The sequence below is a fragment of the Janthinobacterium aquaticum genome, assembly GCF_009208565.1.
In the GTDB taxonomy this organism is placed as follows: domain Bacteria; phylum Pseudomonadota; class Gammaproteobacteria; order Burkholderiales; family Burkholderiaceae_D; genus Janthinobacterium.
Genome location: NZ_WFLK01000021.1, coordinates 1 through 56,831, shown reverse-complemented (window position 1 = coordinate 56,831; position 56,831 = coordinate 1). Strand labels below are relative to the sequence as shown.

At 61.7% G+C, this 56,831-nt stretch carries 37 protein-coding genes and 1 tRNA gene; 24 read left to right on the top strand and 14 right to left on the bottom strand.

Annotated elements, in window-relative coordinates:
* From GCM43_RS24690 to rpoC, 10 genes are all read left to right on the top strand, one after another.
* The coding region (locus tag GCM43_RS24690) for an EF-Tu C-terminal domain-related protein (RefSeq protein ID WP_152248523.1) at positions 1-539 on the top strand (539 nt) is incomplete at its 5' end.
* Positions 540-605: 66 nt separating this feature from the next.
* Positions 606-681: transfer RNA gene (locus GCM43_RS24685), tRNA-Trp, on the top strand.
* A 32-nt stretch (positions 682-713) separates the two neighbouring features.
* Positions 714-1,097: a preprotein translocase subunit SecE gene (gene secE, locus GCM43_RS24680; RefSeq protein WP_152248528.1), complete on the top strand. Its 384-nt coding sequence runs from the start codon at positions 714-716 to the stop codon at positions 1,095-1,097.
* Positions 1,097-1,708, top strand: coding sequence for a transcription termination/antitermination protein NusG (gene nusG, locus GCM43_RS24675; RefSeq protein ID WP_152248522.1), 612 nt, complete (start codon positions 1,097-1,099; stop codon positions 1,706-1,708). Before secE ends, nusG begins: the two co-directional genes overlap by 1 nt.
* A 116-nt stretch (positions 1,709-1,824) precedes the next feature.
* A complete protein-coding gene (gene rplK / locus GCM43_RS24670; protein WP_034753131.1) occupies positions 1,825-2,259 on the top strand; it encodes a 50S ribosomal protein L11 in 435 nt (144 codons plus the stop codon).
* A complete protein-coding gene (gene rplA, locus GCM43_RS24665; protein ID WP_152248521.1) occupies positions 2,259-2,954 on the top strand; it encodes a 50S ribosomal protein L1 in 696 nt (231 codons plus the stop codon). Before rplK ends, rplA begins: the two co-directional genes overlap by 1 nt.
* Positions 2,955-3,273: 319 nt before the next feature.
* The gene (gene rplJ, locus GCM43_RS24660; RefSeq protein ID WP_152248520.1) at positions 3,274-3,813 is read left to right on the top strand and encodes a 50S ribosomal protein L10; all 540 of its coding nucleotides are present in this window, start codon (positions 3,274-3,276) and stop codon (positions 3,811-3,813) included.
* A 67-nt stretch (positions 3,814-3,880) separates the two neighbouring features.
* Entirely contained in the window at positions 3,881-4,255 is a 375-nt protein-coding gene (gene rplL / locus GCM43_RS24655; RefSeq protein WP_076565137.1) for a 50S ribosomal protein L7/L12, read from the top strand.
* Positions 4,256-4,485: 230 nt separating this feature from the next.
* Positions 4,486-8,592, top strand: coding sequence for a DNA-directed RNA polymerase subunit beta (gene rpoB / locus GCM43_RS24650; protein ID WP_152248519.1), 4,107 nt, complete (start codon positions 4,486-4,488; stop codon positions 8,590-8,592).
* Positions 8,593-8,700: 108 nt separating this feature from the next.
* The gene (gene rpoC / locus GCM43_RS24645) at positions 8,701-12,942 is read left to right on the top strand and encodes a DNA-directed RNA polymerase subunit beta' (RefSeq protein ID WP_152248518.1); all 4,242 of its coding nucleotides are present in this window, start codon (positions 8,701-8,703) and stop codon (positions 12,940-12,942) included.
* Between the two features lie 62 nt (positions 12,943-13,004).
* On the opposite strand, the gene GCM43_RS24640 is transcribed toward rpoC, so the two are convergent.
* Positions 13,005-13,982, bottom strand: coding sequence for an IS1595 family transposase (locus GCM43_RS24640; protein WP_152248517.1), 978 nt, complete (start codon positions 13,980-13,982; stop codon positions 13,005-13,007).
* Positions 13,983-14,138: 156 nt separating this feature from the next.
* Here GCM43_RS24640 and GCM43_RS24635 point away from each other — a divergent pair, with 156 nt between their 5' ends.
* Positions 14,139-14,747 (top strand): helix-turn-helix domain-containing protein, encoded by a 609-nt coding sequence (locus GCM43_RS24635; RefSeq protein ID WP_152248516.1) that lies wholly within the window; start codon positions 14,139-14,141, stop codon positions 14,745-14,747.
* Positions 14,748-14,764: 17 nt separating this feature from the next.
* Positions 14,765-15,607 carry an HDOD domain-containing protein gene (locus GCM43_RS24630; RefSeq protein WP_152248515.1) on the top strand — a complete coding sequence of 281 codons (843 nt, stop codon included), beginning with the start codon at positions 14,765-14,767 and terminating at the stop codon, positions 15,605-15,607.
* Positions 15,608-15,831: 224 nt separating this feature from the next.
* Here GCM43_RS24630 and GCM43_RS24625 read toward each other — a convergent pair whose 3' ends face one another.
* From GCM43_RS24625 to GCM43_RS24615, 3 genes are all read right to left on the bottom strand, one after another.
* A complete protein-coding gene (locus tag GCM43_RS24625; RefSeq protein WP_152248514.1) occupies positions 15,832-17,637 on the bottom strand; it encodes a DUF885 domain-containing protein in 1,806 nt (601 codons plus the stop codon).
* Between the two features lie 130 nt (positions 17,638-17,767).
* Positions 17,768-18,865, bottom strand: coding sequence for a M48 family metallopeptidase (locus tag GCM43_RS24620; protein ID WP_152248513.1), 1,098 nt, complete (start codon positions 18,863-18,865; stop codon positions 17,768-17,770).
* Positions 18,862-20,028, bottom strand: coding sequence for an HPP family protein (locus GCM43_RS24615; protein WP_152248512.1), 1,167 nt, complete (start codon positions 20,026-20,028; stop codon positions 18,862-18,864). The genes GCM43_RS24620 and GCM43_RS24615 overlap by 4 nt, the downstream gene beginning before the upstream one ends.
* A gap of 209 nt (positions 20,029-20,237) precedes the next feature.
* Between GCM43_RS24615 and GCM43_RS24610 the strand changes: the two genes are divergently transcribed.
* Positions 20,238-20,741, top strand: a complete 504-nt coding sequence (locus tag GCM43_RS24610) for a thioredoxin family protein (RefSeq protein WP_152248511.1) — start codon at positions 20,238-20,240, stop codon at positions 20,739-20,741.
* A 1-nt stretch (position 20,742) separates the two neighbouring features.
* Here GCM43_RS24610 and GCM43_RS24605 read toward each other — a convergent pair whose 3' ends face one another.
* Positions 20,743-21,240, bottom strand: coding sequence for an Lrp/AsnC family transcriptional regulator (locus tag GCM43_RS24605; RefSeq protein ID WP_152248510.1), 498 nt, complete (start codon positions 21,238-21,240; stop codon positions 20,743-20,745).
* A 127-nt stretch (positions 21,241-21,367) separates the two neighbouring features.
* Between GCM43_RS24605 and GCM43_RS24600 the strand changes: the two genes are divergently transcribed.
* The 5 genes from GCM43_RS24600 (at position 21,368) to GCM43_RS24580 (ending at position 38,523) form a co-directional block, all read left to right on the top strand.
* Positions 21,368-23,410, top strand: a complete 2,043-nt coding sequence (locus GCM43_RS24600; protein ID WP_152248509.1) for an aminotransferase class V-fold PLP-dependent enzyme — start codon at positions 21,368-21,370, stop codon at positions 23,408-23,410.
* Between the two features lie 394 nt (positions 23,411-23,804).
* Positions 23,805-32,360, top strand: a complete 8,556-nt coding sequence (locus tag GCM43_RS24595; RefSeq protein ID WP_413770988.1) for a GH36-type glycosyl hydrolase domain-containing protein — start codon at positions 23,805-23,807, stop codon at positions 32,358-32,360.
* A 141-nt stretch (positions 32,361-32,501) separates the two neighbouring features.
* Positions 32,502-34,892: a M1 family metallopeptidase gene (locus tag GCM43_RS24590; RefSeq protein WP_152248507.1), complete on the top strand. Its 2,391-nt coding sequence runs from the start codon at positions 32,502-32,504 to the stop codon at positions 34,890-34,892.
* 107 nt (positions 34,893-34,999) lie between these two features.
* Positions 35,000-36,859: a M1 family metallopeptidase gene (locus GCM43_RS24585; protein ID WP_152248506.1), complete on the top strand. Its 1,860-nt coding sequence runs from the start codon at positions 35,000-35,002 to the stop codon at positions 36,857-36,859.
* A 20-nt stretch (positions 36,860-36,879) separates the two neighbouring features.
* Complete coding sequence (locus tag GCM43_RS24580; protein WP_226929654.1) at positions 36,880-38,523, top strand: serine hydrolase; 1,644 nt, start codon at positions 36,880-36,882, stop codon at positions 38,521-38,523.
* 120 nt (positions 38,524-38,643) lie between these two features.
* Here GCM43_RS24580 and GCM43_RS24575 read toward each other — a convergent pair whose 3' ends face one another.
* The 8 genes from GCM43_RS24575 to GCM43_RS24540 all read right to left on the bottom strand — a co-directional run bounded on the left by GCM43_RS24575 (position 38,644) and on the right by GCM43_RS24540 (position 47,723).
* A complete protein-coding gene (locus GCM43_RS24575) occupies positions 38,644-39,486 on the bottom strand; it encodes a class I SAM-dependent methyltransferase (RefSeq protein ID WP_152248505.1) in 843 nt (280 codons plus the stop codon).
* A gap of 99 nt (positions 39,487-39,585) precedes the next feature.
* Entirely contained in the window at positions 39,586-40,368 is a 783-nt protein-coding gene (locus GCM43_RS24570) for a spermine/spermidine synthase domain-containing protein (RefSeq protein ID WP_152248504.1), read from the bottom strand.
* 23 nt (positions 40,369-40,391) lie between these two features.
* Entirely contained in the window at positions 40,392-41,729 is a 1,338-nt protein-coding gene (locus tag GCM43_RS24565; RefSeq protein ID WP_226929653.1) for a sensor histidine kinase, read from the bottom strand.
* A 14-nt stretch (positions 41,730-41,743) separates the two neighbouring features.
* On the bottom strand, positions 41,744-43,084 hold the full coding sequence (locus GCM43_RS24560; protein WP_152248502.1) for a sigma-54-dependent transcriptional regulator: 1,341 nt from the start codon (positions 43,082-43,084) through the stop codon (positions 41,744-41,746).
* Positions 43,085-43,112: 28 nt separating this feature from the next.
* Positions 43,113-44,351 carry an ABC transporter permease gene (locus tag GCM43_RS24555; RefSeq protein WP_152248501.1) on the bottom strand — a complete coding sequence of 413 codons (1,239 nt, stop codon included), beginning with the start codon at positions 44,349-44,351 and terminating at the stop codon, positions 43,113-43,115.
* Positions 44,352-44,379: 28 nt separating this feature from the next.
* Positions 44,380-45,702, bottom strand: coding sequence for an ABC transporter permease (locus GCM43_RS24550; protein ID WP_152248500.1), 1,323 nt, complete (start codon positions 45,700-45,702; stop codon positions 44,380-44,382).
* Positions 45,703-45,711: 9 nt separating this feature from the next.
* The gene (locus GCM43_RS24545; protein ID WP_152248499.1) at positions 45,712-46,425 is read right to left on the bottom strand and encodes an ABC transporter ATP-binding protein; all 714 of its coding nucleotides are present in this window, start codon (positions 46,423-46,425) and stop codon (positions 45,712-45,714) included.
* A 32-nt stretch (positions 46,426-46,457) separates the two neighbouring features.
* Positions 46,458-47,723, bottom strand: a complete 1,266-nt coding sequence (locus GCM43_RS24540; protein ID WP_152248526.1) for an efflux RND transporter periplasmic adaptor subunit — start codon at positions 47,721-47,723, stop codon at positions 46,458-46,460.
* A gap of 244 nt (positions 47,724-47,967) precedes the next feature.
* Here GCM43_RS24540 and GCM43_RS24535 point away from each other — a divergent pair, with 244 nt between their 5' ends.
* Together GCM43_RS24535 and GCM43_RS24530 are read left to right on the top strand one after the other, a co-directional pair.
* Positions 47,968-49,548 carry a methyl-accepting chemotaxis protein gene (locus tag GCM43_RS24535; RefSeq protein WP_152248498.1) on the top strand — a complete coding sequence of 527 codons (1,581 nt, stop codon included), beginning with the start codon at positions 47,968-47,970 and terminating at the stop codon, positions 49,546-49,548.
* A gap of 57 nt (positions 49,549-49,605) precedes the next feature.
* On the top strand, positions 49,606-51,192 hold the full coding sequence (locus GCM43_RS24530) for a MutS-related protein (RefSeq protein ID WP_193315737.1): 1,587 nt from the start codon (positions 49,606-49,608) through the stop codon (positions 51,190-51,192).
* A gap of 1 nt (position 51,193) precedes the next feature.
* On the opposite strand, the gene GCM43_RS24525 is transcribed toward GCM43_RS24530, so the two are convergent.
* Positions 51,194-53,065 (bottom strand): phosphoethanolamine transferase, encoded by a 1,872-nt coding sequence (locus GCM43_RS24525; RefSeq protein WP_319636975.1) that lies wholly within the window; start codon positions 53,063-53,065, stop codon positions 51,194-51,196.
* Between the two features lie 348 nt (positions 53,066-53,413).
* On the opposite strand from GCM43_RS24525, the gene rpsL reads away from it, so the two are divergent.
* From rpsL to GCM43_RS24505, 4 genes are all read left to right on the top strand, one after another.
* Complete coding sequence (gene rpsL, locus GCM43_RS24520) at positions 53,414-53,797, top strand: 30S ribosomal protein S12 (protein WP_025603541.1); 384 nt, start codon at positions 53,414-53,416, stop codon at positions 53,795-53,797.
* Between the two features lie 150 nt (positions 53,798-53,947).
* The gene (gene rpsG / locus GCM43_RS24515; RefSeq protein WP_152248496.1) at positions 53,948-54,418 is read left to right on the top strand and encodes a 30S ribosomal protein S7; all 471 of its coding nucleotides are present in this window, start codon (positions 53,948-53,950) and stop codon (positions 54,416-54,418) included.
* Positions 54,419-54,526: 108 nt separating this feature from the next.
* Positions 54,527-56,632 carry an elongation factor G gene (gene fusA, locus GCM43_RS24510; protein WP_152248524.1) on the top strand — a complete coding sequence of 702 codons (2,106 nt, stop codon included), beginning with the start codon at positions 54,527-54,529 and terminating at the stop codon, positions 56,630-56,632.
* 75 nt (positions 56,633-56,707) lie between these two features.
* A partial coding sequence (locus tag GCM43_RS24505; RefSeq protein WP_017454492.1) for a GTP-binding protein occupies positions 56,708-56,831 on the top strand: 124 nt, incomplete at its 3' end.

The window sequence follows — 56,831 nt, the reverse complement described above, 5'->3', positions numbered from 1 at the left end:
AAGACGTGTTCTCGATCTCGGGTCGCGGTACCGTTGTAACCGGTCGTATCGAGCGCGGCATCATCAAAGTCGGCGAAGAGATCGAAATCGTTGGTATCACCGATACCGTCAAAACGACTTGCACCGGCGTGGAAATGTTCCGCAAACTGCTGGACCAGGGTCAAGCAGGCGATAACGTTGGTCTGCTGCTGCGCGGCACCAAGCGTGAAGACGTGCAACGTGGTCAAGTTCTGGCAAAGCCAGGCTCGATCAAGCCGCACAACCACTTCACCGGCGAGATCTATGTTCTGTCGAAAGACGAAGGCGGCCGTCATACGCCATTCTTCAATAACTATCGTCCACAGTTCTACTTCCGTACGACTGACGTGACCGGTTCGATCGAACTGCCGGCAGACAAAGAAATGGTCATGCCAGGCGATAACGTGTCGATCACCGTCAAGCTGATCAACCCGATCGCGATGGAAGAAGGTCTGCGCTTCGCTATCCGCGAAGGTGGTCGTACCGTTGGTGCAGGTGTTGTTGCAAAAATCATTGCATAAGGAAAAGTTATACTTCCACCCGGGGTGTCCTGGGTGGTAGAATAGCACTCCTCGAAAGTTTTACGTAGGGACGTAGCTCAATTGGCAGAGCGTCGGTCTCCAAAACCGAAGGTTGGGGGTTCGATGCCCTCCGTCCCTGCCACCGTCAAGGTGCAGGGCACCGAAAGTAGAAAAATGTCAAATCAATCCGTGCAAACCGTTAGCACGTCGAGTGACAAGATAAAAGTCGCATTGGCGATAGCCGCAGCGATTGCAGGAGTAGTCGGGTTTTATTACCTGGCAGGCCAACCAGCTCTGGTGCGTGCAAGCGCGCTTGTGGCTGGTTTGGTTATTGCTGTTGCGCTCTTGTATGTCTCGACGACCGGCCGTGAATTCCTCAATTTCGCCAAAGAAGCCGTACGCGAAACCAAGAAGGTGGTCTGGCCTACCCGCAAAGAAGCCACGCAGATTACCGCGATCGTGTTTGCCTTTGTGCTGGTCATGGCGATTTTCCTGTGGGGCACGGATAAATTGCTTGAGTTTCTGTTGTATGACGTAATTCTGGGTTGGAAAAAATAATGAGCGAAAACGTGCAAGACGATGCAGCAGAGCAAGCTCCGGCAGCAGATGCTGGTGCTCCGCTGAGCGTGCCGGTCAGCAGCAAGCGCTGGTACGTGGTGCATGCTTATTCCGGCATGGAAAAAAGCGTCATGCGCGCGCTGACCGAGCGTATCGAACGCGCGGGCATGCAAGACCAGTTCGGCCAGATCCTGGTGCCGATCGAAGAAGTAGTTGAAGTCAAGAATGGTGTGAAGTCGGTCACCGAACGTCGTTTCTATCCTGGCTATGTGCTGGTTGAAATGGAAATGACGGACGAAAGCTGGCACCTGGTCAAGAACACCAGCAAGGTTACCGGTTTCATTGGTGGCAAATCGAACAAGCCGACGCCGATCTCTGCGCGCGAAATCGATGCCATCATGCGCCAGATGCAGGAAGGTGTTGAAAAGCCCCGTCCGAAGACCTTGTACGAAGTGGGCGAGCAAGTGCGTATCAAGGATGGTCCGTTCACCGACTTCAACGGCAATGTCGAAGAAGTCAACTACGAGAAATCGAAAGTGCGCGTCTCGGTCACCATTTTTGGTCGTGCAACGCCAGTCGAACTCGAATTCGGCCAGGTCGAAAAAGTATAAAACAGCAGCAAGCGCCACCAGGAGCGTCGCGGTAGTAAAAGCGAAATCCGGTCAGAGGAGCCCCGCCAGGATCGTATCGGCGGGGCGCTACTACTCAATCCAAGATAGGAGCCATCATGGCAAAGAAAATCATTGGTTTTATCAAGCTGCAAGTGCCAGCTGGTAAAGCAAACCCATCCCCACCAATCGGTCCAGCTCTGGGTCAACGCGGTCTGAACATCATGGAATTCTGCAAAGCATTCAATGCGCAGACCCAAGGTCTGGAACCAGGCATGCCGATCCCTGTCGTGATCACCGCGTTTGCTGACAAGTCGTTCACCTTCGTGATGAAGACGCCACCAGCAACCTACCTGATCAAAAAAGCTGCAGCGATCACCAAAGGTTCGCCGAAGCCACATACCGACAAAGTCGGTACGCTGACCCGCGCACAAGCTGAAGAAATCGCTAAATTGAAAACCCCTGATCTGACCGCTGCCGACATGGATGCTGCTGTACGCACCATCGCTGGTTCCGCACGTTCGATCGGTATCACGGTGGAAGGTGTTGTATAATGGCTAAGTTGACCAAACGTATCAAGGCTCTGAAAGCCAAAGTAGACCGTACCAAGTCGTACGAGTTCGACAGCGCTGTCGCTCTGATCAAAGAGTGCGCAACGGCCAAGTTCAATGAATCGATCGACGTATCGGTACAACTGGGTGTTGATCCTAAGAAATCGGACCAAGTAGTACGTGGTTCCGTCGTGCTGCCAGCTGGCACCGGCAAAACCGTACGCGTGGCTGTATTCGCGTCGGGCGACAAAGCTGAAGCTGCCAAAGCAGCCGGCGCCGACATCGTTGGTATGGAAGACCTGGCCGAGCAGATCAAAGCCGGCGACATGCCTTTCGACATCGTTATCGCTTCGCCAGATACCATGCGTATCGTTGGTACCCTGGGTCAGATCCTGGGCCCACGCGGCATGATGCCTAACCCGAAAGTCGGCACTGTTACCCCTGACGTCGCTACCGCCGTGAAAAACGCGAAAGCCGGTCAAGTTCAGTACCGTACCGACAAAGCCGGTATCATCCACGCGACCATCGGCCGCAAATCGTTCGCTGACGCAGATCTGAAATCGAATCTGGTGGCACTGATCGACGCGCTGAACAAAGCCAAGCCAGCAACCAGCAAAGGTGTTTACCTGCGCAAGGTTTCGCTGTCGTCGACCATGGGCGCTGGCGTCCGTGTTGACCAGGCCAGCCTGGCAGCTTAAGTAAAGAATCAAGTCCTGTAGCGCCTTCGGACGCTGCAGGCGCATCTTTGGGCTGTCGGTGAGGTGTTCGCATCTTGCCGGCAGACAATCAAAGACCGTTGGGCCGACCGTGACAGCATGTACGGAAGGTTAATGGATTGTTCGGCAACGAACAATGCCCAACGCAGATGGTGTACCCGAACAAGTTTTGTAGTCCTCATGCTGCGTGAGTTCATCCGCTCAGTTTAGTACTTCTTGACTTCGGACGCCGTGTTCGAACCGATGCAAGGTGCTCAATCACTCGATTGAGATTGCCGAACATCATTTAAGGAGGTTGACCGTGAGTCTCAATCTGAATGACAAAAAGGCCGTCGTCGCCGAAGTTTCCGCACAAGTAGCAACTGCGCAAACGATCGTCGTGGCCGAATATCGTGGCATCCAGGTTGGTCACTTGACGCAACTGCGTGCTAAAGCGCGTGCCCAAGGCGTGTACCTGCGTGTGTTGAAAAACACTCTGGCTCGTCGCTCCGTTGAAGGTACCGCATTCGCCAGCCTGGCAGATGCCATGACCGGCCCGCTGATCTACTCGATCTCGGCCGATGCCGTTGCAGCAGCTAAAGTCATCGCTGACTTTGCTAAAACCAACGACAAACTGGTTATCAAAGCAGGTAACTACGCAGGCAAGCCGCTGGATACAGCTGGCGTCGCTGCGTTGGCGAGCATTCCTAGCCGTGAAGTCCTCATTTCGCAGTTGTTGGGCGTTATGCTGGCTCCGGTTTCGGGCTTTGCACGTGGTCTGGCTGCCCTGGCAGCGAAAAAAGGCGAAGGCGCCGAAGCTCCTGCAGAAGCAGCAGCAGAAGAAGCCCCAGCAGCCGCTTAATTGCGCGCGCTTTTTTCTCTCAGTACCAATCTGATGTAACTAACGTAATAAATTTAGGAGTTTCAAAATGGCAATTAGCAAAGACGATATCCTGGAAGCAGTTAGCGCCATGTCCGTAATGGACCTGAACGACCTGGTCAAAGCTTTCGAAGAAAAATTCGGCGTGTCGGCAGCAGCAATGGCTGCTCCAGCAGCCGGCGGCGCAGCAGCAGGCGCAGCAGTTGAAGAGCAAACCGAGTTCAACGTTGTTCTGGACACCTTCGGCGCAAACAAAGTTGGCGTCATTAAAGCAGTTCGCGAAATCACCGGCCTGGGCTTGAAAGAAGCTAAAGACCTGGTCGATGGCGCACCAAAAACTGTGAAAGAAGGCGTTTCGAAAGCCGACGCTGAAGCAGCACAGAAGAAACTGGTAGAAGCCGGCGCAACCGCTTCGATCAAGTAATATCTGTACTGGCGTCAGTTAGCGCCCGAGTCAAAGTCCTGGATTCCTCCTTGCAAAGGGGGGAATCCGGCTTTGGCTCCTTTGTCGTCTGTAATGCATTTGTAGCAGTTTTGTTCGATTCAAGCCGGAAAGCAGAGCCTTGAGGTTTCGTCTGTGTCACACGCAGCGTATGCAAACGAACACTTGCAAAACCTGAATTTTCTATCCTTTCTGTCACTCACGGAGTGTCCATGCACTACTCATTTACTGAGAAGAAACGCATTCGCAAATCATTCGCGAAGCGCGCCAACGTTCACCACGTTCCGTTCCTGCTGGCGACCCAGCTCGAGTCTTATCATAGCTTCTTGCAAGAGGACATCGCACCGTCCGGCCGCAAGAATGATGGCCTGCAGTCGGCTTTCACCTCGATTTTCCCTATCGTTTCGCACAATGGTTTTGCGCGTCTCGAGTTCTTGTCGTACGTTCTGGGCGATCCAGCCTTTGACGTCAAAGAATGTCAACAACGTGGCCTGACGTTCGCGTCGCCGCTGCGCGCGAAAGTGCGCCTGGTGATCCTGGACAAGGAATCGCCAACCAAGCCAGTGGTCAAAGAAATGAAAGAGCAGGAAGTCTACATGGGCGAACTGCCGCTCATGACGACCACCGGTTCGTTCGTGATCAATGGTACCGAGCGTGTGATCGTTTCTCAGTTGCATCGTTCGCCTGGCGTTTTCTTCGAGCACGACCGCGGCAAGACCCACTCGTCGGGCAAGCTGCTGTTCTCCGCGCGTATCATTCCTTACCGCGGTTCGTGGCTGGACTTCGAGTTTGACCCGAAAGACATCCTGTTCTTCCGCGTCGACCGTCGCCGCAAGATGCCTGTGACGATTTTGCTCAAAGCCATCGGCATGTCGCATGAGCAGATCCTGGCCAACTTCTTTGTGTTCGACAACTTCAACCTGCGTTCGGAAGGCGCGGAGATGGAATTCGTCTCCGAGCGTCTGCGCGGCGAAGTGGCGCGCTTTGACATCGTCAGCAAAGACGGCAAGACCCTGGTGCAGAAAGACAAGCGTATCAACGCCAAGCATGTGCGTGATATCGAAGCTGCCGGCATCAAGCACATTTCCGTACCGGAAGACTACCTGCTGGGCCGCGTATTGGCGAAAAACATCGTCGACGGCGACACCGGCGAAGTGGTGGCCTCGGCCAACGACGAGCTGACCGAAGACCTGCTGGGCCGCCTGCGCGACGCCAGCATCACCGAAATCCAGACCCTGTACACCAACGATCTGGACCAGGGTGCGTACATCTCGCAAACCCTGCGCATCGACGACACCGCCGACCAGATGGCTGCGCGCGTGGCGATCTATCGCATGATGCGTCCTGGCGAACCGCCAACGGAAGATTCGGTCGAAGCGCTGTTCAACGGCCTGTTCTACAACTCGGACCGCTACGACCTGTCGGCCGTGGGCCGCATGAAGTTCAACCGCCGCATTGGCCGCGATGAACTGACCGGCGCCATGACGCTGTCGAACGAAGACGTGCTGGCCGTGATCAAGATCCTGGTGGAACTGCGCAATGGCCGCGGCGAAGTCGACGATATCGATCACCTGGGTAACCGTCGCGTACGCTGCGTGGGCGAACTGGCAGAAAATCAATTCCGCGCCGGCCTGGTGCGTGTTGAGCGCGCCGTGAAAGAGCGTCTGGGTCAGGCTGAAGCCGATAACCTGATGCCGCACGACCTGATCAACAGCAAGCCGATTTCGGCCGCGATCCGTGAATTCTTCGGCTCGTCCCAGCTGTCGCAGTTTATGGACCAGACCAACCCGCTGTCGGAAATCACCCACAAGCGCCGTGTTTCCGCTCTGGGCCCTGGCGGTCTGACGCGCGAACGCGCCGGCTTCGAGGTGCGCGACGTGCATCCGACTCACTACGGCCGCGTCTGCCCGATTGAAACGCCTGAGGGACCGAACATTGGTCTGATCAACTCGCTGGCTCTGTACGCCCGCCTGAATGAATACGGCTTCCTGGAAACCCCGTACCGCAAGGTCGAAGGCTCCAAGATCACCGACCAGATCGATTACCTGTCGGCCATCGAAGAAGGTCGCTACATCATCGCTCAGGCGAACGCGACCATCAACGACGAAGGCATGCTGAGCGACGAGCTGGTCTCGGCCCGTGAAGCTGGCGAAACCATTCTGGTCTCGCCAGAGCGCATCCAGTACATGGACGTGGCGCCAGGCCAGATCGTTTCCGTTGCGGCTTCGCTGATTCCGTTCCTCGAACACGATGATGCGAACCGTGCATTGATGGGCGCCAACATGCAACGCCAGGCTGTACCTTGCCTGCGTCCTGAAAAAGCGCTGGTCGGTACCGGTATCGAACGCACCGTGGCAGTCGACTCGGGCACCACCGTGCAGGCACTGCGTGGCGGTATCGTCGATTACATCGATGCGGGCCGTGTGGTGATTCGTGTCAACGATGACGAAGCGCAAGCTGGCGAAGTCGGCGTGGACATCTACAACCTGATCAAGTACACCCGTTCGAACCAGAACACCAACATCAACCAGCGTCCTATCGTGCAGGTTGGTGACCGCGTCGCCAAGCGCGACGTGATCGCCGACGGCGCATCGACCGACCTGGGCGAGCTTGCTCTGGGCCAGAACATGACCGTGGCCTTCATGCCATGGAATGGTCTGAACTTCGAAGATTCGATCCTGATCTCGGAAAACGTCGTGAAAGACGACCGCTACACCTCGATTCACATCGAAGAGTTGTCGGTTGTTGCACGCGATACCAAGCTGGGCGCCGAAGAAATCACGCGCGACATCTCGAACCTGGCTGAAAACCAGCTGGCACGTCTGGATGAGTCGGGCATCGTCTACATCGGCGCTGAAGTGCAGGCTGGCGACACGCTGGTCGGTAAAGTGACGCCAAAAGGCGAGACCCAGCTGACGCCGGAAGAAAAACTGCTGCGCGCCATTTTCGGCGAAAAAGCATCGGACGTGAAAGACACCTCGCTGCGCGTGCCTTCGGGCATGATCGGCACCGTCATCGACGTGCAGGTGTTTACCCGTGAAGGAATCGTGCGCGACAAACGCGCTCAGCAAATTATCGATGACGAACTGAAACGCTTCCGTCTGGACCTGAACGACCAGATGCGTATCGTTGAAGGCGATGCCTTCCAGCGTCTGGAAAAAATGCTGATCGGCAAAGTTGTCAACGGTGGCCCTAAAAAGCTGTCGAAAGGCGCCAAGATCACCAAGGAATACCTGGACGATCTGGACAAGTACCACTGGTTCGACATCCGCCCGGCCGACGACGATGCAGCCGTAGCACTCGAAGCGATCAAGGAATCGATCAACGAGAAGCGTCACCAGTTTGACCTGGCCTTCGAAGAGAAGCGCAAGAAGCTGACGCAAGGCGATGAGCTGCAACCTGGCGTGCAAAAAATGGTCAAGGTGTACCTGGCCGTGAAACGCCGCCTGCAGTCGGGCGACAAGATGGCGGGTCGCCACGGTAACAAGGGTGTGGTTTCCCGTATTGTTCCTGTGGAAGACATGCCATACATGGCTGACGGTACGCCGGCAGACGTGGTGCTGAACCCGCTGGGTGTGCCTTCGCGCATGAACGTCGGTCAGATTCTCGAGACTCACCTGGGCTGGGCTGCCAAGGGTCTGGGTATCCGCATCGGCGAAATGCTGAAAGCGCAAACCAAGGTCGAGCAAGTACGCAAGTACCTGACCACGATCTACAACGACAACGGCCGTGCCGAAGAGCTCGACAAGTTCGACGACGAAGAGATCATGAAGCTGGCGAACAACCTGAAAAAAGGTGTGCCGTTCGCTACGCCAGTGTTTGACGGCGCCAACGAAGCCGAGATTCGCCGCATGCTGGACCTGGCGTATCCGGACGACATCGCCACCAACCTGGGCATGACCGCGTCGAAAAACCAGGTGACCATGTATGACGGTCGCACCGGTGAAGCGTTCGAGCGCAAGGTTACTGTCGGCGTGATGCACATGCTCAAACTGCATCACTTGGTTGATGACAAGATGCATGCCCGTTCGACCGGTCCGTACTCGCTGGTAACGCAACAGCCACTGGGCGGTAAAGCCCAGTTCGGTGGTCAGCGCTTCGGTGAGATGGAGGTGTGGGCACTGGAAGCATACGGCGCATCGTATGTGCTGCAAGAGATGTTGACCGTCAAGTCCGATGACGTGAATGGCCGTACCAAAGTGTACGAAAACCTCGTCAAGGGCGACCATGTGATCGAAGCGGGCATGCCTGAATCGTTCAACGTGCTGGTCAAGGAAATCCGTTCGCTGGGTATCGATATCGACCTCGAACGCAACTAAAAGACAACCTCTGTCATTTGGTTTGGGAAACACAAAGCCCGGCTGGGAAACCATGCCGGGCAATGTAGTCTCAGGAATATAGAAATTTAATCACCTCTGGAGTGATACATGAAAGCACTGCTCGATCTATTCAAGCAAGTACAGACCAACGAGACCTTCGATGCAATCAAGATCGGTCTCGCTTCGCCTGAGAAAATCCGTTCGTGGTCCTACGGCGAAGTCAAGAAGCCGGAAACCATCAACTACCGTACCTTCAAGCCTGAGCGCGACGGTCTGTTCTGCGCCAAGATCTTTGGCCCGATCAAGGACTACGAGTGCCTGTGCGGCAAATACAAGCGCCTGAAACACCGCGGCGTGATCTGCGAAAAATGCGGCGTCGAAGTCACGCTGGCCAAGGTGCGCCGCGAGCGCATGGGCCATATCGAACTGGCTTCGCCAACCGCGCACATCTGGTTCCTGAAGTCGCTGCCGTCGCGCCTGGGCATGGTGCTCGACATGACGCTGCGCGATATCGAACGCGTGCTGTACTTTGAAGCATATGTCGTGACCGATCCTGGCATGACCCCGCTGAAAAAGTGCCAGATCATGTCGGAAGACGACTACGCTGCCAAGTACGAAGAGTACGGCGACGACTTCACCGCCTTCATGGGCGCCGAAGGTATCCGTGAACTGCTGCGCTCGATCGACATCCACCGCGATGCCGAAACGCTGCGCGTGGAACTGAAGGAATCGAAGTCGGAAGCGAAGATCAAGAAATACGCCAAGCGCCTGAAAGTGCTTGAGGCGTTCCAGCGTTCGGGCATCAAGCCTGACTGGATGATCATGGAAGTGCTGCCAGTATTGCCGCCGGAACTGCGTCCGCTGGTACCGCTGGACGGCGGCCGTTTCGCGACCTCGGATCTGAACGATCTGTATCGCCGCGTGATCAACCGTAACAACCGTCTGAAGCGTCTGATGGAGCTGCGCGCTCCAGAGATCATCACGCGCAACGAAAAGCGTATGCTGCAAGAAGCAGTCGATTCGCTGCTGGACAACGGTCGTCGCGGCAAAGCGATGACCGGCGCCAACAAGCGTCCGCTCAAATCGCTGGCAGAGATGATCAAGGGTAAAGGCGGCCGTTTCCGTCAGAACTTGCTGGGTAAACGCGTCGACTACTCGGGCCGTTCGGTCATCGTGGTGGGTCCACAGCTGAAACTGCACCAGTGCGGTCTGCCGAAACTGATGGCGCTGGAACTGTTCAAGCCATTCATTTTCAACAAACTGGAACTGATGGGTCTGGCGACCACCATCAAGGCTGCCAAGAAACTCGTTGAGATTCAAGAGCCGGTGGTGTGGGACATCCTGGAAGACGTGATCCGTGAACATCCGATCATGTTGAACCGTGCGCCTACGCTGCACCGTCTGGGTATCCAGGCGTTCGAGCCGGTCCTGATTGAAGGCAAGGCCATCCAGCTGCACCCACTCGTCTGCGCGGCATTCAACGCCGACTTCGACGGTGACCAGATGGCTGTCCACGTTCCGCTGTCGATCGAAGCACAGATGGAAGCGCGCACGCTGATGCTGGCGTCGAACAACATCCTGTTCCCGTCGAACGGCGAACCGTCGATCGTTCCTTCGCAAGATATCGTGTTGGGTCTGTACTACGCGACCCGCGAAGCGATCAATGCGAAAAACGAAGGCATGCTGTTCCCTGACGTGTCCGAAGTCATTCGTGCCTACGACAACAAGGAAGTGGAACTGACCACCCGCGTGACGGTGCGTATCGTTGAATTCCCGAAAAACGCCGAAACCGGCGAATTCGAGCAAACGATCACCCGCTACGAAACCACGGTTGGCCGTGCGATCCTGTCCGAGATCCTGCCGAAGGGCTTGCCATTCTCGGTGCTGAACCGCGCGCTGAAGAAAAAAGAAATTTCCAAGCTGATCAACACGTCGTTCCGCAAGTGCGGTCTGCGTGCGACGGTGGTGTTTGCCGACAAACTGATGCAATCGGGTTTCCGCCTGGCGACACGCGCCGGTATCTCGATCTGCGTCGACGACATGCTGGTACCACCTCAAAAAGTCACCCTGATCGCGACGGCCGAATCGGAAGTCAAGCAGATCGAGCAGCAGTACGCTTCGGGTCTGGTGACCGCCGGCGAGCGTTACAACAAGGTCGTCGACATCTGGGGCAAGACCTCGGACGAAGTCGGCAAGGCCATGATGGACCAGCTCAAGGTCGAAGACGTGATCAAGCGCGACGGCACCAAGTCGACGCAGGAATCGTTCAACGCCATTTACATGATGGCCGACTCCGGCGCGCGCGGTTCCGCAGCCCAGATTCGCCAGTTGGCCGGTATGCGTGGTCTGATGGCCAAACCGGATGGTTCGATTATCGAAACGCCGATTACCGCGAACTTCCGCGAAGGCCTGAACGTGTTGCAGTACTTCATTTCGACCCACGGCGCTCGTAAAGGTCTGGCCGATACGGCGCTGAAAACGGCTAACTCCGGTTACCTGACGCGTCGTCTGGTTGACGTGACGCAAGATCTGGTGGTGATCGAGGACGATTGCGGCACCATGAACGGTACCGTCATGAAGGCCCTGGTTGAAGGTGGTGAAGTCATCGAGCCGTTGCGCGACCGTATTCTGGGCCGCGTGGCAGTGCATGACGTCGTCAATCCAGAGACCCAGGCAACGCTGTACGAAGCCGGCACGCTGATGGACGAAGACATGGTCGAAGAGATCGAGCGTCTGTCGATCGACGAAGTCAAGGTGCGCACGCCGCTGACCTGCGACACGCGCTTTGGCCTGTGCGCCAAGTGCTATGGCCGCGACCTGGGCCGTGGCCTGCTGGTCAACGCCGGTGAAGCCGTTGGCGTGGTCGCTGCACAGTCGATTGGTGAGCCAGGTACCCAGCTGACCATGCGTACGTTCCACATCGGTGGTGCGGCATCGCGTGCAGCAGTGGCCTCGTCGGTGGAAGCGAAGTCGAACGGTACCATCCGTTTCACGGCAACCATGCGTTACGTGACCAACGGCAAGGGCGCCCAGATCGTCATTTCGCGTTCCGGCGAAGTGCTGATCACGGACGACCATGGCCGCGAGCGCGAGCGTCATAAAGTACCGTACGGTGCGACCCTGATCGTCAAGGACGGCATGGTCATCAAGGCCGGCACCGCCCTGGCAACGTGGGATCCGCTGACCCGTCCGATCATTACCGAGTACGCCGGTCAGGTGCGCTTCGAGAACGTCGAAGAAGGCGTGACCGTGGCCCGTCAGGTCGATGAAGTAACCGGCCTGTCGACGCTGGTGGCAATCGATGCCAAGCGCCGTGGTTCGCTGACCAAGACGCTGCGTCCGCAAGTCAAGCTGATCAACGACGCCAACGAAGAAGTCAAGATCGCCGGCACCGAACACTCGGTGGCGATCGGCTTCCAGGTCGGCGCGCTGATCATGGTCAAGGACGGTCAACAGGTATCGGTGGGCGAAGTGCTGGCACGTATCCCGACCGAATCGCAAAAAACGCGCGATATTACCGGTGGTCTGCCACGCGTTGCCGAGCTGTTCGAAGCACGTTCGCCGAAAGACGCGGGCATGCTGGCGGAAGTCACGGGTACGGTTGCATTTGGTAAAGAAACCAAAGGCAAGCAGCGCCTGGAAATCACCGACATGGACGGCAACAAGCATGAGTTCCTGATTACCAAGGACAAGCAAGTGCTGGTGCATGACGGCCAGGTAGTGAACAAGGGTGAGATGATCGTGGACGGCCCGGCCGATCCGCAAGACATCCTGCGCCTGTTGGGTATCGAAGCGCTGGCACGCTACATCGTTGACGAAGTGCAGGACGTGTACCGTCTGCAAGGCGTGAAGATCAATGACAAGCACATCGAAGTGATCGTGCGTCAGATGCTGCGCCGTGTTCAGATCGTCAATGCCGGCGACACCAACTACATCGTTGGCGAGCAGGTTGAGCGTTCGGAACTGTTGGACGAGAACGACCGCGTGACTGCAGAGAACAAGATTCCTGCAACCTACGAGAACGTTCTGCTGGGTATTACCAAGGCTTCGCTGTCGACCGATTCGTTTATCTCGGCCGCATCGTTCCAGGAAACCACCCGCGTGCTGACCGAAGCGGCGATCATGGGCAAGCGCGATGGTCTGCGCGGCCTGAAAGAAAACGTGATCGTTGGCCGCCTGATTCCTGGCGGTACGGGTCTGGCCTTCCACCGCGCTCGCAAAGAGAAAGAGCAGTGGGAGATCGAAGAGCGTCAGGCGCTGCTGCAAGCCGAGAAAGCCTCGCTGGCCGACGAAGCTGCCGAAGCACTGCAGGACATCGAGATCCAGCAACACCAGGGCGACGAAGCGTAATCTGACGCTTCAAGCCTGAACAGGAACGGCGCCGGGAGCAATCCCGGCGCCGTTTTTTTTGGCTATGTCACCGTTAGATGTGGGAACGATCCAAGCGCGGCTTTGAGCAAGCTGGTCGCTGAACGTATTCGCTTTGCGTCCAGTATCCAGCGCCAACCCAGATAGTTCGGCAGATAACGCGTGGCAACGCCATGAAATGGCGCCAGCCATTGCCGCAGCCGGCTGTGATAAGCGTTCACATTCTGCACATGCACGGCGCCCCTGACGCGTACTCCCGCCCGCAGATTGACGGCCTCATGACTGATGCCGGTATCGCGTGCAAACGCGCGATACGCTGCGTGACCATCAGTGACCAGCAGCACGTCAGAATCGATGACGGGCTTGAGCCATGTGTGTAACCTTTCTTTCGTCAGTTGCCCTTTGCCGGTGACAAAATCGCGGGTCTGGCCGGTGCGGTCGCGCGCCACCAGGATGCACACGTGTTCGTCGGAGATGCCGCGCTTGCTGGCATGGCCACCGCGCTTGCGTGCCGGACGCTGCAGGTGCCGCGCGCCTTTTTCCGATTCCAGCAGAAATATTTCGTCGGCCTCGACGATGCCATGCAGGCATAGCGGCCGGTCCGTCCTGGCCAGTGCCAGGAACCGGTGACGCCAGCGAAAACTGGTATTGCGGTGTACCTCGACCTGCGCGGCCGCCTTGCGCACGGTAAAGGAATCGAGCATGCAGGCGGCGTAGTCGAGCCACTGGCGTTTGTGACGCAAGCGCGCCAGCGGCGTGCCAGTGAGGCAATTGAAGGTTCTGCCGCATGGTACACAGCGATAGCGCTGCAAGCCGTGTACCTGACCGTGACGGTGACAATGCGTCGAATGACAAGCTGGACAGGCAAGATGGGCAGCGCTGGCGTGGGCCGTTTGCTCGATCAGCGTGATCACGGCCTCTTGCTTGGCCGCGCCGCTGAGTAATTGAATGCTGGCATGGCGCTGATGTTGCGACAGTTGCGTAAACATCGCGGTGAAAGCTTGCCATTGAGCAGGACGCATGATCGTCTCCTGAGGGTGAACACCTCAGTTGGACCAAGAGGCGTCAGGAACGTTCCTATACTTTACGGTGACAGCGCTTTTTTTTCGTCCTTGTCATATGGCAGGCAGCCTTGGTGGCATGCCAGTTTCCGGTGTGTTCATGCTAAGATTTGATGCATGACTGCCCAGGCCCTGTTTACTCCCGCCCAGCAAAAGCTGCTGGGTCTGCTTTTTGTCCGCGTCAACGAAGGCTTTCATCTGAACGAGATCATGCGCCTGACGGGCTTGGGCAGCGCCTCGGCCCAGCGCGAGCTGCGCCGCCTGCACGACGCCGGCCTGATTACCTCTGAGCGCATCGGCAATGTGCGGCGCTTCTGGCCGAACAAGGACAGCCTGGTGTATCCCGAATTGAGTGGCCTGGTGCAGAAAACCTTCGGTCTGGTAGGGGTGTTGAGTGGCGCACTGGCGCGCCTGCGCCCTGCGCCGCAACTGGCCTTCGTCTACGGCGCTACGGCCAGCGAGCGCGATGCAGCGGGCGGCGCCATCGATCTGCTGCTGATCGCCGGCGAGGCCAATTATGGCGATTTGTTGACCGTGCTGGCGCCGGCCGAACGAACCTTGCGCCGCAAGATCAATCCCAACTTGTATACTCTGCTTGATTACCGGCGCCGCCTGCAGGAGGGCCAGCCGTTTTTGCAGCAGGTGCTGCAGCAGCCCAAGTTGTTTGTCACCGGTGATGAGCTGTTGCTGAGGCAATTGGGAAGCGAGACCGCTGCCGGGACTTAACGCGATGGAACCAGCGCATGATCAATAAATTGCAGGCTTTCGGTTTGATTGTTGCCCAGGCGGCGCGCGGCGAACTCACTTTCCCCACCAGCGTCAATTCGGCGCTGCAGCTGCAACTGGCCCTGGCCGAACCCGATTGCCATATCGACCAGGCCATCAAGCTGGTGCTGGCCGAGCCGGTGCTGGCGGCGCGCACCGTGGCGCTGGCCAATTCGGCCGTGCATAGCCGCGGCGCCGGCGCGCCCGTGACCAGCGTGCGCGCAGCTGTGATGCGCATGGGCTACCGCAATCTGTATGCGCTGGTGGCGGCGATGGTGGTGCGCCAGTTCGGCAGCAAAATCGTCGATCCGCTGCTGCGCCAGAAGGCCGAGCAGCTGTGGGAGCATACGGCGCACGTGGCTGCGCTGGCGCATGTGCTTGCGCGCCGCGTCACGCGCATCGATGCCGATACGGCGCTGTTTGCCGGCATCGTGCATGCCGTGGGCGGCTTTTATCTGCTGTCGCGCGCTGACGAATTCCCCGGCCTGCTGGACGATGACGAAGAGCGCTGGATGGAGTCAGCCGAGGAAATCATTTCACGCGAAGTGATCAGGAAGCTGGCCATTCCCGCGCCCGTCAGCGAAGCCATCGAAGGCCTGCGCGACGGCTTGCTGGCCATCCCGCCCGATTCCCTGCTCGACACCTTGCTGCTGGCCAAGCAGCTCTCGCCGGTGCCGTCGCCACTGCAGGTCACGTTTGTGCAAATGCTGACGCCATCGGACTCGGTGATCGATTTTATTATCGACAACGACACGCTGCAGAGCATACTGGCGGAATCAAGCGAGGAAGTCGCCTCGATGAGTGCAGCGCTGCTGGTGTGACGCCGTCATTATGATCATGCATTGGAAATCGCAAGGCGAAAAACGGCGGGCCAGAGGCGCGAGTCTGAGAAAATGCCGATGGCGGCGTTGCAGCTCCTCGCCGACCATTCGTACTGTCTTCGTCGCTGCGCCTTGCCCTCGACATTTTTCAGCCCCGCTTGGCCCGGTGTGCCTGTGCATGCGGCTTGTGGGTCTGTCACCTTTGCTGGTGTGCTGGCACGCGTTTATTTTTGTGCTGCAATCCAGCGGTCCACCTTTGCTTCGAGCAGTTTCAAAGGCAGCGTGCCGTCGCTGAGCACCACTTCGTGGAACTTCGGCAGGCTGAATTTGTCACCTAGTGCTGCCTGGGCGCGCTGGCGCAGTTCGACGATTTTCAGCGAGCCGATCTTGTAGCCCAGCGCCTGGCCTGGCCAGGCCATGTAGCGCTCGGTTTCGCTTTTGGCTACCGCATCGTAGCCCAGCGTGTCGCGCATGTATTTGATGGTCTGCTCGCGCGTCCAGCCCTTGGTGTGCAGGCCGGTATCGACCACCAGCCGCACCGCGCGCAGCATTTCGTCGTTGAGGTGGCCGAAGTACTGCGCCGGGTCGTCGAACAGGCCCATTTCCTTGCCCAGCGTTTCCGCATACAGCGCCCAGCCTTCGGTAAAGGCATTGTTGCCGCCAAAGCGGCGGAAGTTTGGCAGATCCATTTCCTGCACCAGCGCCAGGTGGAAATGGTGGCCGGGCTTGCCTTCGTGCAGGAACAGCGTGGTCATGCCGGTGTCGCCGTACAGCTTGGGATCGGTCACCACCGACCAGAATACGCCAGGGCGCGAGCCGTCGGCGGCTGGCGCCGTGTAATGGTCGGCCGCCGTGTCACGGCTCAGTTCGGGTTCCAGGCGCAGGTCCAGCGGTGCTTTCGGCACCAGCGTGAAGAGCGCCGGCAGTTTGCTGTCGAGCAGCACATTGAGCTTGCGGTACACGTCCAGCACTTCCTGTTCAGTCTTGAACGGACGGTATTTTTCCTGCTGGGACACCCACACCGGCAGGCCGGCTGCTGGCCCCGTATAGCCCATTTTCGGGCCGACAATCGCATACTGCTCCTGGATGCGCGCCACTTCCTTGAGGCCGATGGCATGGATCTGCTCGGGCGTCATGTCGGTGGTGGTGCTGGCCGCCACGCGCGCCTGGTACCAGGCAGCACCATCGGGCAGGGCGCTCCAGCCGCTGCTGGTGCGTCCTGCCGGCAGGTAGTCGTTTTCCATAAAGGTAGCCAGGCGCTGCAGGGCAGGCATCAGCTTGTCCTGGATGACCGCCGTGTAAGCCTGCGTCAGTTGCTGTTTGTCGGCATCGGAAAAACCCGCTGGCAGGTTTTTGACCGGCGTGTAGTACACGCTGTCCTGCGCCGTGGCGCTGACCAGCTTTTTAAATTGCGGCAGCGCTGATTCGATCAGCGCTTTTGGCAGCACCACGCCCTTTTGCATGCCCACGCGCATATTGGCAATCGCCTGGTCGATCCAGCCCGGCAACTGGTCGAGGCGGCTCAGGTAGGCGTTGTACTGCTTGACGGTGGTCAGCGGTTGCGAGGCCTCGCCGCCAGCGTAGTTGGCCAGCGTGACGGGCATGCTGTCCATCTGGTTGAGCGGCAGCAGGTATTCCGGAAAACGCTCGAAGCTCAGTGCGCTGGCCAGTTCGTAATCGAGGATGTCGTAGTTGATCTGGTCGTGTTGCGATAATTGTGCGCGCTTGATGGCATGCAGGCGCTTCTGGAACTGGCGGTACTGCGCAAAGTGTTTGATGCGTGCGGCCGGCACGATGGCCGAACCGAGCTGGTCGTCAAAACGGTTGTCGCCGCTTTCTGTGGCGTTGATCGGTTCGAACCGCGCCTGGGCATCGTAGTACTGGTCGGCCAGCTGCGCCAGCTGGCGCTGCGCCTGTGGCGCACTGGTCTTTACCGGTGCGCCTGGCACTGCCGCGGCAGCCTGCGTCAGCGGCGCATAGGCAAACAACAGGGAGGCGGCCAGGGTGCCGAGGGCGTAACGATGCTTCATGCGCGGTGTCCTTTGTAAGGAGATAAGTCGGGGGAAAGGCCTGTGTCAGGCGGCACCAGGCTTGGCTGTTGCCGGACGTAAGCATACGCCAATGGCCGCGTGGTCAGAAGGAAATATTGCCCTGGCGGGCTTATTTGCCGGCAGCCGGCAGTGCCGCCTTCATTGCCACCCAGCGCGAACTGGCCAGCGGCGTGCAGGTCGGGCAGGGTGAGGCGTCGATCAGGCTGCGGATCTGCGCGGCGCGCTCACCCGTTTGCGGATGCGAGGACAGCCAGCCAGGCAGGCTGGGCTGATCATGGTCTTTCTCACCGAGCTTCTGGAAGAACGTCAGCATGCCGTCCGGGGCGATGCGCGCACGCTGCAACGCCTGCAAGCCCAGGCGGTCGGCCTGCTCCTCCATGCCACGGCTGAATACCATGGCGCCGGCCTGGTGCGCCAGCATGGCGGCCACCGCGCTGATATCGCCGATGGTCACGCCCACCAGCGCGCCCCAGCCCAGGCTGGTGATCATCTGGCGTAGCGAGTGCCGCTGTTCCACATGCTGCACTTCGTGCGCCAGCACGCCGGCCAGTTCGCCCGGAGTGGCCGCCTGGCGCAGCAAGCCCGTATGCACCACGATCACGCCGCCAGGCATGGCAAAGGCGTTGACGCTGTCGTCCTGTTTGACGAACCAGCGGTATTGATAGCGCGAGCCTTGCGTCAGGCGTTGGCCGATTTCCGCTACCACCTGCTGCGCGGCGCCGTCGCTGGCCAGGCCGCCCTGGGCGCGTACCTGCGCCAGCGCCAGCCGACCCAGCTGCTGCTCGGTCGACAGCGGCACCAGTCCGGCCAGCGCACCCACCAGCTTGTCGCCTTGCCACCACAGCAGCGCGGTGGCCAGCACGGCGCCCCCGCCCAGGCCCAGCAGCCAGCCTGAGACCTGGCGCCGGTTATGCCGGCGCGCCTGCCACTGTGATTGCAATTGCGGCTGCAGCGATGCCGGCGCGCTGGCCAGCACGCCGGCCATATCGTCGGGCGTGAGCGGTTTCAATGCCAGTTGCCGGCCGCTGGCATCGAGCCAGTTGAGAAACAGTTCAGGGCCGTCGACGCCGCCCACGCTGACGATCAGTTCGGCTGCGTCGACACTGGCCATGCCGTCGATAACCAGCTGCTGGCCAAAAAAGTGCACCTCGAACGGGCCGGCTGGCGCCGCGTTGGCTGTCAGCAGCATGGCGCGAAACGGTGTCATGCCGCAGCCTCGGCAAAGCGGGTTTCATACAGCGCCGCCATCAGGTCGGACTGGCTGATAATGCCGGCCAGCCGGCCTTCGTCGTCGACGATGGGAATATGGTGATAGCCGGCGTCGGCCATCAGCGGCACCAGGTCGATAATCGGCGTGTGCAAGGTGGCCGTATGCGGCTTGGGCGTCATCAGCTGGCCCGCCACTTCCGGCTTGTCGCTGTGCGACAGGCCGCTGCGCTGCAGCAGCCGTTGCAGGCGCTGGCGCACGCCCTGATAGTCATCGAGGCCGCCATGCAGCAGGAAGTCGCTCTGGGTCAGGATGCCGATCACGCGCATGCCGCGGTTGACTACCGGCAGCGCGCCCACTTCATGCTCGCGCATGCGGCGCCAGGCCTGCTGCAAGGGTGTGCCGAACTCCACGTGCAGCACGTCTTTCGACATGATGTCGGCGCAGGTGACCACGCCGAAGCGGCGCTGGTAGGCGCGCATTTCTGTTTGCAGGAAGATCGCCTGCAGATCGTCGCGGCTGATGTCGAGCACCTCGCTGTGCTGGCGCAGCACGGCGTCGAGGTCGTCCGGCGAAAAGCCCAGCCGCGTGCTGGGCGCTGTGTCGCGCGTGGCGTGCGGATGGGTCGACGCCAGCTGCTGCGTGTGCGGGTAGCGCCGCCCCGTCAGGTTGTTGTACAGCACGGCGAAGGCCACCAGGATGGCTGAATTGAACAGCACGGTAATGAACACGAATTCAAAACCGGCCGCATGCACGGTGGCGCCGCCGACCACGGTGGTCAGCGCCACGGCGCCGCCGGGCGGGTGCAGGCAGCGCGTCAGGAACATGACGGCAATGGCCATGCAGGCAGCCAGTGCCGCCACGCCGACGCTGGCGCCCAGCCATTTGACGCACAGCACGCCGGCCAGGCCCGACATCACATTGCCGCCTACCACCGACCATGGCTGGGCCAGGGGACTGGCCGGCAGGCAGAACAGTAATACGGCCGAGGCACCCATGGGGGCGATCAGATATATGCTTGCGCTATCGGGCGCCAGCAGGAAGTGGCAGCTCAAGCCGGTCAGCAACAGGCCGCAGATGGCCCCGGCGCAGGCGCGCAATTGCTCGCGCCGGCTACCGTTATTCGGCTGTGGCAGCCAGCGTGCAAGGGAAGAATCAGACATGGGGATGGCGCGGCAGGTTACGCGCTGCTCTTTCGGAGCCTGTCATTATCACATGACGACAGTTTCTTTGCTGAGCAGTGTTATACGATTTGCGAATAAGCTCAGTGCTAATAAATTGTGGATATTTTTTGCAAGCAGGCATATTCTAGAGTGTCGCGCCGGCTGGCCAGTCGCCCGCCGGCCCTTGTTTTTTCTTTTAGGAGCCATGCATGCGCTTATCCGTCCTTCTTGCCAGCCTGATGATTTCCGGCGCCGCCCTGGCTGCAGCGCCCGAGCCTGCCAAAGCGCCGGCCGTTGCCCAGCATCTGCCTTACAGTACCACGGCCGACGCCAAAGCCGATGTGGCCCATGCGCTGGCCGAAGCCAAGGCCGCCCATGTGCCGGTGCTGCTGATCTTTGGCGCCAACTGGTGCGAAGACTGCCGCGCGCTCGATAAAGCCTTGAAAGAAGGCAAAAACGCCCAGCTGATGCAAAAGGAGTTCAAGGTGGTCAAGGTCGATGTCGGCAACTTTGATCATAACCTCGACGTGGCCCAGGCCTACGGCAACCCGTTGAAAAAAGGCATTCCTGCCGCCGTGCTGGTGTCGAGCGAGAACAACCAGGTGCTGTACGCCACCAAAGGCGGCGAGCTGGCCAATGCGCGCCGCATGAGCGAGAGCGGCATCTACGATTTCTTCAAGCAGGCCGCCAGCGTCAAGGCGCCGGCCATCTAAATCAGCCTGGCAGGCCGTGGGCGATCAGCGCCAGCGGCAGTTCGGTGCTGTACTTGATCTGTTCCATGGAAAAGGCCGATGACACGCCCAGCAACTGGGCTGCCTTGATCAGCTTTTTGTAGAACGCGTCATAACCCTTGATGTCGGTGGTCACCACCTTGAGCAGGTAATCGATATCGCCGCTCATGCGGTGGAACTCCTGCACTTCCGGCATCACGATCACGGCTGCGGCAAAGCGGCGCAGCCATTTTTCATCGTGCTGGCCGGTGCGCACGCTGACAAACACCGTCACCGGCAGACCCACCTTCTGCCGGTTGACGATGGCCACCCGGCTTTCGATATAGCCTTCCTCCTCCAGTCGCTTGACGCGCTTCCAGCAGGGCGTGCCCGACAAGCCTATTTTTTCGCTCAAGGCAGCAATCGACAGCGAGCCGTCGCTCTGCAGCGCGGCCAGGATGGCATAGTCGAATTTGTCGAGCGTGGCGTCAGGTGAAAACATTTTTATTTCTCTTATTTTGTAGCATGAACATGCTGCATAGTATCGCGTCTGGAGTAATTTTTGGCATATCTTTACCGATGCCAGCCGGTAGACTGTTTGTCTGACTTCCTAACCATTCCCCGCCGCCATGCAAGAAATCTATCTCGACAACAATGCCACCACCCATGTGCTGCCAGCCGCTGTTGCCGCCGCCCGCCAGGCGATGGAACTGGGTTTTGGCAATCCCAGCAGCACGCACGCCACCGGCCTGCAGGCGAAAGCCATGATGGAGGCGACGCGTCAGCGCGCGCGCCGCCTGCTGGGGGTGGGGGAAGGGCGGCTGATGTTCAACAGCGGCGCCACCGAAGGCATCCAGACGGCCGTGCTGTCGGCGCTGTGCGCGCTGCGCGAGCGGCGCGACGCCGGCGAGTCAATCGGCAGCCTGCTGCTGTATGGCGCGACCGAACACAAGGCCGTGCCGGAAAGCCTGGCGCACTGGAACCGCCTGCTGGGCCTGGGCCTGACCTTGCGCAAGCTGCCGGTCGACAGCGACGGGCGTCACGACCTGCAGGTGCTGGCGGCGCTGATCGACGATACGGCCATGCTGTGCACCATGGCGGCCAATAACGAGACGGGCGTCATTTCCGACCTGTCGTCGATCGCGCAACTGTTGCAGGAACGCGGCAGCGACGCCTGCTGGATGGTCGACTGCGTGCAGGCGCTGGGCAAGCTCAAACTGAATCTGGCGGCCACGCGCATCGACTACGCCCCGTTTTCCGGCCACAAGCTGTATGCGCCCAAAGGCATCGGCATGCTGTATGTACGCGCCGGCGCACCATTTACGCCGCTGATCATGGGCGGCGGCCAGGAGGGCGGCCAGCGTTCGGGCACCGAGAACATGGCCGGCATCGCCGCGCTGGGCGCAGTGCTGGCGGCGCTGGAAGACGGCCACACTTTCTGCAGCCACACCGAAATGGCGGCCATGCGTGCGCGGCTGGTGGCCAGCCTGCAGCATGCACTGCCCGGCGTGGTGTTCAATATGCCGCTGGCTCTGTCACTGCCGACCACGCTCAATTTCTCGGTGCCCGGATTGTCGTCCAAGGAGCTGCTCGACCTGTTCGATGCGGCCAGCGTGCGCGTCAGTTCCGGCAGCGCCTGTTCGGCCGCCAAAGCTCTCCCCAGCTATGTGCTTGAAGCGATGCAGGTGCCGCAGTGGCGCGCCAGCTCGGCCATCCGCCTGTCGTTCGGTCCGTTGACCGACGCCGCCACGATTGCCGCCGCCTGTGTGCGCATCGAGCGCTGCGGCGAGGCGCTGCGCAACAGCGGCTTGCTGGCGCCGGCCGCAGCGGCCGCACCGGAGAACGCAACGGTATCGTCCTTGCTGCGCGATGGCGTGACCGAACTGTCGTTTGACGGCCAGCGCAGCTGGCTGCTGTGCGATGCGGCCAGCGCCAGCTGCGCCATCATCGATCCGGTGCCGGCGCTGGTGCCGCGCCTGGCCGCCTTCGTGCAGGGCCACGCCTACCGCGTGCGCGCCATTGTCCATACCGGCGCCGTGAGCGACTTCCGCGCGGCGCACCTGGCGCTGCTGCAAACGCTGGACTTGCAGCAGCTGGAGAACTTCGATGCTGACGGTAGGCTGGCGCTGGGCGCGCAGAGCTTGCGCCGGGTCGAGTGCGGCGCGGCCAGCGTCTATCTGCTCGATCAGCGCTTTGCGTTTCTGGGCGCCGTGGCGCCGCAGGTGCTGGCGCCGGGCCTGCTGGCGCCCGGCACCGTGCTGTGCACGGCGCACGATGATGGCAGTGTCTGCAACACCGTACGCGCCGCTGCGGGCAGTGTGGTGCCGGGCGTTGCGCGCCAGCTGGCGCCGGCGGAATTGCCGGCCTTCCTGCTGGCGCATCCCGACGCGCTGGTGGTCGATGTGCGCGAAGCGTACGAACATGCGGCCTGCACCGCCAGCGTGTTCGATGGCTGCCAGGTGGCGAGCGTGCCGCTGAGCCGCCTGGCCAATACCGTGGACGCCTGGCTGCAACAGCCGCAGCGCCCGCTGGTGTTTTTCTGCCGCAGCGGCAACCGCAGTGCGCGCGCGGCAGCCTGCCTGCAGCGCCTGGGACACGCCAACGCCTGGCAGCTGCAGGGTGGCATGGCGCTGGCGCAACTGTCGTTGCAGGCGCAGCCGCTGGCGGCCTGAGGCCGTAGTATTGCCAAGTGGAATCGTTCGCCGCGATTCCACCTCCATTTCCTTCACTTCCCTTGCCAATACCGCGCGTATGTTCGCTAGCGCACGGTGGCGCTGGCCGTGCGCCCCTACGATGAAGTTCAGTAAATCTCCCTGAACCCTGAGATTCGTCGCAACGCTACGGCGCATTGCACTTCGCAGGTGCGGCCGTTGCATGCTCATGCGCGCACCTAGCGAGGCCAAGTTGAAAGAGTACACCGCAGTAATCAAGCACAAGATCGCCCAGTGGAAGGGCGCGCTCCATGATAATTCCCGCTTGGCTTCCCGCTTAGCTTCCCCCTTGGCAGACAGTTTTGACGCCGCCCGCGACGATGCCTTGCCGTTGCGTTCCGAATTGTTCAGCGCCATGCAGATGGCGGCCCACGGCAAGCAGCTGGCCGCCAGCCATCAGGTGGGCAAGCGACAGGGGCGCGACCGCCTGCTGGCGCGCCTGACCGACAATGCGGCCTTGATTACCGCCACCATCAATGAGCTGACGGCCACCGTGAAAAACGGCCGCCAGGTCACGCCCGCGTCCGAATGGCTGCTCGATAACTTCTACCTGATCGAAGAACAGATCCGCACCACCCGGCGCCACCTGCCGAAAAACTACAGCAAGGAGCTGCCGCGCATCCTGTCGGGGCCGGACGCCGGCTGTCCGCGCGTCTACAAGATTGCGCTGGAAATCATCTCGCACGGTGACGGCCATGTGGACCTGGAAAACCTGTGTCATTTTGTCGAGGCCTACCAGGATGTGGCCACGCTGACGCTCGGTGAGTTGTGGGCGGTGCCCATCATGCTGCGCCTGGCGCTGATTGAAAACCTGCGCCGCGTGGCTGCGCGCGTGGCCGACGACCGCCTGCAGCGCGATCTGGCCAACGGCTGGGCCGACCAGATGACGAAGATTGCCGAAAGCAATCCGAGTGGGCTGATCCTGCTGGTGGCCGACATGGCGCGCTCCAACCCGCCCACCAGCAGCGCCTTCGTGGCCGAGTTTTCACGCCGCCTGCAAGGCCAGGGCCCGTCGCTGGCGCTGCCGCTGACCTGGCTCACGCACAAGCTGGCCGAGAACGGCCTGACCATCGAGCAGCAGGTGCAGGCCGAAATCGGCCAGCAGGCCGCCGACCAGGTGTCGATTGCCAACAGTATCGGCAGCCTGCGCTTTCTGGGTACCATGGACTGGCAGGAGTTTGTCGAAACCATGAGCGTGGTCGAGCAGACCTTGCGGCTCGACCCGGCCGGCACCTACGGCGCGATGGACTTTGCCACCCGCGACACCTATCGCCACGCCATCGAACGCATTGCCAAACGCAGCAGCCGCAGCGAAATGGAAGTGGCTGAAATGGTGGTGCAGCTGGCGCACACGCATGGCGCCGGCAACGATGCGCGGCGCGGCCATATCGGCTATTACCTGGTCGACCGCGGCGTACTGATTCTGGAAAAACAGGCCGGCGCCAGACTGCCGCTGCGCGAAGCGCTCGAGCAGACGGCGCGCGCGGCACCGCTGACGGTGTATCTGGGAGCGATCGCCTTTCTGAGCCTGGCAGCCACCTCGCTGCTGCTGGAACGGGCCGTGCGCTACGGCGTCGAAGGCTGGCTGCTGGCCGCCATCGGCATGCTGGCGCTGCTGGGCAGCAGCCAGCTGGCGGTGGCGCTGGTGAACTGGGTGGCAACCCTGATGACCTCGCCGCATCCGCTGCCGCGCCTCGATTACAAGGCAGGCATTCCGTCGGATGCGCGCGGCATGGTGGTCATTCCCACGCTGATCTACAGCGCCGCCAACGTGGCCACGCTGTGCGAGACGCTGGAAGTGCATTACCTGTCGAATCGCGACCCCAATCTGCGCTTTTGCCTGCTGACCGATTTTGTCGACGCACCGACGCAGACCCTGCCTGGCGACGAGGCTTTGCTGCAGCAGGCGCAGGCGGCAATCCGGGCGCTCAATGACAAATACCGCCTGCCTGACGAGCAGTCAGGCGACAATCGCGACGACGGTGGGGCGTCTGCCGAGGAAGAGCCGGGTCACACCGGCCCGTTCCTGCTGCTGCACCGTCCGCGCCTGTGGAACTCGCAGCAGAACGCCTGGATGGGACAGGAGCGCAAGCGCGGCAAGCTGTCCGACCTGAATGCCTTTTTGCGCGGCGGCGCGCGCGACAAATTCTCGCTGGTCGAAGGTGAGCTGCGCGGCCTGCGTACCATCAAATACATCATCACGCTCGATACCGACACGCAGCTGCCGCGCGATGCGGCGCGCCACTTTATCGCCACCATGATGCATCCGCTGAACCGCCCCGTGCTCGACGCGGCCGGCTCGCGCGTGATCGCCGGCTACGGCATCCTGCAGCCGCGCGTGGCGGTGGCGCTGCCCAGCGACAATCCCTCGCATTACGAACTGCTGTGCGGCGGCGAGCCTGGCATCGACCCGTACACACGCACCGTTTCGGACCTGTACCAGGATGTGTTTTACGAAGGCTCGTTTATCGGCAAGGGCATCTACGACCTCGACATGTTCGAGCGCGTACTGGGCCAGCGCCTGCCCGACAACAAGATTCTCAGCCACGACCTGCTCGAAGGCTGCTATCTGCGCGCCGGGCTGCTGAGCGACGCGCAGCTGTACGAGCAATACCCGACCCGCTATGACGCCGACGTCAGCCGGCGCCAGCGCTGGATCCGTGGCGACTGGCAACTGCTTGGCTGGCTGTTGGGCCGCGTGCCCGGCCGTGGCGGCAAGCGCGAACGCAATCCGCTGTCGATGCTGTCGCGCTGGAAGTTGTTCGACAATCTGCGCCGCAGCGTGGTGGCGCCGGCCTGCGTGCTGTCGTTCCTGCTGATCTGGGGCTTCCTGCCGCACGTGGCTTACTGGAGCGTGGCGGTACTGGCGATTATCTTCCTGCCGCCGGTCACCTCGGCCCTGTACGACCTGTTGCGCAAACCACGCGATACGTTGTGGCGCCAGCACCTGGCCGCTTTCGAGCGCCGTTGCGGCGTGCAGTTCTCGCACGCCATGCTGACACTGGTGTTCATGGCCTACGAGGCCTATATCAGCGTGGACGCGATCGCGCGTACGCTGTGGCGCCTGAACGTCTCGCACAAGCGCCTGCTCGACTGGCGCGCCTCGAATCTGCACCGTGCCGGCAGCACGCAGGGCGACAGCTGGCGCGCCATGTGGTTCTCGCCGCTGCTGGCCGTGGCGGTGGCCGCGGCGCTGGCGGTATGGCGTCCTGAAGCACTGCCCGCAGCGGCCATTGTCCTGCTGCTGTGGTTCGTTGCACCGACCATTGCCTGGGCCATCAGCCGGCCGATCCAGCGCGCCGTGACGCGCCTGTCGCCCGAGCAGGGCGAGTTCCTGCACGGTGTGGCGCGCAAGACCTGGGCTTATTTCGATACCTTTGTCGGCCCGGAAGACCACTGGCTGCCGCCGGACAATATGCAAGAGCATCCAAGCATGGTGGTGGCGCACCGCACGTCGCCCACCAATATCGGGCTGGCGCTGCTGGCCAATCTGAGTGCGTATGACTTCGGCTATCTCACCATGGGCCAGCTGATCGAGCGCAGCCGCGCTACCTTGCATACCATGGGTGAGCTGGAACGCTACCAGGGCCATTTCTACAACTGGTACGACACGCAAACCCTCAAGCCGCTGCAGCCGATCTATATTTCGACGGTCGACAGCGGCAACCTGGCCGGCCATCTGCTGACGCTCCAGCCCGGCCTGGTCGAGCTGTATGACGCGCCGATTATCGGCGTGCAGATCGTCAGCGGCATCCGCACCACGGCGCAGCTGCTGCAGCACTATATGAAGGTGGAAAACGAAGGCCGTGGCGCGCGCGATGCGATGGCGCTGCTGTTGGCCGACGCGGCGCCGGCCAGCCTGCCCGAGTGGCACGCCTGGCTGGCCGCTGTCAATACGGCCGCCGACGCGCTGCTGACGATGTCGCTGCACAGCAGCGATGGCGATGGCGAGCAGGCCATGTGGGCCGATGCGCTGGCGCGCCAGTGCCGCGCTGCGCTGGCCGAACTGCTGCAGCTGGCGCCGTGGGCCGCGCATGCGGGCCTGGCGGCCGAACTGGCGCGCGTGCCGACGCTGCGCGAACTGGCCAGCCTGGCCGTGCCGCCTGACGCGCTGCCGGAACTGGCCGCGCTGCTGGCGCAGGGCCGCGAAGAAGCGGCGCGCAGCATGCGCGATATTGCCCAGGCGGCCGGCCAGGCGCGCGACTTTGCGCAGATCGAATACGGCTTCCTGTACAACCCGTCGACCAAGCTGCTGGCGATCGGCTACAACGTCAGCGAGCGCCGCCTCGACAACAGCTATTACGACCTGCTCGCTTCGGAAGTGCGCCTGGCCAGCTTTGTCGCCATCGCCCAGGGCCAGTTGCCGCAGGAGCACTGGTTTGCGCTGGGCCGCCAGCTGTGCATGGTGGCCGGCAAGCCGGTGCTGCTGTCGTGGAGCGGCTCGATGTTCGAGTATCTGATGCCGCTCTTGGTGATGCCCAACTACCCGAACACGCTGCTGGACCAGACCTACCAGTCGGTGATCGACGTGCAGATCGATTACGGGCGCCAGCGCGAAGTGCCGTGGGGCGTGTCCGAGTCCGGCTACAACACCGTCGACGCCAGCCTCAATTACCAGTACCGCGCCTTTGGTGTGCCCGGCCTGGGCCTCAAACGCGGCCTGGCCGACGATCTGGTGATCGCGCCGTATGCCAGCATGATGGGCCTGATGGTGCAGCCCGAAGCATCGTGCCAGAACCTGGAGCGCATGCGCGACGCCGGCTACATGGGCCGCTACGGCTTTTTCGAGGCAGTCGACTTTACGCAAGCGCGCCTGCCGCGCGGCCAGGACAGCGCCGTGATCCGTTCCTTCATGGTGCATCACCAGGGCATGGGTTTCCTGGCGCTCAGCTACCTGCTGCACGACCGTCCGATGCAGCGCCGCTTCGAGTCCGATCCGCTGCTGCAGTCGGCGCTGCTGGTGCTGCAGGAACGCACGCCGCAGGCCGGCGCCTTTTATTCCAATACGGCCGAACTGGCAGTGCTGCGCACCGGTGCGGCCGATGCCGCCATGCCGATGCGCGTGCTGACGCAAGCCAACAGCGCCGCGCCGGAAACGCAGCTGCTGTCGAACGGCCGCTACCATGTGATGGTCAGCAATGCGGGCGGCAGCTACAGCCGCTGGAAAGACCTGTCGGTCACGCGCTGGCGCGAAGACAGCACGCGCGACAACTGGGGCAATTTTTGCTATCTGCGCGACCTCGATGACGGCCATGTCTGGTCCACCACCTACCAGCCGACGCTGGTCGAGCCGAAGAAGTACGAAGTGGTGTTTTCGGAAGGGCGCGTCGAGTTCCGTCGCGCCGACCATGGCCTCGAGCTGTATACCGAAATCGTGGTTTCACCGGAAGACGATATCGAGATACGCCGCACCCGCATCAGCAACAACTCCAACCGCGAGCGGCGCATCGAGATCACCAGCTTTGCCGAAGTGGTGATGGCGCCGGCCGCAGCCGACGCTGCCCACCCGGCCTTCAGCAAGCTGTTCGTGCAGACTGAAATCCTGGCGCCGGAACACGCGATTCTGTGTACGCGCCGGCCACGTTCGAAAGAAGAGCAGATGCCATGGCTGCTGCACCTGGTGAATGTGCATGACGGGCTCGGTCAGGAGGTATCGTTCGAGACCGACCGTGCGCGCTTTATCGGCCGTGGCAATACGGCCCAGCTGCCGCTGGCGCTGCAGCAGGACGGGCCGCTGAGCGGCAGCGATGGCTCGGTGCTCGACCCGGTGGTGGCGGTGCGTTATGTGCTCACGCTGGCGCCTGACCAGGCGGTGACGGTCGACAGCGTGACCGGCATGGCCGAGCAGCGCGATGCGGCGCTGCACCTGATCGACAAATACCGCGACCGCCATCTGGCCGACCGCGTGTTCGAACTGGCCTGGACCCACAGCCAGGTGGTGCTGCGCCAGTTGAACGCCAGCGAGGCCGACGCCCAGCTCTATGCGCGCCTGGCCAATGCGGTGATTTATCCGACTGCGGCGCTGCGCGCCGAAGCGGGCATTTTGCTCAAGAACCAGCGCGGCCAGTCCGGCCTGTGGGCCTACGCGATTTCTGGCGACCTGCCGATCGTGCTGCTGCAGATCCGCGATCCGGCCAACCTGGAACTGGCGCGCCAGATGGTGCAGGCGCATGCCTACTGGCGCCTGAAAGGGCTGATCGTCGACCTGGTGATCTGGTACGAAGACCAGAGTGGCTACCGCCAGCTGCTGCAGGAACAGATCATGGGCCTGATCGCCTCGGGCATCGATGCGCAGGCGATCGACCGCCCGGGTGGCATCTTCGTGCGCCTGGCCGAGCAGATCGCCATCGAAGACCGTATCTTGCTGCAGTCGGTGGCGCGCGTGATCATCAGCGACACGCGCGGTACGCTGGCCGAGCAGGTCAGGCGGCCAGCCAGCCCGGTACTGCGCATGCCGCCGCTGATGCAGGACATGGCCCGCATCGCCGACACCGAGCCTTACCGCGCACCATCGCGCGAGCTGATTTTGCATAATGGCCTGGGTGGCTTCACACCCGACGGCAGCGAGTATGTGATCACCACCGGCGAAGGCGAACGCACGCCGGCGCCGTGGTCCAACGTGCTGGCCAATGCGCAGTTCGGCAGCGTGGTGTCCGAGAGTGGCCAGGCGTATACCTGGAGCGAGAACGCGCACGAATTTCGCCTGACGCCATGGCATAACGACCCGGTTTCGGACCTGTCGGGCGAAGCGTTTTATATCCGCGACGAAGACAGCGGCCAGTTCTGGTCGCCCACGGCCCTGCCCACGCGCGGCAGCGGCGACTATGTGACGCGCCACGGTTTCGGCTACAGCGTGTTCGAGCATGCCGAAGGCGGCGTGGCCACCGAACTGTGTACCTACGTCTCGCTCGATGCGCCGGTGCGCTATTCGGTGGTCAAGGTACGCAATGACAGCAACGTGGCGCGCCGCCTGTCGGTCACCGGTTACGTGGAATGGGTGCTGGCCGACCTGCGCGCCAAGTCCGGCATGCATGTGGCCACCGAAGTCGATTCGATCAGCGGCGCGCTGTTTGCGCGCAATAACTACAACACCGAGTTTTCCGGGCGCGTGGGCTTTTTCAGCACCGACGCCAGCATCCGTTCGGTCACCTGCGACCGCAATGAATTCATCGGCCGCAATGGCACGCTGGCCCAGCCGGCAGCTTTGCGCCGGGTGCGCCTGTCCGGCAAGGCCGGTGCGGGCCTGGACGCCTGCGCGGCGATCCAGGTGCCGTTCGAGCTGCAGCCGGGCCAGGAGCGCGAAATCGTGTTCGTGCTCGGCGTGGGCGGGCGCCGCAATGCCGACGCCAGCACCCTGGTGCAGCGCCATCAGGGCCGCGAGGCGGCGCGCACCGCGCTCGAACAGGTACGCGCGCACTGGCAGCAAACGCTGGGCGCGGTGCGCATCGAAACGCCCGAGCAGTCGCTCGACGTGATCGCCAACGGCTGGCTGATGTACCAGACCATTGCCTGCCGCCTGTGGGCGCGCAGCGGCTATTACCAGTCCGGTGGCGCCTACGGCTTCCGCGACCAGTTGCAGGACGCCATGGCGATGATTCATACCCGGCCCGAACTGCTGCGTGCGCATCTGCTGCTGTGTGCGGCGCACCAGTTTGTCGAAGGCGATGTGATGCACTGGTGGCACCCGCCGTCCGGCCGTGGCGTGCGCACCCATTGCTCGGATGATTATCTGTGGCTGCCGCTGGCTGCCTGCCGTTATGTGCTGGCTACCGGCGACATGGATGTGCTGTCGGAAAGCGCACCGTTTATCGAAGGACGCGCCGTCAAGCCGGAAGAGGATTCGTACTACGACCTGCCGGCCGCCTCGAACCAGTCGGCCGATCTGTACGAGCATTGCGTGCGGGCGATCCGCCACGGCCTGCGCATGGGTGTGCACGGCCTGCCGCTGATGGGTTCATGCGACTGGAACGACGGCATGGACAAGGTCGGCGAACATGGCAAGGGCGAGAGCGTGTGGCTGGCCTTCTTCCTGTATGAAGTGCTGCAGCGCTTTGCCGAAGTGGCCACCTTGCGCGGCGATGCGGCCTTTGCCCAGACCTGCCGCGATGAAGCGACCAAGCTGGCTGCCAATGTCGAGCAGAACGCCTGGGATGGCGAATGGTATCGCCGCGCCTATTTCGACGACGGCACGCCGCTCGGTTCGCACACCAACGAAGAGTGCCAGATCGATTCGATCTCGCAAAGCTGGGGCGTGCTGTCCGGCGCGGCCGACCAGGAACGCGTGGCCGGCGCCATGCGTCAGGTTGATGCACGCCTGGTGCGGCGCGATTCGGGCGTGATCCAGCTGCTCGATCCACCGTTCGACAAGGCTGATCTGAACCCCGGCTACATCCGCGGCTATGTGCCCGGCGTGCGTGAAAACGGCGGCCAGTACACGCATGCCGCCATCTGGACCGCAATGGCTTTTGCACGCCTGGGCGAGGCGGCCAAGGCGTGGGAGCTGCTGCGCATGATCAACCCGGTGCGCCATGGCGCCGATGCGCAGTCGGTGGCGCGCTATAAGGTCGAGCCGTATGTGGTAACGGCCGATGTCTATGCCGTTTCGCCGCATGTGGGGCGCGGCGGCTGGAGCTGGTACACCGGGTCTTCGGGCTGGCTGTACCGGCTGATCGTCGAGTCGCTGCTGGGCGTGTCGCGCGAAGCGGACCGGCTGCGCCTGGCGCCGTGCCTGCCGGCCGAGTGGGACCGCTTTACGCTGCACTACCGCTACGGCCAGAGCAGCTACGCCATCACGGTGGAAAAGGCCGGCGCACGCCAGCCTGGCTTGAGCGTCGATGGCGCGGCTGTCCCTGGTGACGCCATCGAGCTGCGCGATTTGGGGCGGGAAGTGCCGGTGCTGCTGCTGGTCTAGCAGTGAAAGACTGTGTCATGTCGGCCGCCACTGTTGTGGCGTGCCGACAAGATGATTATTTGCAATCATTGAGTTACGCAATTGACTCGCGCAATTGAGTCGTAGAATGGTGGTTCTTCTTACTTCCAGATGGGCCACCCCATGCTTTTCACGAACTGCCGGATCGTTGCGGCCTTGCTTTGCGCCTTGTCATTGGGCCTGCCTGCCACCGGCTGGAGCGCTGCGCCGTTCGACGACAAATTCCGCCAGCTTGGTGAAATGCTGCCCACGCCGAACGCTTACCGCACCGCTTCGGGCGCACCCGGCCACGCCTACTGGCAGCAGAAAGCCGATTATGTGATCCGCGCCACGCTCGATGAAGCACGCCGCGAGATCAGCGCCAGCGAACAGATCACCTACCATAACCGCTCACCCGACAGCCTGGCCTATCTGTGGCTGCAGCTGGACCAGAATGCGCTGCGCCAGGACGCCGACCAGCGCCGCGTGCTGGCTGCCCCATCGCGCCAGGCCTGGCTGAGCGGCGATGAAGACACGGCGCTCAAATTCGAGGACCTGCGCGCGATCCAGGCCGGCCGCTCCTTTGAAGGTGGCTTCCGGCTCAAGGCCGTCAGGTCGGCCTCGGGCAAGCCGCTGCCGTACACGGTCAACCAGACCATGCTGCGCATCGACTTGCCGCAGCCTTTGGCGCCCGGGCAGAACGTGACTTTTCATGTCGACTGGTCGTATGCGATCAATGACCAGAAGGTGCTGGTCGAGCGCTCCGGGTATGAGGTTTTCGAAGACGACCAGAACGCCATTTTCCAGATTGCGCAGTGGTTCCCGCGCATGGCCGCCTATTACGATGCGGCCGGCTGGCAGAACAAGCAGTACCTGGGCAACGGCGAATTTGCACTGGAATTCGGAGACTATGAGCTGTACCTGACGGTGCCGGCCGACCATGTGGTGGCGGCCACCGGCGAATTGCAAAATCCGGCCGCGGTGCTCAGCGCCGCCCAGCGCGAACGCCTGGCCCGCGCGCGCGCCAGCAATACGCCGCTGCTGATCATCACGCCCGAAGAAGCGTTGGCAGCAGAAAAGTCGCGCAGTAGCGCCATGAAAACCTGGCACTACAAGGCCAACAATGTGCGCGATGTGGCGTGGGCGTCAAGCCGCAAATTCATCTGGGATGCGCAAGGCATGGACAGCGGCGGCAAGCGCGTGATGGCCATGTCCTACTACCCGAACGAGGGCAATCCGCTGTGGCAGCAGTACAGCACGCGCGCGGTGGTGCATGCGATCGAGCAGTACAGCAAATACAGTTTCGACTATCCGTATCCGGTGGCGCTGTCGGTCAACGGCGCCGTGGGCGGCATGGAGTATCCGATGCTGGCCTTTAATGGAGGGCGCCCCGTGAAGGACAAGAAAACCGGCGCCGTCACCTATTCGCGCAAGACCAAATATGACCTGATCAGCGTGATTATCCACGAGGTCGGCCATAACTATTTTCCCATGATCGTCAACTCCGACGAGCGCCAGTGGGCCTGGATGGACGAGGGCTTGAATTCCTTCCTGCAGTACCTGGCCGAGCAGGCCTGGGAAACCGATTATCCGTCGTGGAATGGCGAGCCGCGCCAGATCGTCGAGCATATGCGCAGCGCCGGGCAGGCGCCGATCATGACCAATCCCGAGTCGCTGCAGCAGCTGACGGCCAGCGCCTACGACAAGCCGGCTGCGGCGCTTAATATCTTGCGCGAAACGGTGCTTGGGCGCGAGCTGTTCGATTTCGCCTTCAAGCAGTATGCGCTGCGCTGGAAGTTCAAGCGGCCCACGCCGGCCGATTTTTTCCGCACCATGGAAGACGCCTCCGGCACCGATCTGGACTGGTTCTGGCGCGGCTGGTTCTACGGCACCGATGCGGTCGATATCAGCATCGATGGCATCACCGAAGTTGGCGTCAGCAGCAGGAATCCCGAAATCGAAAAAGCCTGGCGCCGTGCGCGTCACGCGGCCGAACCGCAGTCGATCGCCAGCCAGCGCAACCGCGCCATGTCGAAAAAGATCGACAGCGATCCCGTGCTCAGGGATTTCTATAACGAGCATGATGAATTCACGGTCAGCAACAAGGACCGCAACGGCCAGGCTGAGCTGCTCGAAGGCCTCGATCCATGGGAGCGCAAGCTGCTCGAGCAGGGCATGGCCGGCAAGCACCTGTACCTGGTCGATTTGTCCAACCTGGGCGGGCTGGTGATGCCACTGATACTGGAAATCGAACTGGCCAGCGGCAAAAAAATCATCGAGCGCGTGCCGGCCGAAGTGTGGCGCCAGTCGCCGAAAAAAATCACCAAGGTGCTCATTACCGACGAGCCGATGGTGGGTCTGGTGCAGGACCCGTACTGGGAGACGGCCGATATCGACATCAGCAACAACGCCTGGCCGCGCAAGATTGCGCCGGCGCGTGTCGAACTGCTGCGCCCCGATCCTGACCCGCACAATCTGATGAAGGACATGGCCGCGCCGCTCAAGCTTGAAGAAGCGAAAAGCGGGAAAAAATAGGCCGCCTGCATCACCATGTTTCTGCCGGGCGCGCCAGACAATGCTATCCTGCGCGACGCCCCGCAAACAAGCGGCAGGTGCTTTCGCAAATCATTCAAAAGACGACCATGCAAACTTTGACCTACCTGCGCGCGCTCGGCTGTGCGCTGCTGTGCCAGGTGACCCTGGCAGCCCACGCCGATCCTCTCAGCTATGCGCGCTACGACCAGGTACGCACGCGCGATGTGCAACTGGACCTGAAAGCCGACTTCAAACAAAAGACCCTGTCCGGCTACGCCGAGCTGTCGCTCAAGTGGATCGACCCGGCTGCACGCACGCTGGTGCTCGACACGCGCGACCTGGCCATTGCCAAAGTCCAGGTGCAGGACAAGCGCGGCGCCTGGCAGGCAGCGCCGTTCAAGCTCGATGCGGCGGACGCGGAAAAAGGCCAGGCGCTGCGCATCACCACCACCGGCCAGCCGGAAAAAGTGCGCGTCTACTACCGCACCGCACCGACCGCCATTGCGCTGCAGTGGCTGACGCCGCAGCAGACCATGTCGGGCAAGCTGCCGTTCATGTTCAGCCAGTCGCAAAGCATCAATGCACGTTCGTGGGTGCCGTCGCAGGATACGCCGGCGGTGCGCTTTACCTACAGCGCGCGCATCGAGGCGCCCGAGGGCATGCGCGTGGTCATGAGCGCGGAAAACGATGAAAAGGCCACCGGCAAAGGCGGCTGGACCTTCCGCATGCCGCAGCCGATACCATCCTACCTGCTGGCCATTGCCATCGGCGAACTGGAGGTGCGCAAACTCGGTCCGCGTTCAGCTGTGTATGCCGAACCGCCGCGCATCAAGGCGGCCGAGTACGAGCTGGCCGACACGGAAAAGATGATCGAGGCGGCAGAAAAGCTGTACGGTCCTTATCGCTGGGGGCGCTACGACATGATCGTGCTGCCGCCATCGTTTCCCTACGGCGGCATGGAAAACCCGCGCCTGACCTTTCTGACGCCGACCATGATTGCGGGCGACCGCAGCCTGGTCGACCTGATCGCGCATGAACTGGCGCACTCGTGGTCGGGCAACCTGGTCACCAATGCGTCGTGGAAGCATATGTGGCTCAACGAAGGTTTCACTACCTACGTCACTACCCGCATCGTCGAACAGCTCTATGGCAGCGAGGTGGCGCAGATGGGCGTGCAGGTCGACCAGGAAGAACTGGCCGCCGCCATTCGTGAACTGCCGCCGGCCAAGACGGCGCTGGTGTCGCGCGACGCCGACGCCAATCCGGCCGAAACCTATACCGACGACGGCATCATCTACCCGAAAGGCGCCTGGTTCCTGGCCACCATGGAGCAGCGCGCCGGGCGTGCCGTGTTCGATCCCTTCCTGCGCGGCTGGTTCGACCAGCATGCGTTCCAGAGCGTGACGAGCGACCAGTTCGTGAACTACCTGCGCAAGAATCTGCTGGCGCAGCACCCTGAAGTCATGCCGGAAGCCGAGCTGCAGGACTGGCTGCACGGCTTTGGCGTGCCGGCCAGCGCCAGACCGGTCAAGTCGCCGCGCCTGGCGCTGCTCGACCAGCATCGCGACGCCTGGCTCAAGGGCGAACTGTCCACGCGCGAGTTGGGCATGGACAAATGGATCGCCATCGAATCGATGCACTTCCTGAACGATATCAACGGCCGCGCCAGCGCCGCCCAGTTGCGTGAGCTCGACCAGGTGTATGGCGTGGGCAAGAGCGGCAACAATGAAGTCGCTTACCGCTTTTACCTGGCGTCGGTCAACGCCGGCTACGATGTGTACGCGCCGCTGCAGGGCTTTCTCGGCAGCGTGGGACGCCAGAAATTCGTGGTGCCGCTCTACAGTGCACTGATGAAAACGCCGCAGGGCCAGCAATGGGCGCGCGGCGTGTACGCCACGGCGCGTGAACGCTACCATCCGGTGACCCAGGAAAGCGTCGACAAACTGATGGCCGCGCAAGCGCATTGAACTTATTCAAGATGAAAACCATGCAAATCCATACCTCCATGCACACTCTCGCTGCCGCCCTGGTGCTGGCGTTTTCCAGCACCACCTTGCCGGCATTGGCTGCCGATCCTGCACCGGCCGCTGCTGCCGTGGCAGCGGCGCCGGCGCCGGCGTTCGACCTCGAGCGCGATGTCAACAGCGCCCTGAAAACCTTCGATGTGCCGGGTATCGCGATTGCCATCGTCAAGGATGGCCAGGTGATCGCCACGCGCGGCTTCGGCGTGCGCAAGCTGGGCGAAGCGGCGCCGGTCGACAGCAAGACGCTGTTTGAAGTGGCCTCCAATTCCAAGGGCTTCACGGCCGCCGCGCTGGCCATGCTGGTCGACGAAGGCAAGCTGGCCTGGGATGACCCGGTCACCAAGCACCTGCCAGGTTTCCAGATGCACGACTCCTACGTGACCGGTGAGATGACCATCCGCGACCTGCTCACGCACCGCAGTGGCCTGGGCCTGGGCGCGGGCGACCTGCTGTGGTGGCCGACCACCACCTTCAGCACCGATGAAATCATTGAAAAGCTGCGCTATATCCGTCCGGCCACCAGTTTCCGTGCAAGCTATGCCTACGACAATCTGCTCTATATCGTGGCCGGCAAGATCATCGCCGACAAGGCCGGCAAGAGCTGGGGCGAAGCCATGCACGAGCGCATCCTGGCGCCGCTGGGCATGAGCGGCACCACCACCAGCCTGGCCGAAAACGCGGGCAATCCCGACGTAGCCAATGCGCACAGCAAGATCAACGGCAAGATCGCCGCCGTCAAGTCGATGCCGGTGCCGAACGCCGTGGGCGCGGTCGGCATCAATACCAATGCCGAAGACATCGCCAAGTGGATGATGGTGCTGCTCGACGGCGGCAAGATCGCCGGTGCAGTCGGCAAGGACGGCAAAGAGGCGCGCCTGTTCAGCGAAAAGCAGGCCAATGAAATGTGGACCGCCCAGACGCCTGTCAAGATCGGTGAACCGAAGCCGGAACTGGCTGCCACCAAGCCGAACTTCAGCGCCTATGGCCTGGGCTTCCAGCTGCGCGATTACCGCGGCATGAAGGTCGCCATGCACGGCGGCGCACTGCAGGGATTTTACTCGCGCGTGCTAATGGTGCCGCAGGCAAAACTGGGCGTGGCGATACTGACCAATGCAGAAAACGGCGGCGCCATGACGGCGCTGCAATGGCGCATCGTCGACCATTACCTGGGCGCGGCACCGTCGGACTGGATCGCGCTGGTGTCGAAAGTGGAGCAGGACCAGCACGCCGCAGAGCTGAAAAAGCAGGAAAAAGCGTCCGGTGCACGCGCCGCCAAATCGACGCCATCGCTGCCACTGGCCGCCTACGACGGCGAATATGAAGATGCGTGGTACGGCAAGGTGGTGATCCGCCACGAAGGCAAAAAGCAGATCCTGTCATTTACCCGCACGCCGGACCTGACGGGCGAACTCGAACACTGGCAGCACGACACCTTTATCGTGCGCTGGAAAGAGCGCAACTTCAACGCCGACGCCTATGTGACGTTCTCGCTCAACCCGGACGGCAGCATCGACCGCGTGAAAATGGCGCCGGTGTCGGCTGAAACGGACTTCAGCTACGACTTCCAGGATTTGAGCCTGGCGCCCGTCAAGGCAGCGAAGAAGTAAGGCCGGTAGGTCGGATTAGGCCCCGAGGGGGCCGTAATCCGACACCACCACGGTCAGCGTTAACAATATTGTCGGATTACGGCCCGCAGGGCCTAATCCGACCTACGTGAAATACGTTAATTACGGCTTGACGAATTTCAGCGTCATGCGGTCGCTCTCGCCGATCGCCTCATATTTGGCGCGGTCGACGTCCTTGTTGCCGTAGGTGGGCGGCAGCGCCCACACGCCGCCTTCATGGTCGGCCGTGTCTTTCGGGTTGGCGTTGATGTCCGACTTGCCGGCCAGTTTGAAGCCGGCGCCTTCGGCCAGCTTGATCACATACGCTTCATGGATATAGCCGCTGCTGGCTTTGGCGTCCTGTGCTTTGTTTGCTGGCAGGCGGTGTTCGACCACGCCGAATACGCCGCCCGGTTTCAGGCTGTCGTAGACCTGTTTGAACAGCGTCTGCATGCCTTCTTCACCAACCGGTATCCAGTTATGGATATTGCGAAACGTCAGCACCATGTCAGCCGTGCCCTTGGGCGCGATGCGGTAGGTGCTCGGTGGCGCAAAAGCGCCGATTTCCACTTTGTCGAACGCTGCCGGATTGGTGTCGAGCTTTTGCTGGAAGCGTGCCGCGCTGCGACGCGCGCCTTCGCTGCCTTGCGGGTCGCTGCCGGCGGCGATCAGCTTGCCCTGGTCGCGCAGATAGGGTGCCAGGATTTCGGTGTACCAGCCACCGCCGGGCGCCAGCTCGACCACTGTCATGGTGGGCTTGATGCCGAAAAAGCGCAGCGTTTCATACGGGTGGCGCGCGCTGTCGCGTGCAGCGTTGGCCGGCGTGCGGGCGCTGCCGGCAATGGCGGCCTGCAGGGCCGGGTCGGCGACACTGTCGGCGGCCAGTGCCGCGCCGCTGCCGGCGTAGGCCAGCAACAGGGCGGCGGTGGCCGCAAGGCGGAAGGAAACAAATTTGCGCTGATTCATCGGTGCTCCTGGTGGGTAGGAAAAATGGTGGCGATCGCCAGCATCACCGATGATCAGGCAAGCACGCCGGCCGGTCAAGCGTGCAGGTAAATAGTCCCTTTAGTCTTGCTGGTCCAGCATCCACTGCTTCAGGCCATTGACCCAGTTCTTGGCGGGCAGATTGAACTGCTTCTTGATTGAGCCGGCGCGTTCGTACAGGTCGCTGAAGTCGATCACGGGCGAATTCTTGAAAGCCAGCACCACGATGTTTTCATCTTCTGCGTCCGGTACCCACACCACGGCGTCGAACACCAGTTCCATCGCGCGCAAGTTCTTGTCGTAGTTGTCGAATTCGCCGAAGACATTGGTGACCATCACGCCGTCGTCGCTCAGGCAGTCGAAGCAGGCCTGGTAGAACTCGGGCGTGTCGAGCACCGGACCGCGCGCTTCTTCATCGTACAGATCGACCTGCAGCACATCGACCGTATGGTGGTTGGCCTGGTCCTGCACGAAGTCGAGCGCATTCATTTCGCGCACATCGAGGCGTTCGTCATTGGCCGGCAGCGCAAACTGCGCGCCGCAGATGGCGATCACGTTGGGATTGAGCTCGACCGCCGTCACGCTGGCGTCGGGAAAGCGGCGGTAGGCAAATTTGGTCAGCGCGGCGCTGCCCAGGCCCAGCTGCACGATGCGCTTCGGTTGCGGCTTGAACAGCAGCCACATCGTCATCATCTGCACGTATTCGAGCTCGATGGCGTCGGGCCGGTCGAGTCGCATGGCGCCCTGTACCCACTGGGTACCCAGGTGCAGGTAGCGGATGCCGCGCAGTTCGGTGGTGGTGGCCGGCGGATGGCCGGGCTGGGCGTAAGCTTCGTTACTGATGGAGGTAAATTCTGGATTCATGGCGCCAGTGTAGCAGCCGCCGCTCAGCTTTCTTCAATTGCGGGCTGCGGCAGCATCAGCGTGACGGCGAGGCCACCGCCTTCGCGGTTGGCCAGCACCAGGCGCCCGCCATGGGCCTCGGCGATTTCGCGCGTCAGCGCCAGCCCGAGGCCAGTGCCGCTGCGTTTGGTCGAGTAGAACGGCACCAGTGCATTGTCCATCACGGCCTCAGTCATGCCCGGACCGCGGTCGCGCACTTCGATGCGCAGCATGCCGTGGGCCTGGCTCAGATGCATGCTTACGCAATCGGCATTTGACCCCGATTCATGTGCGTTCTTGAGCAGGTTGATCAGCGCCTGCTGCAGTTGCGCCGCATCGAAAAATGCAGGCGGCGCAGGCGGCGCGCCGTCGAGCACGAACGCTATCTGCGCCGCCAGGCTGTCGAGGAAGGGCTGCCACGCACAGCTGGCCGGGCGCGGTGCTGGCAGCTTGGCGAAGCGCGCGTAACCGAGGATGAAGCTCTCCAGATGGCGCGTGCGTTCCTCGATGATGGCCAGGATCTGGGGCAGGCGCGCCGTCTGGCCGCGCCGCACCAGTTCGGCACCGGAGTGGGCCAGCGAAGCGAGCGGCGCCAGCGAATTGTTCAACTCGTGGCTGATCACGCGGATGACTTTTTTCCAGGTCTGCACTTCCTGGCGGCGCAGTTCCAGCGTCAGCTGGCGCAGCAGCAGCAGTTCATGCTGGCGCCCGTTCAGGCTGAAGCGGCGCCGCGCCAGGTGATACACCTCTTCCTGCTCGCCTTCGCCGCTGGTAAACAGGCCGTCGGTGCTGCGCGCCAGTGCTTCGGCCAAGGCAGGTGCGGCCTGCTGCACGATCTCGGCCAACTGATGGCCTTCGAGCCGGCGACCGTCGTTGAGCAACTGGCGCGCCGCCAGGTTGGCGTACACGATGGCGCGCTTGTCGGCCACCAGCAGCATGGCCACCGGCGTGTTCTGCACCATGGTATCGAGCAGCAGTTCCCTCTGCACCAGATCGAGCCGCTGCTGGCGCAGCACGTCGCCCAGCGCGTTGTGGGCGGCCACCAGGTCGCTCAGTTCATCGTTTTGCGGCCAGCGCAGGCTGAAGGCAAAGTCGCCGTCCTGGTAGCTGGCGACGGTGCCTGACAGCGCGCGAAACAGCGACAGCATCGATTGCAGCTGGGCGCGGATGGTAATCACGGCAATCGGCACGATGCAGGCCAGCGACAGGCCCATCACCAGCAGTGGCTGGCCGGGCAGGAAGTGGGCGATCAACAGCGCGATGCCGATGCCCAGCACCAGCAGCGTGGCCACCAGCGCGGTCCAGCGCGTGAGCAGCGAAAGACGCAGGCTTTTCGCAGGCATGGGTCGGTTCGCCATCACCCGCGCGCGATGCCGAGCCGCTCCATGCGCCGGTACAGCGCCTGGCGCGACAGGCCCAGCTCCTGCGCCGCCTGTGCCACCACGCCCTGCGCGCGCGCCAGTGCCGCTGCCACCTGCTCGCGGTCAGGTTCGCCGGTCGCCGTTTCAGGCAGGCGCGCTGCAGCAGCCGGCAGGCCCAGCTCCTGCACGCCGATCACGGCGCCTGGCGCCAGCAGGCTGGCGCGCTGCATCACGTTTTTCAATTCGCGCACATTGCCCGGCCAGCCGTGCGCCAGCAGGCTCGCTTCGGCCTGCGCATCGAGCGCCTTGCCTGGGCCCAGGAAATGGCGCGCCAGCACCAGGATGTCGGCCGGGCGCTGGGACAGGGGCGGCAGGCGCAGCTCGATTACATTGAGGCGGTAATACAGGTCTTCGCGGAAGGTGCCGGCCCTGATCATGGCCGGCAGGTCGGCATTGCTGGCGCTGATAATGCGCACCCGCACCTGGCGCTCGCGGTTCGAGCCGAGGCGCTCGAAGCGGCCCGTTTCCAGCACGCGCAGCAGCTTCATCTGGCCTGCCAGCGGCAGGTTGCCGATTTCGTCGAGAAACAGGGTGCCGCCATCGGCCGCATCGAACTTGCCGTCGCGTGCACGCGAAGCGCCCGTATAGGCACCCGCTTCGGCGCCGAACAGTTCGGCCTCGATCAGCTCGACCGGCACGGCGCCGCAATTGAGGATCACGAACGGGCCGTCGGCCACCTGCGAGTTGGCCTGCACGATGGCGGCGATGCGCTCCTTGCCGCTGCCGTTCGGTCCCGAGATCAGCACCGGCACATCGGCGCGCGCCACCTGGCAGGCCAGGTGCACCACGCGTTCGGTGGCGGCGTCCTGCCAGACCATGCCGCGCAGGTCGAACTGCGACGCCAGCGCCTGGTGCTGGCGCTGTTCCTGCAGCGTTTTTTCACGCAGGGTGCGGTTGGCCTGGCCCAGTTCGAGCAGGTTGTGCACGCTGGCGATCAGGCGCCGGTCGTCCCAGGGCTTGGCCAGGTAATCGGCGGCGCCCGATTTGATCAGCTCGACCGCGGTATCGAGCTGGGTCCAGGCCGTCAGCAGGATCACCGGCAGGTCGGGATGGCGCGCGCGGATGGCGTGAAACAGCGCCACGCCTTCCTCGCCTGAAGTGGTGTCGGCCGCGAAGTTCATGTCCTGCAGCACCAGGTCGACCGGATGGCGCGCCAGCAGCGCCAGGCCTTCTTCGGGCGAAGCGGCGCGCAGGGCGTCGATCTCGTGCAGCGAAAACAGCACCTCGAGTGCCATCGCCACGGCGGCGTTGTCGTCAATAATCAGTACGGTAGGCATGGACGCAGCATAACACCGGGACAATGACTCAGGTACTGCGGGTGGCGGTGGCCGGCGAGATGCTGGCCGCGCGCCAGGCCGGCCCGTAGACAGCGCCCACGCCCAGCAGCCAGAATACCAGCGCGCCGCCCAGCAGGTAGCCCAGCGGCAGGCGCGCCAGTTCGAGCTGGCTGACCAGCAGGTGGTTGAGCGCCAGCGCCAGCAGCACACCTGCCGCGATGCCGGCGCTGGTGATCATGAAATTCTCGGTCAGGAAATAGCGCAGAATATCGATGCGCCGCGCCCCCAGTGCACGGCGCACGCCGATCTGCTTTTTGCGCTGGGTGACCCACAGGCTGGCGATACCGACGATGCCGCTGGCGGTCACCAGCAGCAGCAGCGTGCTGACGGCGATCAGCATCCACGACAGGCCCTGATCGGCCCGATAGCGCGCCTTGCGGTGCTGTTGCAGCGTGTCGATAGAGACCAGCAGCCGGTCCGTGCTGGACGTGCGGATGGCCTGTTGCGCTTCCTGCATCAAACGGTCACGCTGGCCCGGTTCTGCCCGTACCGCATACATCAGCTGGTCACGCCCGCCGGTCAGGCGCGCTGGCAGCAGGGCCGAATGTTCGCCTCGAGGCTTGTTCTGCGCATTCTGCGTCTGCAGCCGCTCGACGATGCCTACCACGCGCAGTTCGGGGTCGTCCGGGCCACTGCCCTGGAACAGTGTCTTGCCGACAAAGCTGGTCTCGCCTGGCCAGATCTGTTGCGCTGCGGCGCGCGACAGTATCACGACCTTGGGCGAACTGTTGTCGACATCTTCGTTGATCTCCGGCGCTTCGTCGGGCCGGAAATCGCGCCCTTCGATCAGTTGCAGGCCATACGTTTTGATCAGCGAATCAGGGCTGAAGTAGGTCGCCACTTCGGCGCTCGGCGTCGCCTGGCCACGCTTGATCGACACGCTGGTAATGTTGCCTGAGCGTGACAGGACTGCCTGTGACGTTTGCGCCACCGACATCACGCCCGGCAGGGCGCGCAGCAGTGCCGCCTGGCGTTTCTGTTCGGCCAGCTGTCGCTCATGACTGCCGCGGTTGAGGTTCTGGATATTGACGTAAAAAATATCGTTTTCGGCGGCCACGCCAGTGGGCCGCGCGGCCACGGCCTGGCGCAGGTTGACGATATGCAGGGCGTTGGCCAGGATGGCCAGGCTGATCGCGACCTGCACTGCGACCAGGACGGCGCCGGTTTTGCTGCGCATCAGCGCCGACAGGATGGGGCGGATTTCCATGCTGAACCTCATAGTGGGAAATGGGTGATCATTGGGTTTTGAGCTGGATTGCCGGCGTGACCTGGCAGGCACGCCAGGTCGGCAGCAAACCAGCCAGCAGGGCGGCGGCCACCGACATCGCAAACGTCAGCAGCAGCATCGGTATATCCATGTGCGCGACCGTGCCCAGGTCCTTGGACTGCCGGCTGACCACGGCCAGTGCGCCGAAAGCCAGCAGCAGGCCGAGCACGCCGCCGGCCAGGCCGATCACGGTGGTTTCGATCAGGAACTGGCTGAAGATGTCGCGCCGGGTGGCGCCCAGTGCGCGGCGTATGCCCACCTCGGCGGCGCGCACGGAAAATTTTGCCAGCAGCAGACCGATGGTATTGACCAGACAAAGCAGCAGGAAGCCGAACGCCAGCCAGGCAGCGAGTTTGTTGTCGTTATCGACCACCTGCAAAAAGCTCATCCATTCGTTCAGATCATAAAGGCGATTGGGAGCATTGCGCGGCATGCGGCCCAGCTTGCGCTGCTCGCCAGCATAGGCGTCCAGGTACTGCTGCAATTGTCCGCGGTCGCTGCTGCTGGCCATTTCGAACCAGAATTGCAGCCAGGTGCAGCCTGAGGCCAGTGTGCCCTGGTAGCCGGGAGCATTGCCGTCGCCATTGCAGCTCATGCCGCCATCGTGCACGGTTTCGTGGCGGATCGCGCTGGCAAAGGGAATGAAAAATTCGTCTTCCGGACCGAACGCGCCCTTGCTGCCGATAATATGGTGCGCGCGCGGTACCACGTCCCAGGTGGCCAGCACACCAGTCACCATGTAGGGCCGTCCCAGGACCGTCACGCGTTGGCCGACCGGGTTGGTGTTGCCGACCAGCTTTTCGGACAGCGCGCGGCTCAGCACGATGACATCGGCGCCGCTGGCGTCGTCCGCTTCGCTCCACGGCTGGCCGTACAGGAACGGCGGCTCGAACATGGCAAAGAAGTCGCGCGTGGGCGCCATGCCTTGTGAAAAAAATGTACCCAGATCCTTGCGTGCGGGCTCGACCGGGCCGGCCACGCCATACATCACGGTGCGGCGCACGCCGACCTTGCTGCGCATGAAGTTCTGGGCATCGATATAGCTCGTCTGCATTTGCGCAAAACCCGGCTTTTCACCTGCCACGTAGCCCTTGAGCGGCAGGATATCGATCACCGGCACGAACAGGCGGTCGCTCTTGTGCGGCAATGGGTCGCCCGACATGGCGTGCAAAATGGTGACGGTCGACACGCTGGCGGCCACGCCGACGGCCAGCGTCAGTATCATCAGCGCGGTCAGGGCGCGGTTGCGCAACAGGCTGCGCAGGCCCAGCTTGAAATAGTATTCGAACATGGTCGTTCCTCAGACGGTGGCGGCGTGGCGGGTGCCGGCAAGCGACGCGCCGTGCTGCACCAGGTCCGACACCTGGCCGTCGATAATGTGGACATTGCGCTGGCTGCGCAGCGCCAGTTCCGGGTCATGCGTGACCATCAGGATAGTGGTGCCCTGGGCATTGATGTCTTCGAGCAGTTCCATCACGCCGCGCGCCATTTGCGTATCGAGGTTGCCGGTCGGTTCATCGGCCAGCAGCAGCTTGGGCGAGCCGGCCAGCGCGCGTGCAATGGCCACGCGCTGCTGCTGACCGCCCGACAGTTCGGCCGGGTAGTGCTTCATGCGCGAGGCCAGGCCGACCTTGGCCAGCGCGTCCTCGATGCGCTCTTTGCGTTCGGCGCGGTTGAAGCCGCGGTAGCGCAGCGGCACATCGACATTGTCGAACAGCGACAGGTCGGGAATCAGATTGAAGCCCTGGAAGATAAAGCCGAGCTTTTCATTGCGCAGGCGCGAACGGGCATTGTCGTTCATGCCCTTGACGTTGACGCCGTCAAGGATGTATTCGCCTTCGGTAAATTCTTCCAGCAGCCCGGCGATATTGAGGAAACTGGTCTTGCCCGAACCCGATGGGCCGGTCACGGTGACGAATTCGCCTTCCCTGACATGGATTTCAAAGCCGCGCAGCGCGTGCGTTTCAATCATGTGGGTGCGATAAACTTTGCTCAGGTTGTGCATGCGCAGCATGGGGAGCCTCTCTGACGGAGTGAGTATAAAAATTAGTTGAGCGTGACGCGCACGGCGTTCGCGAAGTTTTCGGTGCCGGCCACCACCACCTGGTCGCCCAGTTTCAGGCCTTCCTTGATTTCCACCGCCGAGACGCTGGTGGCGCCCAGTTTGATGGGGGTGCGGATTGCGACGTTACCCTGCACCACATAGGCAAAGCGGCCGCCTTCGGCTTCCACGAACGAGCCGCGCGCCAGCATCAGCACATTGGGCCGCTCGTCGATCAGCAATCGGGCCGAGACGCGTTGATTCTGGCGCAGCCCTGCAGGCTGCTCGCCGTTAAACCGCACGCGCGCCAGCACCTGGTTTTTTACTACTTCCGGCGACAGCGCCGACAGCTTGCCGGTGGCCTTGATGGCGCCCGTTTCAATCTCGGCGCTCATGCCCAGACCGATATCGGCCACATAGGTTTCCGGTACTTCCAGCTCGACTTCGAGCTGCGACAGGTCGACCAGCGTCATCAACGCCGTATTGGCTTGCACCACGCTGCGGTTGGCGACTGACAACGTGCCGATAAAGCCGTTGACGGGCGCGCGCACGGTCAGTTCGTCAACGCGGCGCTGGGCGTTGTCGCGGCTCAGCCGTTGGCGTTCGAGTTCACTGGTTTTGGTTTTCAGGGCCAGCGTCACATCTTCGCTTTCCAGCCCGGCCGCCTGCGAAGCGTGGCGGCTGCGGATCTCGGCCGAATTGAGGGCGTCCTTTGCTTTCTGATAATCGATCTTGGCGATAATGCCCACCTGGGCCACGCTTTCATAGCGCTCGAGCGTGCGCTGCGCCGACAGCCGTTCGATTTCTGCGGTGTCGGCTTCGCGCCGCGCCAGCAGCTTCTGTTTCTTGGCCAGGATCTGCTGGCGCGCCACTTCCGCTTCCAGCTGCTGCACGCTCGACTGCTCGCGCTTGAGCGCGTCCGACAGGTCGGGCGACTCGAGTACCGCCAGCACATCGCCTTTTTTCACCGTGTCGCCGGCCTTGGCCTTGAGCGTGACGGTGGCCACGGTGGTGGAATACAAAGTCGGGCTGATGGCGGCCACGACGCGGCCATTGACGGCGGCGTCGCGGATCAGCGTGCCGCGCGTGACTTCGGCGATGCGCAGGCGGCTGGCGTTGACGGAGTGCTCGCTGTTGCCCCAACTGGCAACGGCAGCCCAGGCGCCGCCGGCGAGCAGCAGCACGCCGGTGGCAATGATGGCGGTGCGGCGCCGATGGTGGCCGGGCGGTGTGGCAATTACGGCGTCCTGCTGGGAAGTGTCGCGGATCATGGCAGTCACAAAAAGTTCGATAGCATAGTCATTGCACGATCCGTGCCAGCGGCAAGTGCTTGATTTTAAAAGGGGGGACTGGTGCTTGTCCGCTGTCCGCCCCTGTCCGCAGTGTCCGCGAGGCGTTTGATCGCAGCGTGCTTTTTTCCGCAGGCGAGGCTGCCTTCTTGGTATAGTGACTGGCCAAGTATTGCTTGGTGTTAATGCGATTGCAGTGTAATTATTATAATACTCAGGGGATGACATGAAAAATATAACGGTGCGTACCAGTTTGCTGGGCGTGTTGCTGCTGTTTGCCGCGATGCTGGTAGTGGGCGCCGCGCTGGGCGTCTATGCGCTGGGCCAGTCCACCCGTTCGATGTCATCGATCTACCAGATTACCGCGCAGGTCATCACCATCAATGACGCCTACAAGGACACCACGCGCGTGCGTTCCGCACTGAGCCGCGCCTACTCCAATATCAAGGACGGCGGCAGCACCGGCGAGCGCGACACGGCGCTGGCCAGCGCGCGCAAGTCGCACCAGCGGGCGCTCGACTTTATCGCCAAGTATGAGACGGCTCCCGCCTACGAAGGTCAGGATGCGGCGCAAAAGCGCGAGCTGATCGCCGCCGCGCGCGCGCAGATGCAGGCGCTTGAGCACGCGACCGGCGCACTGGCGCGCAGCGATGCCGGCGGCTACAGTGAAATCAATGTGCGCGAGCTGACGCCGGTCGGTGCGGCTTTTTCAGCGCAGCTGGAGAAATTCCAGAAGTCCGCCGACGAGCAGGATGCTGCGCTGATGGCCAGTCGCGACAGCGAATACGCGATCGTCAAATGGCTGGTCGCGCTGGGCCTGCTGATGGCGCTGGCCCTGGTTGTGGTGGTGCACCATATGCTCAAGGTGGTGGTCATCACGCCGCTTGAACGCGCCGTGGTGCTGCTTGACCAGGTGGCGCATGGCGACCTGACGGCGCGCATCGACGCCGAAGGCGAGAATGAAATCGCGCGCCTGTTGATGGCGATCCGGCGCATGCAGCAAGATCTGCTGTCGACGGTGGTGCGCGTGCGCGGCGGCGCCGAAGCGATCAATCGCGGTTCGCAGGAGCTGGCGGCCGGCAATATGGAATTGTCTGCGCGCACCGAAACCCAGGCCAGTTCGCTGGAAGAAACGGCCGCCTCGATCGAGGAGCTGACCGGCACCGTCAAGCAAAATTCCGAGAACGCCCAGCATGCGCGCGGCCTGGTCGACGGCGCCTCAAGCACGGCGGCGCAGGGCGGCGAAGTGATGCAGGAAGTGGTCAGTACCATGAACGACATCAATGAATCGTCGCGCCGCATCGTCGACATTATCAGCGTGATTGACGGCATTGCTTTCCAGACCAATATCCTGGCGTTGAACGCCGCAGTGGAGGCGGCGCGCGCCGGCGAGCAGGGCCGTGGTTTTGCGGTAGTGGCCACCGAAGTGCGCAGCCTGGCGCAGCGCTCCAGCCAGGCTGCGCGCGAGATCAAGGCGCTGATCGACGATTCGGTCGGCAAGATCGCGCTCGGCACCAGCCTGGTCGAGCGCGCTGGCGCCACCATGAACACCTTGGTGGGCGACGTGCGCCAGGTCACGGCCATCGTCGGCGAGATCGCCACTGCCAGCCGCGAGCAGAGCGACGGTATCGACCAGGTGAATCAGGCCATTGCGCAGATGGACCAGGTTACGCAGCAGAACGCGGCACTGGTCGAGGAAGCGGCAGCGGCCACCCAGTCGCTGCAGGACCAGGCTGGCGAACTGGCGCAGGCGGTCAGCGTGTTCAAGATTGAAAGCCAGGCCCGTTCGCTGGCCGTCAGGACTTGATAATTTTCTAAATGGCAACATATGAGATCGCGTCCCTCCACGCGATCTCAAGGTCCCATGTTTTCCTTTCTCCTGCGTTTGTTCCCTGCCAGCGCGCCGTTGCTGGCGCCGGTAGTCGATTACCCGTTTTCCCGCACCGATGTGGCGATGCTGCAGCAACTGGCCGGCACCGCGCCGCAGATCGATGCGCAGACCTGGCACGACCTGCTGCTCGATCCATACAGCGAACGCCTGGCGCAGCAGACCAGCATTTTTGGCCAGCAGGAATTGCACCGCCGCCTGCAGGGCGGGCGCGCCACGCCGGAGAGCATCGAACGGGTCGATGCCTTGCTGGCCGATGCGCCGCTGGCAGCCGGCTTGACGCAGGCCTGCCACGGCTTGCGCCGCGCCGATGCCGAGGCCAGCACCAGCCTGTTCGGCGCGCCGTTTGCATCCAGGCCATGGTGGAGCGGCTGGCTGTGGCTGATCGCGTTGGCCTTGCTGCTGTCGATCGGCGCCACCTGGCTGGTCGGGCCGCTGGCGCTGACCGGCGTGCTGGCCTGCTGCGTGGTGCTGATGACCGTGCAGTCGCGTTTTTACGAGACCTGCAAGCAGTGGGAATACCAGCTCGATACGCTGCGCCACCTGCTCAAGGCCTACGCTGCGCTGGGGCGGCTGGATGTGCCCATGACTGCCCCGTTTCGCGCCGGACGGGCGCAGGCGGGCAAGCTGGTGCGCGGTATCGAGCTGTCCCTGCTGCGCTATCTGCCGTTGATTGATACGATCATGGTTGAATATGGCGACTGGCTGCTGCTCAAGAACGTCACGCGCTATTTCCGCACGCGCGAACTGGTGGCGGCGCAGCTGGGGTTTTTGCGCCAGGCTTACCTGGAGGTAGCGGCGCTCGAAGCGGACCTGGCGCTGGTGCGCCATCTGCGCGCGCAGCCGGCCTTCTGCCATGCAAAGGAGGGGGCGCCACGCGAACTGGACTTGCAGGACATGGTGCATCCGTTGCTGTCGCAGGCGGCGCCGCTGTCGCTGAATCTGGCGCAGCGCGGCGCGTTTATCTCGGGCCAGAACGGCATCGGCAAAAGCACCTTGCTGCGCACGCTGGGGCTGAACCTGGTCTGTGCGCGCGCCTTCGGCTTTTGCCATGCGCGCTCGGCCACGCTGCCGCGCGGGCCCGTGTATTCGAGCATGCAAAGCGAAGACTCGCTGGCCGGTGGCGAAAGCCTGTACCTGGCCGAATTGCGGCGCGCGCGCGAACTGCTGGCGCTGGCGCAAGGCGATCACGATGCACTGTTCATTATCGACGAGATTTTCCGAGGCACTAATCACCTTGAATCGATTTCAGCGGCGGCCGCCGTGCTGCATCAACTGGCGGCGCGCCATCTGGTGATCGTCTCGTCGCACAACCTGGTGCTGGCGCCGTTGCTCGAAGCGTGGCTGGCGCCATGGTGCGTGCAGCGCGACAATGCTGGCAGCCTGACGCTGGCGCCGGGCGTGCTGGCTGCCACCAACGGCATTGCGCTGCTGGCCGAGCGCGGCTTTGGCCGCCAGATCGAAGACAGCGCAGGGCGCGTGTTCGACTGGCTCAGCACGCATATGGCGCAGCCGACGAATTGTTCGGGCGTGCTGGTCGGGAGCGTATCGGCTGCCGCCTGAGTTACTTGTCGCGCTTGAGCGGCGTGCCCTTGTCGATCACTTCGCGGCAGTCGCCCTTGAGCGTGGCGTTGTCGTAGTTGGTCCAGCCGTAGCTGTCGACATAGCGCGTGTGCGGCGTGAAGCGCGGGTTGACGATGCTCCATTCGGGCTGCTCGCCCGCATAGCGGATGTCGCCCATGTCGAGCAGGGTGTGGAAGATGTTTTCGGTCGACAGCCGGGCCTTGCGGTGGCGCTGCAACTGTTCCACCTTGGTCGGATAGCGCAGCTGGAACTGCGGCGAATACCAGGCAAAGGCCGGCACATGGAATTCGAACTGCGTGTTGTGGCCATGGAAGGCCAGCCGGCAGGCGCCGTCGTACAGGGTCTGGCCATGGTCGGCCACGTACAGCAGCGAGCTGCGCAAGGCAGTGCGTTCGCCGCCGTCTTTCAGCATGCCGATCACGCCGGACAAGAACCAGTCGGTGTAGAGGATCGAATTGTCGTAGCTGTTGTTCAGCTGCGGCTTGATGGCGCGGTCGGTATAGACCGGTTTGTCGACGCCGAACAGCGATGGTTGCCACTTGTCGAATTGTTTCGGGTAGCGCTGGCTGTAGTTCCAGTGGCTGCCCAGTGTATGGAGCACGATCAGTTTCTTGGGCGCCGGGTCGGCCAGCGCGTTCTTGAACGGATCGAACAGGATCTGGTCGAAGTTCGAGCTGTTGGTAAAGCCGCCCAGGTTGAGGAACTGCACCACGTCGGCTTCCTTGGCAAATACCGATACGGGCGTGTCGAATTTGCCGAACGAAATCTGGTTTGACAGCCAGTAGGTCTTGAACCCGGCTTCCTTGTAGGCCGACAGGAACGATTTTTCGTTAAAGCCGTCCTTCAGGCTTTGCATGGCCTTCTTGCGCGAGATAATCACCGGCACCGACAGGCGCGTGGCCGACACGGCCGTGATCACGTCGGCCAGCGGCACCAGATTGCTTTCCTTTTCAAGCCGCGGATTGGTGTTGCGCGTATAGCCGTTGAGGCTCCAGCGGTCGTAGCGCGACGATTCGCCGATCACCATCACCACCACTTCCGGCTGCGTATCGGGATCTTGCTGATACGCGCCGAAATGAAAGCTGTTGCTGCGCTGGCCCAGTTCGGCCAGGTAGGCGCGCTCGCGGTAAAAATCATAGCCGCGCGCCAGCAGGCCAAACGGCCAGGCGTTGCTGACGGTATCGAAAACGTAGGGCAGGCGCGCCCAGTGTGGCAGGGCCGGCCAGTCCAGTTCGGTAGACTCGGCGCCGGCCACGCTGGCCACCTCGGGTTTACCGGCGCTGTTCTTTTCAGCGCTGGCACGGTAGCCGAACTCGGCGCCGTACAGCCACAGGCACGCTGGCAGCAGCAACAGGATCAGCACTGCCGGACGGCTGCGGCCACGCCAGTCGAGCCGGCGCGTACGCACGGCGCAGTACCAGGCCAGGGTGCACCAGACAAGCACGCCAAGCATCACGGCGCCCATCAGCCAGATTTTCTGGCCGAGGAACTCCAGCGCTTCCTTCGGGCTGGTCTCGACGATGATGCCAAGATGGTGGGTCGAAATGCCCTGGCCGTAAAACACCAGCAGATAGATTTCGGTCGGCAGCGCCAGGAAGGCCGGTATCAGCAGCCAGTGAAACCAGGCCGGACGCTTGAACACGCTCCACACGGCCAGCCACGCCAGCAGCTGAAAGCTGAGCAGCCGCCATGGATGATCGAGCGGATGGCCCAGCAGGGCCGGCAGGAAGGGGGCGGCCGTCAGCAGCGCATAGGTCAGCAGCAGGAACAACTCGGCCAGGCGATTGCCGGCGGGGCGAAACAGGGAGCGCATAGGCAGGAAAGGAGCGTGGCCACGAAAAATGTCCGCCATTATCATGCTTTTGTGGGCGGGCCGGGATAGAAGAATGGCCGGCGGTCGCCGCCGGGGGCCTGTAGCGTAGCGTAAAAAATGGTTAAAAAGCTACAAGATGCGCATAACTTTGCTGTTTTTTATAGCAAAAAGCCGTAAACTGATTGACCCCCTGTATGAGTAGGTCTAAACTAGCGAGTTCTCGATTTTATTCTGCACATCGTTTACGTGTCGTCTGGAGTTGCCGGGCTGTGTAGTCCGGATAGCTGCAAGCGCCTTCGGTGAGTAGGGCAGAAGCGGGGAAGGGTTTTAGTCGCCGGACAGTCATGTCCGGGTTATTAATCGTAGTTTTTTGTTGGATTTATAACGATGCCAACCATCAATCAATTGATTCGCAATCCACGCGTCGCTCTGACCGTGAAAAGCAAATCGCCGGCGCTGGAAAACAGCCCGCAAAAACGTGGCGTTTGCACCCGTGTGTACACCACGACTCCTAAGAAGCCTAACTCGGCTTTGCGTAAAGTCGCCAAAGTGCGTCTGACCAACGGTTTCGAAGTCATTTCGTACATCGGCGGTGAAGGCCATAACCTGCAAGAGCATAGCGTGGTTCTGCTGCGCGGCGGTCGTGTAAAAGACTTGCCAGGTGTGCGTTACCACATGGTTCGCGGTGCTCTGGATACCCAAGGCGTCAAAGACCGTAAGCAAGCTCGCTCGAAATACGGTACCAAGCGCGCTAAAGCTGGTAAGAAGTAATAGTTGTTGCAGCAAACCCAAGTTTCGCTCAGTGGCAGCTAACTAAGTGAATGTAGTCGACCGCATCGGGTCGAGTAAGTGGGTGACTATGATGGTCGTCCGCGAGTGTGCGAAGAACGCGCGCTCAACTGAAGATTGAAAGGAATTGATATGCCACGTCGTCGTGAAGTACCCAAACGCGAAATTTTGCCAGATCCAAAATTCGGCAACACTGATGTTGCTAAATTTGTAAACGTGCTGATGCTGTCCGGTAAGAAATCGGTTGCAGAAAACATCATCTACGGTGCTTTCGAGCACATTGCTGCTAAAACCGGCAAAGATCCACTCGAAGTTTTCGTTACCGCAATCAACAACGCCAAGCCACTGGTTGAGGTGAAATCCCGTCGCGTTGGTGGTGCAAACTACCAGGTGCCGGTCGAAGTTCGCCCAGTGCGTCGTATGGCTCTGTCCATGCGTTGGTTGCGTGAAGCTGCTAACAAGCGCAGCGAAAAATCGATGCCACAACGCCTCGGCGGTGAGCTGATGGAAGCGGCTGAAAGCCGCGGCGGCGCGATGAAAAAACGCGACGAAGTCCATCGCATGGCTGAAGCGAACAAAGCGTTCTCGCATTTCCGCTTCTAATAAAAAGCCGGCTTCCGCAAGGCGGCTGTCAAGTATCTGTTGTTCGAGGCCGGGCTCATTTTTGCAAAAAAATGCTGCTCGGTTTTGTCCATTCATTTAGGATTAATTATGGCCCGCAAGACCCCCATTGAGCGCTACCGCAATATCGGTATTTCCGCTCACATCGATGCTGGTAAGACCACCACCACCGAACGCGTCCTGTTTTACACCGGCATCAATCACAAGATTGGTGAAGTGCATGATGGCGCCGCCACCATGGACTGGATGGAGCAAGAGCAAGAGCGCGGCATCACGATTACGTCCGCAGCGACCACCTGCTTCTGGAAGGGCATGGCCGGTAACTTCCCTGAGCATCACATCAACATCATCGACACCCCGGGCCACGTTGACTTCACCATTGAAGTTGAACGCTCGATGCGCGTGTTGGATGGCGCCTGCATGGTTTACTGTGCAGTCGGCGGTGTGCAGCCACAATCGGAAACGGTATGGCGCCAGGCTAACAAGTACAAAGTGCCACGTCTGGCCTTCGTGAACAAGATGGACCGTACCGGCGCCAACTTCTTCAAGGTCTACGAGCAGATGCGTGCCCGCCTGAAAGCAAACCCGATTCCTCTGCAGATTCCTATCGGCTCGGAAGAGAACTTCCTGGGCGTGGTCGATCTGGTCAAGATGAAGGCCGTGTATTGGGACGACGCGTCGCAAGGCATGAAGTTCGACTACCGCGATATCCCTGCTGAGCTGGCTGATCAAGCCGCTGAGTGGCGCGAGAAGATGGTCGAAGCTGCTGCCGAAGCGTCGGAAGAGCTGATGAACAAATACCTGGAAGAAGGCGACCTGACGGAAGCTGAAATCAAGGCAGCTCTGCGCGCACGTACGCTGGCATCGGAAATCGTGCCAATGATGTGCGGTACCGCGTTCAAGAACAAGGGCGTGCAAGCCATGCTCGACGGCGTGATCGAATACCTGCCATCGCCGATCGACATCAAGCCAGTTGAAGGCATGGATGAAGATGACCAGCCTACGTCGCGTAAAGCGTCGGACGACGAGAAATTCTCGGCGCTGGCATTCAAGATCATGACCGACCCGTTCGTCGGCCAGTTGATCTTCTTCCGCGTCTACTCGGGCACGATCAATTCGGGCGACACCGTCTACAACCCGATCAAGGGCAAGAAAGAACGCCTGGGTCGTATTCTGCAGATGCACGCGAACCAACGCGAAGAAATCAAGGAAGTGCGCGCTGGCGACATCGCCGCTGCTGTTGGCCTGAAAGATGCGACCACGGGCGAAACCCTGTGCGATCCAGCGGCCATCATCACCCTGGAAAAAATGGTTTTCCCTGAGCCAGTGATCTCGCAGGCTGTTGAGCCTAAGACCAAGGCTGACCAGGAAAAAATGGGCCTGGCGCTGAACCGCCTGGCACAGGAAGATCCTTCGTTCCGCGTGAAGACCGATGAAGAATCGGGCCAGACCATCATCGGTGGTATGGGCGAGCTGCATCTGGAAATTATCGTTGACCGCATGAAACGTGAATTCAACGTTGAAGCGACCGTCGGCAAGCCACAAGTGGCTTACCGCGAAACGATCCGCAAAACTTGCGAAGAGTCGGAAGGCAAATTCGTCAAGCAATCGGGTGGTCGTGGTCAATACGGTCACGTGGTTCTGAAGATCGAACCGCAAGAACCGGGCAAGGGTTTTGAATTCGTTGACGCGATCAAGGGCGGTACCGTTCCTCGCGAATACATCCCTGCAGTTGAAAAAGGTGTGCGCGACACGCTGACTTCGGGCGTGATGGCTGGCTACCCAGTCGTTGACGTCAAAGTCACGCTGTTCTTCGGTTCGTACCATGATGTTGACTCGAACGAAAATGCATTCCGCATGGCCGCTTCGATGGCATTCAAAGATGGCTGCCGCAAAGCATCGCCAGTCATCCTGGAGCCGATGATGTCGGTGGAAGTGGAAACGCCGGAAGATTACGCCGGTACCGTGATGGGCGACCTGTCGTCGCGTCGCGGCATGGTGCAAGGTATGGATGAGATCGCTGGCGGTGGCGGCAAGATCATCAAGGCCGAAGTACCTCTGTCGGAAATGTTTGGTTACTCGACCTCGCTGCGCTCCGCAACGCAAGGCCGTGCAACCTACTCGATGGAATTCAAGCACTATTCGGAAGCGCCGAAGCACGTGACTGAAGCTATCGTAAGCTCGAAAGCTAAGTAATAATAGTAGTGCCGGGCCGGCTTTCACGAGAATGCCGGCCCCTACATTTAAATCATTGTTCTAAGGAAGAATAAAATGGCAAAAGGTAAATTCGAACGGACCAAGCCGCACGTCAACGTCGGCACCATCGGCCACGTCGACCACGGTAAAACCACGCTGACCGCTGCAATCGCAACGGTACTGTCGAAGAAATTCGGCG

Excerpts from the sequence above, each read along its gene's own strand:
- secE (WP_152248528.1), top strand. The coding sequence starts at position 714 with ATGTCAAATCAATCCGTGCAAACCGTTAGCACGTCGAGTGACAAGATA.
- nusG (WP_152248522.1), top strand. The coding sequence starts at position 1,097 with ATGAGCGAAAACGTGCAAGACGATGCAGCAGAGCAAGCTCCGGCAGCA.
- rplK (WP_034753131.1), top strand. The coding sequence starts at position 1,825 with ATGGCAAAGAAAATCATTGGTTTTATCAAGCTGCAAGTGCCAGCTGGT.
- rplA (WP_152248521.1), top strand. The coding sequence starts at position 2,259 with ATGGCTAAGTTGACCAAACGTATCAAGGCTCTGAAAGCCAAAGTAGAC.
- rplL (WP_076565137.1), top strand. The coding sequence starts at position 3,881 with ATGGCAATTAGCAAAGACGATATCCTGGAAGCAGTTAGCGCCATGTCC.
- rpoB (WP_152248519.1), top strand. The coding sequence starts at position 4,486 with ATGCACTACTCATTTACTGAGAAGAAACGCATTCGCAAATCATTCGCG.
- rpoC (WP_152248518.1), top strand. The coding sequence starts at position 8,701 with ATGAAAGCACTGCTCGATCTATTCAAGCAAGTACAGACCAACGAGACC.
- GCM43_RS24640 (WP_152248517.1), bottom strand. The coding sequence starts at position 13,982 with ATGCGTCCTGCTCAATGGCAAGCTTTCACCGCGATGTTTACGCAACTG.
- GCM43_RS24635 (WP_152248516.1), top strand. The coding sequence starts at position 14,139 with ATGACTGCCCAGGCCCTGTTTACTCCCGCCCAGCAAAAGCTGCTGGGT.
- GCM43_RS24630 (WP_152248515.1), top strand. The coding sequence starts at position 14,765 with ATGATCAATAAATTGCAGGCTTTCGGTTTGATTGTTGCCCAGGCGGCG.
- GCM43_RS24625 (WP_152248514.1), bottom strand. The coding sequence starts at position 17,637 with ATGAAGCATCGTTACGCCCTCGGCACCCTGGCCGCCTCCCTGTTGTTT.
- GCM43_RS24620 (WP_152248513.1), bottom strand. The coding sequence starts at position 18,865 with ATGACACCGTTTCGCGCCATGCTGCTGACAGCCAACGCGGCGCCAGCC.
- GCM43_RS24615 (WP_152248512.1), bottom strand. The coding sequence starts at position 20,028 with ATGTCTGATTCTTCCCTTGCACGCTGGCTGCCACAGCCGAATAACGGT.
- GCM43_RS24610 (WP_152248511.1), top strand. The coding sequence starts at position 20,238 with ATGCGCTTATCCGTCCTTCTTGCCAGCCTGATGATTTCCGGCGCCGCC.
- GCM43_RS24605 (WP_152248510.1), bottom strand. The coding sequence starts at position 21,240 with ATGTTTTCACCTGACGCCACGCTCGACAAATTCGACTATGCCATCCTG.
- GCM43_RS24600 (WP_152248509.1), top strand. The coding sequence starts at position 21,368 with ATGCAAGAAATCTATCTCGACAACAATGCCACCACCCATGTGCTGCCA.
- GCM43_RS24595 (WP_413770988.1), top strand. The coding sequence starts at position 23,805 with ATGCAGATGGCGGCCCACGGCAAGCAGCTGGCCGCCAGCCATCAGGTG.
- GCM43_RS24590 (WP_152248507.1), top strand. The coding sequence starts at position 32,502 with ATGCTTTTCACGAACTGCCGGATCGTTGCGGCCTTGCTTTGCGCCTTG.
- GCM43_RS24585 (WP_152248506.1), top strand. The coding sequence starts at position 35,000 with ATGCAAACTTTGACCTACCTGCGCGCGCTCGGCTGTGCGCTGCTGTGC.
- GCM43_RS24580 (WP_226929654.1), top strand. The coding sequence starts at position 36,880 with ATGCAAATCCATACCTCCATGCACACTCTCGCTGCCGCCCTGGTGCTG.
- GCM43_RS24575 (WP_152248505.1), bottom strand. The coding sequence starts at position 39,486 with ATGAATCAGCGCAAATTTGTTTCCTTCCGCCTTGCGGCCACCGCCGCC.
- GCM43_RS24570 (WP_152248504.1), bottom strand. The coding sequence starts at position 40,368 with ATGAATCCAGAATTTACCTCCATCAGTAACGAAGCTTACGCCCAGCCC.
- GCM43_RS24565 (WP_226929653.1), bottom strand. The coding sequence starts at position 41,729 with ATGCCTGCGAAAAGCCTGCGTCTTTCGCTGCTCACGCGCTGGACCGCG.
- GCM43_RS24560 (WP_152248502.1), bottom strand. The coding sequence starts at position 43,084 with ATGCCTACCGTACTGATTATTGACGACAACGCCGCCGTGGCGATGGCA.
- GCM43_RS24555 (WP_152248501.1), bottom strand. The coding sequence starts at position 44,351 with ATGGAAATCCGCCCCATCCTGTCGGCGCTGATGCGCAGCAAAACCGGC.
- GCM43_RS24550 (WP_152248500.1), bottom strand. The coding sequence starts at position 45,702 with ATGTTCGAATACTATTTCAAGCTGGGCCTGCGCAGCCTGTTGCGCAAC.
- GCM43_RS24545 (WP_152248499.1), bottom strand. The coding sequence starts at position 46,425 with ATGCTGCGCATGCACAACCTGAGCAAAGTTTATCGCACCCACATGATT.
- GCM43_RS24540 (WP_152248526.1), bottom strand. The coding sequence starts at position 47,723 with ATGATCCGCGACACTTCCCAGCAGGACGCCGTAATTGCCACACCGCCC.
- GCM43_RS24535 (WP_152248498.1), top strand. The coding sequence starts at position 47,968 with ATGAAAAATATAACGGTGCGTACCAGTTTGCTGGGCGTGTTGCTGCTG.
- GCM43_RS24530 (WP_193315737.1), top strand. The coding sequence starts at position 49,606 with ATGTTTTCCTTTCTCCTGCGTTTGTTCCCTGCCAGCGCGCCGTTGCTG.
- GCM43_RS24525 (WP_319636975.1), bottom strand. The coding sequence starts at position 53,065 with ATGGCGGACATTTTTCGTGGCCACGCTCCTTTCCTGCCTATGCGCTCC.
- rpsL (WP_025603541.1), top strand. The coding sequence starts at position 53,414 with ATGCCAACCATCAATCAATTGATTCGCAATCCACGCGTCGCTCTGACC.
- rpsG (WP_152248496.1), top strand. The coding sequence starts at position 53,948 with ATGCCACGTCGTCGTGAAGTACCCAAACGCGAAATTTTGCCAGATCCA.
- fusA (WP_152248524.1), top strand. The coding sequence starts at position 54,527 with ATGGCCCGCAAGACCCCCATTGAGCGCTACCGCAATATCGGTATTTCC.